The 55504-nt window shown below is 63.6% G+C and carries 59 protein-coding genes and 1 tRNA gene (2 of these 60 cut by a window edge); 35 read left to right on the top strand and 25 right to left on the bottom strand.

Annotation, left to right across the window (positions count from 1 at the left end; genetic code table 11):
- The 4 genes from AC1C2O_RS05100 to AC1C2O_RS05085 all read right to left on the bottom strand — a co-directional run.
- Positions 1–362 carry the 5' portion of a Fe-S oxidoreductase gene (locus AC1C2O_RS05100; RefSeq protein WP_495429362.1) on the bottom strand. 70 nt of this gene lie to the left of the window's left edge, so only the first 362 of its 432 coding nucleotides appear in the window; its start codon is at positions 360–362; the stop codon falls past the left edge of the window.
- Positions 359–1156 carry an arginase family protein gene (locus tag AC1C2O_RS05095; RefSeq protein ID WP_495429361.1) on the bottom strand — a complete coding sequence of 266 codons (798 nt, stop codon included), beginning with the start codon at positions 1154–1156 and terminating at the stop codon, positions 359–361. Before AC1C2O_RS05095 ends, AC1C2O_RS05100 begins: the two co-directional genes overlap by 4 nt.
- A 60-nt stretch (positions 1157–1216) precedes the next feature.
- Positions 1217–1951 (bottom strand): PspA/IM30 family protein, encoded by a 735-nt coding sequence (locus AC1C2O_RS05090; protein WP_495429360.1) that lies wholly within the window; start codon positions 1949–1951, stop codon positions 1217–1219.
- A gap of 67 nt (positions 1952–2018) precedes the next feature.
- A complete protein-coding gene (locus AC1C2O_RS05085; RefSeq protein ID WP_495429359.1) occupies positions 2019–4061 on the bottom strand; it encodes a TPM domain-containing protein in 2043 nt (680 codons plus the stop codon).
- 123 nt (positions 4062–4184) lie between these two features.
- Between AC1C2O_RS05085 and AC1C2O_RS05080 the strand changes: the two genes are divergently transcribed.
- Genes AC1C2O_RS05080 through AC1C2O_RS05065 form a run of 4 tightly spaced genes read left to right on the top strand, consistent with a single transcriptional unit; the run spans position 4185 to position 7076 of the window.
- The gene (locus AC1C2O_RS05080) at positions 4185–5018 is read left to right on the top strand and encodes a DUF3097 domain-containing protein (protein ID WP_495429358.1); all 834 of its coding nucleotides are present in this window, start codon (positions 4185–4187) and stop codon (positions 5016–5018) included.
- Between the two features lie 16 nt (positions 5019–5034).
- Positions 5035–5760 (top strand): tRNA (guanosine(46)-N7)-methyltransferase TrmB, encoded by a 726-nt coding sequence (gene trmB / locus AC1C2O_RS05075; protein WP_495429357.1) that lies wholly within the window; start codon positions 5035–5037, stop codon positions 5758–5760.
- 14 nt (positions 5761–5774) lie between these two features.
- Positions 5775–6653, top strand: coding sequence for a CPBP family intramembrane glutamic endopeptidase (locus AC1C2O_RS05070; protein ID WP_495431673.1), 879 nt, complete (start codon positions 5775–5777; stop codon positions 6651–6653).
- Between the two features lie 30 nt (positions 6654–6683).
- Positions 6684–7076, top strand: a complete 393-nt coding sequence (locus AC1C2O_RS05065) for a DUF1304 domain-containing protein (protein ID WP_495429356.1) — start codon at positions 6684–6686, stop codon at positions 7074–7076.
- On the opposite strand, the gene AC1C2O_RS05060 is transcribed toward AC1C2O_RS05065, so the two are convergent.
- The 3 genes from AC1C2O_RS05060 to AC1C2O_RS05050 form a co-directional block, all read right to left on the bottom strand.
- A complete protein-coding gene (locus AC1C2O_RS05060; protein ID WP_495429355.1) occupies positions 7069–7701 on the bottom strand; it encodes a GyrI-like domain-containing protein in 633 nt (210 codons plus the stop codon). The two genes, AC1C2O_RS05065 and AC1C2O_RS05060, sit on opposite strands and share 8 nt — an antisense overlap.
- A gap of 10 nt (positions 7702–7711) precedes the next feature.
- A complete protein-coding gene (gene thrC, locus AC1C2O_RS05055; RefSeq protein WP_495429354.1) occupies positions 7712–9136 on the bottom strand; it encodes a threonine synthase in 1425 nt (474 codons plus the stop codon).
- A gap of 73 nt (positions 9137–9209) precedes the next feature.
- Positions 9210–10154, bottom strand: coding sequence for a DMT family transporter (locus AC1C2O_RS05050; protein WP_495429353.1), 945 nt, complete (start codon positions 10152–10154; stop codon positions 9210–9212).
- Positions 10155–10226: 72 nt separating this feature from the next.
- On the opposite strand from AC1C2O_RS05050, the gene AC1C2O_RS05045 reads away from it, so the two are divergent.
- A complete protein-coding gene (locus AC1C2O_RS05045) occupies positions 10227–11174 on the top strand; it encodes a LysR family transcriptional regulator (RefSeq protein WP_495429352.1) in 948 nt (315 codons plus the stop codon).
- On the opposite strand, the gene AC1C2O_RS05040 is transcribed toward AC1C2O_RS05045, so the two are convergent.
- The gene (locus tag AC1C2O_RS05040) at positions 11168–11779 is read right to left on the bottom strand and encodes a Pr6Pr family membrane protein (RefSeq protein ID WP_495429351.1); all 612 of its coding nucleotides are present in this window, start codon (positions 11777–11779) and stop codon (positions 11168–11170) included. The two genes, AC1C2O_RS05045 and AC1C2O_RS05040, sit on opposite strands and share 7 nt — an antisense overlap.
- A gap of 115 nt (positions 11780–11894) precedes the next feature.
- Here AC1C2O_RS05040 and AC1C2O_RS05035 point away from each other — a divergent pair, with 115 nt between their 5' ends.
- From AC1C2O_RS05035 to AC1C2O_RS04985, 11 genes are all read left to right on the top strand, one after another.
- Positions 11895–12572, top strand: a complete 678-nt coding sequence (locus tag AC1C2O_RS05035; protein WP_495429350.1) for a DsbA family protein — start codon at positions 11895–11897, stop codon at positions 12570–12572.
- A 70-nt stretch (positions 12573–12642) separates the two neighbouring features.
- The gene (locus tag AC1C2O_RS05030) at positions 12643–13461 is read left to right on the top strand and encodes a MurR/RpiR family transcriptional regulator (protein ID WP_495431672.1); all 819 of its coding nucleotides are present in this window, start codon (positions 12643–12645) and stop codon (positions 13459–13461) included.
- Between the two features lie 180 nt (positions 13462–13641).
- Positions 13642–14313: a tyrosine-protein phosphatase gene (locus AC1C2O_RS05025; protein WP_495429349.1), complete on the top strand. Its 672-nt coding sequence runs from the start codon at positions 13642–13644 to the stop codon at positions 14311–14313.
- Positions 14310–15107: a metallophosphoesterase family protein gene (locus AC1C2O_RS05020; RefSeq protein WP_495429348.1), complete on the top strand. Its 798-nt coding sequence runs from the start codon at positions 14310–14312 to the stop codon at positions 15105–15107. The genes AC1C2O_RS05025 and AC1C2O_RS05020 overlap by 4 nt, the downstream gene beginning before the upstream one ends.
- A gap of 7 nt (positions 15108–15114) precedes the next feature.
- Positions 15115–16158: an ABC transporter substrate-binding protein gene (locus AC1C2O_RS05015; RefSeq protein ID WP_495429347.1), complete on the top strand. Its 1044-nt coding sequence runs from the start codon at positions 15115–15117 to the stop codon at positions 16156–16158.
- Positions 16158–17834 carry an ABC transporter permease gene (locus AC1C2O_RS05010; protein ID WP_495429346.1) on the top strand — a complete coding sequence of 559 codons (1677 nt, stop codon included), beginning with the start codon at positions 16158–16160 and terminating at the stop codon, positions 17832–17834. The genes AC1C2O_RS05015 and AC1C2O_RS05010 overlap by 1 nt, the downstream gene beginning before the upstream one ends.
- A gap of 2 nt (positions 17835–17836) precedes the next feature.
- On the top strand, positions 17837–18916 hold the full coding sequence (locus AC1C2O_RS05005; RefSeq protein ID WP_495429345.1) for an ABC transporter ATP-binding protein: 1080 nt from the start codon (positions 17837–17839) through the stop codon (positions 18914–18916).
- Positions 18913–19452 (top strand): histidine phosphatase family protein, encoded by a 540-nt coding sequence (locus AC1C2O_RS05000; protein ID WP_495429344.1) that lies wholly within the window; start codon positions 18913–18915, stop codon positions 19450–19452. Before AC1C2O_RS05005 ends, AC1C2O_RS05000 begins: the two co-directional genes overlap by 4 nt.
- Before the next feature lie 124 nt (positions 19453–19576).
- Positions 19577–20413 carry an SDR family NAD(P)-dependent oxidoreductase gene (locus AC1C2O_RS04995; RefSeq protein WP_495429343.1) on the top strand — a complete coding sequence of 279 codons (837 nt, stop codon included), beginning with the start codon at positions 19577–19579 and terminating at the stop codon, positions 20411–20413.
- A gap of 99 nt (positions 20414–20512) precedes the next feature.
- Positions 20513–22780 (top strand): LLM class flavin-dependent oxidoreductase, encoded by a 2268-nt coding sequence (locus AC1C2O_RS04990; RefSeq protein ID WP_495429342.1) that lies wholly within the window; start codon positions 20513–20515, stop codon positions 22778–22780.
- On the top strand, positions 22777–23670 hold the full coding sequence (locus AC1C2O_RS04985) for an LLM class flavin-dependent oxidoreductase (protein ID WP_495429341.1): 894 nt from the start codon (positions 22777–22779) through the stop codon (positions 23668–23670). The genes AC1C2O_RS04990 and AC1C2O_RS04985 overlap by 4 nt, the downstream gene beginning before the upstream one ends.
- A gap of 36 nt (positions 23671–23706) precedes the next feature.
- Here AC1C2O_RS04985 and AC1C2O_RS04980 read toward each other — a convergent pair whose 3' ends face one another.
- The 4 genes from AC1C2O_RS04980 to AC1C2O_RS04965 all read right to left on the bottom strand — a co-directional run bounded on the left by AC1C2O_RS04980 (position 23707) and on the right by AC1C2O_RS04965 (position 28771).
- Positions 23707–24906 carry an MFS transporter gene (locus tag AC1C2O_RS04980; RefSeq protein WP_495429340.1) on the bottom strand — a complete coding sequence of 400 codons (1200 nt, stop codon included), beginning with the start codon at positions 24904–24906 and terminating at the stop codon, positions 23707–23709.
- 14 nt (positions 24907–24920) lie between these two features.
- Positions 24921–26042 carry a MerR family transcriptional regulator gene (locus tag AC1C2O_RS04975; RefSeq protein ID WP_495429339.1) on the bottom strand — a complete coding sequence of 374 codons (1122 nt, stop codon included), beginning with the start codon at positions 26040–26042 and terminating at the stop codon, positions 24921–24923.
- 78 nt (positions 26043–26120) lie between these two features.
- Positions 26121–26594, bottom strand: coding sequence for a DUF1990 domain-containing protein (locus AC1C2O_RS04970; RefSeq protein WP_495429338.1), 474 nt, complete (start codon positions 26592–26594; stop codon positions 26121–26123).
- A complete protein-coding gene (locus tag AC1C2O_RS04965; protein WP_495429337.1) occupies positions 26591–28771 on the bottom strand; it encodes a preprotein translocase subunit SecA in 2181 nt (726 codons plus the stop codon). Before AC1C2O_RS04965 ends, AC1C2O_RS04970 begins: the two co-directional genes overlap by 4 nt.
- Before the next feature lie 126 nt (positions 28772–28897).
- On the opposite strand from AC1C2O_RS04965, the gene AC1C2O_RS04960 reads away from it, so the two are divergent.
- Together AC1C2O_RS04960 and AC1C2O_RS04955 are read left to right on the top strand one after the other, a co-directional pair.
- Positions 28898–29539 carry a hypothetical protein gene (locus tag AC1C2O_RS04960; protein WP_495429336.1) on the top strand — a complete coding sequence of 214 codons (642 nt, stop codon included), beginning with the start codon at positions 28898–28900 and terminating at the stop codon, positions 29537–29539.
- 52 nt (positions 29540–29591) lie between these two features.
- Complete coding sequence (locus AC1C2O_RS04955; protein ID WP_495429335.1) at positions 29592–30020, top strand: peroxiredoxin; 429 nt, start codon at positions 29592–29594, stop codon at positions 30018–30020.
- A gap of 58 nt (positions 30021–30078) precedes the next feature.
- Here AC1C2O_RS04955 and AC1C2O_RS04950 read toward each other — a convergent pair whose 3' ends face one another.
- Genes AC1C2O_RS04950 through AC1C2O_RS04930 form a run of 5 tightly spaced genes read right to left on the bottom strand, consistent with a single transcriptional unit; the run spans position 30079 to position 33476 of the window.
- A complete protein-coding gene (locus AC1C2O_RS04950; RefSeq protein WP_495429334.1) occupies positions 30079–30852 on the bottom strand; it encodes an ABC transporter permease in 774 nt (257 codons plus the stop codon).
- Positions 30849–31781 (bottom strand): ABC transporter ATP-binding protein, encoded by a 933-nt coding sequence (locus tag AC1C2O_RS04945; RefSeq protein ID WP_495429333.1) that lies wholly within the window; start codon positions 31779–31781, stop codon positions 30849–30851. The genes AC1C2O_RS04950 and AC1C2O_RS04945 overlap by 4 nt, the downstream gene beginning before the upstream one ends.
- The gene (locus AC1C2O_RS04940) at positions 31778–32002 is read right to left on the bottom strand and encodes a helix-turn-helix transcriptional regulator (protein ID WP_495429332.1); all 225 of its coding nucleotides are present in this window, start codon (positions 32000–32002) and stop codon (positions 31778–31780) included. The genes AC1C2O_RS04945 and AC1C2O_RS04940 overlap by 4 nt, the downstream gene beginning before the upstream one ends.
- Positions 31999–32424, bottom strand: coding sequence for a hypothetical protein (locus AC1C2O_RS04935; RefSeq protein WP_495429331.1), 426 nt, complete (start codon positions 32422–32424; stop codon positions 31999–32001). The genes AC1C2O_RS04940 and AC1C2O_RS04935 overlap by 4 nt, the downstream gene beginning before the upstream one ends.
- Positions 32421–33476, bottom strand: coding sequence for an ABC transporter permease (locus tag AC1C2O_RS04930; RefSeq protein WP_495429330.1), 1056 nt, complete (start codon positions 33474–33476; stop codon positions 32421–32423). Before AC1C2O_RS04930 ends, AC1C2O_RS04935 begins: the two co-directional genes overlap by 4 nt.
- 370 nt (positions 33477–33846) lie before the next feature.
- Here AC1C2O_RS04930 and AC1C2O_RS04925 point away from each other — a divergent pair, with 370 nt between their 5' ends.
- Together AC1C2O_RS04925 and AC1C2O_RS04920 are read left to right on the top strand one after the other, a co-directional pair.
- Complete coding sequence (locus AC1C2O_RS04925) at positions 33847–34179, top strand: DUF3887 domain-containing protein (protein ID WP_495429329.1); 333 nt, start codon at positions 33847–33849, stop codon at positions 34177–34179.
- 215 nt (positions 34180–34394) lie between these two features.
- On the top strand, positions 34395–34601 hold the full coding sequence (locus AC1C2O_RS04920; protein ID WP_495429328.1) for a hypothetical protein: 207 nt from the start codon (positions 34395–34397) through the stop codon (positions 34599–34601).
- A gap of 175 nt (positions 34602–34776) precedes the next feature.
- Here AC1C2O_RS04920 and AC1C2O_RS04915 read toward each other — a convergent pair whose 3' ends face one another.
- The 5 genes from AC1C2O_RS04915 to AC1C2O_RS04895 all read right to left on the bottom strand — a co-directional run bounded on the left by AC1C2O_RS04915 (position 34777) and on the right by AC1C2O_RS04895 (position 37826).
- Positions 34777–35022, bottom strand: coding sequence for a hypothetical protein (locus AC1C2O_RS04915; RefSeq protein ID WP_495429327.1), 246 nt, complete (start codon positions 35020–35022; stop codon positions 34777–34779).
- A gap of 140 nt (positions 35023–35162) precedes the next feature.
- Positions 35163–35939 carry an ANTAR domain-containing protein gene (locus AC1C2O_RS04910; RefSeq protein WP_495429326.1) on the bottom strand — a complete coding sequence of 259 codons (777 nt, stop codon included), beginning with the start codon at positions 35937–35939 and terminating at the stop codon, positions 35163–35165.
- 54 nt (positions 35940–35993) lie between these two features.
- The gene (locus AC1C2O_RS04905; protein WP_495429325.1) at positions 35994–36671 is read right to left on the bottom strand and encodes a GAF and ANTAR domain-containing protein; all 678 of its coding nucleotides are present in this window, start codon (positions 36669–36671) and stop codon (positions 35994–35996) included.
- Between the two features lie 262 nt (positions 36672–36933).
- A tRNA-Arg gene (locus AC1C2O_RS04900) sits at positions 36934–37009 on the bottom strand.
- Positions 37010–37025: 16 nt separating this feature from the next.
- Positions 37026–37826, bottom strand: a complete 801-nt coding sequence (locus tag AC1C2O_RS04895) for an SGNH/GDSL hydrolase family protein (RefSeq protein WP_495429324.1) — start codon at positions 37824–37826, stop codon at positions 37026–37028.
- 84 nt (positions 37827–37910) lie between these two features.
- Here AC1C2O_RS04895 and argS point away from each other — a divergent pair, with 84 nt between their 5' ends.
- Both argS and AC1C2O_RS04885 read left to right on the top strand, forming a co-directional pair.
- The gene (argS, locus tag AC1C2O_RS04890; protein ID WP_495429323.1) at positions 37911–39575 is read left to right on the top strand and encodes an arginine--tRNA ligase; all 1665 of its coding nucleotides are present in this window, start codon (positions 37911–37913) and stop codon (positions 39573–39575) included.
- 49 nt (positions 39576–39624) lie between these two features.
- On the top strand, positions 39625–40461 hold the full coding sequence (locus AC1C2O_RS04885; RefSeq protein WP_495429322.1) for an LmeA family phospholipid-binding protein: 837 nt from the start codon (positions 39625–39627) through the stop codon (positions 40459–40461).
- Here AC1C2O_RS04885 and AC1C2O_RS04880 read toward each other — a convergent pair.
- Entirely contained in the window at positions 40458–41513 is a 1056-nt protein-coding gene (locus AC1C2O_RS04880) for a YihY/virulence factor BrkB family protein (protein ID WP_495429321.1), read from the bottom strand. The genes AC1C2O_RS04885 and AC1C2O_RS04880 overlap by 4 nt on opposite strands.
- Positions 41514–41650: 137 nt before the next feature.
- On the opposite strand from AC1C2O_RS04880, the gene lysA reads away from it, so the two are divergent.
- From lysA to AC1C2O_RS04850, 6 genes are all read left to right on the top strand, one after another.
- Positions 41651–43060 carry a diaminopimelate decarboxylase gene (gene lysA / locus AC1C2O_RS04875; protein WP_495429320.1) on the top strand — a complete coding sequence of 470 codons (1410 nt, stop codon included), beginning with the start codon at positions 41651–41653 and terminating at the stop codon, positions 43058–43060.
- Between the two features lie 44 nt (positions 43061–43104).
- A complete protein-coding gene (locus tag AC1C2O_RS04870; RefSeq protein ID WP_495431671.1) occupies positions 43105–44409 on the top strand; it encodes a homoserine dehydrogenase in 1305 nt (434 codons plus the stop codon).
- Entirely contained in the window at positions 44409–45344 is a 936-nt protein-coding gene (gene thrB, locus AC1C2O_RS04865; protein ID WP_495429319.1) for a homoserine kinase, read from the top strand. The genes AC1C2O_RS04870 and thrB overlap by 1 nt, the downstream gene beginning before the upstream one ends.
- A 167-nt stretch (positions 45345–45511) precedes the next feature.
- Positions 45512–47632 carry a transcription termination factor Rho gene (gene rho, locus AC1C2O_RS04860; protein WP_495429318.1) on the top strand — a complete coding sequence of 707 codons (2121 nt, stop codon included), beginning with the start codon at positions 45512–45514 and terminating at the stop codon, positions 47630–47632.
- Between the two features lie 24 nt (positions 47633–47656).
- Complete coding sequence (prfA, locus tag AC1C2O_RS04855; protein WP_495429317.1) at positions 47657–48736, top strand: peptide chain release factor 1; 1080 nt, start codon at positions 47657–47659, stop codon at positions 48734–48736.
- Between the two features lie 31 nt (positions 48737–48767).
- Positions 48768–49172: a hypothetical protein gene (locus AC1C2O_RS04850; protein ID WP_495429316.1), complete on the top strand. Its 405-nt coding sequence runs from the start codon at positions 48768–48770 to the stop codon at positions 49170–49172.
- Positions 49173–49201: 29 nt separating this feature from the next.
- On the opposite strand, the gene epsC is transcribed toward AC1C2O_RS04850, so the two are convergent.
- The gene (gene epsC, locus AC1C2O_RS04845) at positions 49202–49768 is read right to left on the bottom strand and encodes a serine O-acetyltransferase EpsC (RefSeq protein WP_495429315.1); all 567 of its coding nucleotides are present in this window, start codon (positions 49766–49768) and stop codon (positions 49202–49204) included.
- 4 nt (positions 49769–49772) lie between these two features.
- Positions 49773–50711: a cysteine synthase A gene (gene cysK / locus AC1C2O_RS04840; RefSeq protein ID WP_495429314.1), complete on the bottom strand. Its 939-nt coding sequence runs from the start codon at positions 50709–50711 to the stop codon at positions 49773–49775.
- A 109-nt stretch (positions 50712–50820) separates the two neighbouring features.
- Here cysK and prmC point away from each other — a divergent pair, with 109 nt between their 5' ends.
- The 7 genes from prmC to AC1C2O_RS04805 form a co-directional block, all read left to right on the top strand.
- Positions 50821–51681 carry a peptide chain release factor N(5)-glutamine methyltransferase gene (gene prmC / locus AC1C2O_RS04835; protein ID WP_495429313.1) on the top strand — a complete coding sequence of 287 codons (861 nt, stop codon included), beginning with the start codon at positions 50821–50823 and terminating at the stop codon, positions 51679–51681.
- 47 nt (positions 51682–51728) lie between these two features.
- Complete coding sequence (locus AC1C2O_RS04830; RefSeq protein WP_495429312.1) at positions 51729–52466, top strand: L-threonylcarbamoyladenylate synthase; 738 nt, start codon at positions 51729–51731, stop codon at positions 52464–52466.
- Positions 52463–53629 carry an MraY family glycosyltransferase gene (locus AC1C2O_RS04825; RefSeq protein ID WP_495429311.1) on the top strand — a complete coding sequence of 389 codons (1167 nt, stop codon included), beginning with the start codon at positions 52463–52465 and terminating at the stop codon, positions 53627–53629. The genes AC1C2O_RS04830 and AC1C2O_RS04825 overlap by 4 nt, the downstream gene beginning before the upstream one ends.
- The gene (locus AC1C2O_RS04820; protein ID WP_495429310.1) at positions 53626–54153 is read left to right on the top strand and encodes a Cg1360 family ATP-synthase-associated protein; all 528 of its coding nucleotides are present in this window, start codon (positions 53626–53628) and stop codon (positions 54151–54153) included. Before AC1C2O_RS04825 ends, AC1C2O_RS04820 begins: the two co-directional genes overlap by 4 nt.
- A gap of 138 nt (positions 54154–54291) precedes the next feature.
- Positions 54292–55092 (top strand): F0F1 ATP synthase subunit A, encoded by an 801-nt coding sequence (gene atpB, locus AC1C2O_RS04815; RefSeq protein WP_495429309.1) that lies wholly within the window; start codon positions 54292–54294, stop codon positions 55090–55092.
- 40 nt (positions 55093–55132) lie between these two features.
- The gene (atpE, locus tag AC1C2O_RS04810) at positions 55133–55381 is read left to right on the top strand and encodes a F0F1 ATP synthase subunit C (RefSeq protein ID WP_495429308.1); all 249 of its coding nucleotides are present in this window, start codon (positions 55133–55135) and stop codon (positions 55379–55381) included.
- 29 nt (positions 55382–55410) lie between these two features.
- Positions 55411–55504 carry the 5' portion of a F0F1 ATP synthase subunit B gene (locus AC1C2O_RS04805; RefSeq protein ID WP_495429307.1) on the top strand. 458 nt of this gene lie beyond the right edge of the window, so 94 of the gene's 552 nt are visible here — the first part of the coding sequence; its start codon is at positions 55411–55413; its stop codon lies beyond the right edge, outside the window.

Raw genomic sequence — 55504 nt, 5'->3', positions numbered from 1 at the left:
CCCGCGAACAGGTAGAGCACCGGCATCAGGAATCCGTAGCGCAGCCACTGCGCCTTGTGCACCGCCTCGTGTCGCAGCACGGCCTCGCTCGGGTTCGTGTCTCCGGTCAGAAAGCATCCGCCGACGCACACACCACCGCGATTGAACGTCCACTTCGGCATGCCGCGAAACACCCATAGACCCTGTCTGCGTTCGATGGGGCCTGTGCTCCACAGCCCTCCCCATAGCCAGCCGACGCCGGTGCCCCAGGCGTAGCCAAGTCGACTGATCGGCGAACGCAGCAGGAACGAGGGGATGCGTCGGTCGAAGCGTCGCCCCTGCGCGAGCGACGCCTCGGCGGCTGGTTGCCAGTCTGAACTCATGCGATGGCGCCGACGAGTCGCAGGATCGTGCCGAGGTCATCGACAGCATCCACCGGTGACCGTGGCGCGAAACCGGCGATTGTCGCACCAGCTAGAGGCACGCGCGCGCGGAGCGCGCGAACAGCGGCAGCCAGCGCGGCAGGACTGATGCCGAACGGTGCCGCGTCAGAGACGCCCGCGATTTCGGCGGGATCGAGCACGTCGACGTCGATATGCACCCAGACCCGCTTCGCGCCGGTCGCCACGACGGCGTCAGCCAGAGCGTCGGGGTCGCTCAGATCGTCGACGCTCAGCCGGGTGAGTGTCGCGAGCGACGCCTCCTCGGCGTCGTCGATGACACGCGCGCCGACGGCGATCACACGATCGCGCGAGATTGCGGGGGAGAGTGCGAGCTGCGGTTCGCCTTCGCCGAGGATGCTGCGCAGTGCCATACCTGAGTACGCACCAGAGGGCGAGGACTCTGGGAGGTGCAGGTCTGGGTGTGCATCGCACCACACGATAGCGACGTCGTCGTGATCGATCGCACTCAATGCGGCAACCGTCACGCTGCAATCGCCACCGACGATGACTGTGTCTGGCGACATCGTATCGGCGACCAAAGAACGAACTCGCTGGATCGAGCTCAGCCGGTGCACACCGGTGCCAAGTGAATCGCCCGCCTCAATCGGCACGTCGAGAACGGTCGTCGCATTGCGGGGTAGATCACCCGCGATTGCAGATGCGCCGTCGACGAGCAGCATCGCGCGTGCGGCAGGAGAGCCCTGCCATTGTGGAATCACGAGAAAGCGGGCCACAGGGACCTCCAAAAGTGAATGGGGATGTCCCGGGCGCGTCGGCCCGGGACATCCGGAGTCTCAGGACTCGAGCTGCGACTGCGTCCTGCCGGCCTTCAGCTCGGCAAGTCGGGCCTCTACCTCGGTGAGCTCACCGAGATCTTCCAGGCTCTCGAACTGTGCGTCGAGGCTGGATGCTGCAAGCTCCACCTTGCCGGCCGCAAGTGCCTCCTGGCGGCGAACCTTGTCTTCGAAGCGGCCGAGTTCGCTGGTCGGGTCGAGCACGTTGATCGACGAGACGGCATCTTGCACCTTGGTCTGCGCCTCGGCGACCTTGGCGCGAGCGAGCAGCTCGCTGCGCTTCGCCTTGAGCTCGCCGAGCTTGTCCTTCATGCCGTTCAGCCCGCTCTTGAGCTTGTCGACGACCTCTGTCTGCGAGCTGATGGTCGGCTCTGCCCCGGCCGCCTCACGCTCGGCGCCGATCTGGCGTTGCAGCGCGATCTTCGCGAGACTGTCGAACTTGTCGGCGTCGCTGGCGTCGCCCGCTCCGCGCAGCTCGTCGGCCTTCCGGCTCGCGGCAAGAGCCTTGTTGCCCCAGTTTTTTGCAGACTGGACGTCTTCTTCATGGTCACGCTCGAGGAGGCGCAGGTTCCCGATGGTCTCGGCGATCGCTGCCTCGGCGTCGGCGACATTGTTCGTGTAGTCGCGCACGAGCTGATCGATCATCTTCTGCGGGTCTTCCGCAGAGTCGATCATCGAGTTGATGTTGGCCTTCATCAGCGTGGAGATGCGACCGAAGATGGACTGTTTGGTCATTGTGTTTCCTTTCGGTTGAGACGGAGTCTTTTGAAGTTGTGCACGTCGTGAGAACAGGGGAGAGATGTTAGAAGCGCCCCCCTCCGGAGCGTCCGCTGCGGCCGCTGGAGCGACTGCCACCACCGAAGCCGGAGCTGCGGAATCCGCCGCCGCTGCTGCCGCTGGAACGCCAGCTGCTGCGGTGCGATGATCCGCCACTGCCACCGCCGGCGAGCAGACCGCCGATGATGCCACCGAGAATGTCGCCGCCTAGGCCAGAGTTGTTGGAACCCCGTGACGAGCCCCCGAAGATGCCACCGCCCCAGTTGTCGTCCTGGTATTGGCCGCGGTCGTAACCGTTCACATCCGACTGCGCTGAGGAGCGTGCCTGTCGGGCGAGATCGAGGGCACGCTGCGCCTCTGCGAGGGCGGCCTGGGGATCGCTCGCACGAAGGTTCTCCGCCTGCGTGAGCGCGGCCTGCGCCTGCGACAATCGCGTGCGGGCGGTGGATCCGACCGAGCCACGCCGGGTCTCGACGTAGTCGCGAGCGCCGCGGACCTCTGAGGTCGCCTGCGTCAGAGTCTGCTCGAGCATCAGCTGCGCGCGGTGCGCGCGCTCGGCCGTCTCCCTGCCCTGGGCGATTGCGGCGTCGATCTGGGCGTTCGCGGCGGTGAGCGCTTCGAGCACTCGCTGGGGGCTGCGTGCGGAACCGGTGAGATTCGCCTCTGCCTGCTGCAGCTGGACGGCAGTCGCCGCGGTAGCGGAGGCGATTGCTCCTGCAGTATCAGGCAGCTGCTGAGCGGCGGCGAGGTCGCTCTGCAACTCGGTGATCAGCGCCCTGGACTGCCTCTCGCTTTCGGCGAGCTCTGTGCCGAGCTTGTCGATCGCCTGTGCCAGCTGCGCGGCTTGGGCGACGGACTGCTCGGCCGTGCGGATCGCGAATGCTGCCTCGCCTGAGCTGCCTGCAGCAATCGCCTGCGCTGCGGCGTCGATGGAGCGGTCAGCGAGGGCCGCACGCTCCTGCGCCTGTGTGGGGTTGTCGGCGACTGTGTTCAGCGCTTCTGCGTCATAAGCGGCAGACAGTGCGGCCAGCGCGGGTGCGGCACCGTCCAGAACCGGCTGCAGCTGTGCGCGTTCGCCACGGACACGTTCGAGTTCCTGCGGCGCGTTCTGCTCGAGTTTTCGGAGCGCGTCGAACGCCTCGGTGTTGTCATCGAGGAGATCATCGATCTCATCGCACAGCTGAATGATGCGGATGTGCCAGGCCCGACGATCGTGAACAGTATCTTCGATCTCGTCATCGAGCTTCTGCTTGAGGTCGAAGGCCTCCGACATCTTGGCGCTTGCCGCCTCGATTGCGCCGCTGAACGCAGCGGTCGCGCCCTCTCCGAACTGCGCCACAGCGAAGCCGAGCTCCTCACGGCTTGAGGTGATCGCATCGTCAGCCTGCACGAGCGCGGAACCCGCCTGAGTCTCGACCTGCTCGTCGGTCAACGTCGAGAACGGGTCATTGGGGTCGGGGGTTTCCGGCATGGCACCGCGTCTGCGAATCTCGGCATTCTTGCGAGCGCGTCTGATCAGCGCGACGACCAGCCAGATTACGAGCGCAAGGACCACGATGCCCGCGATGATCAAGAAGACCCGCAACGCGCCGGCTCCGCCGTCGCCCTGAACCTCATCGGCAGCGAGGATGATCGCGCCATGCCAGTCGCTCTGTGCGAGCAGGGGCTGGATTTTGTTTTCGATGTCGTCGAGCTTGCTGAAACTCAGCGGTCCGTCTTCAGCCGCAGAAATATAGAAGTTGCGTCCCTCGGTTGAGATCGCCAGCAGGTACTGCTCCGGGCCGAGATTGTTGATCTCGGCGACCCGGTCGGCCCATGCGGTGTACTCCGACGGAGAGGTGAAGTCATCCACGAGGACGACGAAGAGATCTGCCGTCGAATTCTCGGTGAGTTCCTGGAGGCGGTCTTCAGCAGACTGCTTCTCGCTAGCGCTCAACACGCCGGCAGCATCCGTGACGTAGCCAGGATCGAGGGGGAGTGGGTCAGTAGCGAATGCCGCAGACGCGGAAACTGCTCCGAGCAGAGCGGCGAGCGTCACCGCGGCCGCAGTCAGCCACCTCGTCTTCATACGCATTCCCTCCGACCGGCCGCCGTGCCCCATGCAACGAGTCTATGCACAGCGACCGACACGCGACAGCATCCAACGCGTGAACTCCGTTCGCCATCAGCGCAGACACATACGCTGGAAGGCATGGACGACATGTATGGCTCGGATGTGCTCGCTGCGGGATGGCTGGAGCGTGGGGCAGCCCAAGTGGCGACCGTCGCCGCAGAGCGCGACCTGGTGGTTGAGGTGGCTCAGGACGGTTTTTGCGGCGCAGTGACGCGAGTCCAGGGCGGCAATGTGGAACTTGAGGATTTCCATGGCCGAAAGCGACTTTTCCCGCTCGGCGGCGGGTTCATGATCGATGGCAAACCGGTGCGTCTGATCCCCCCAACTCTGGCCAAGCAAACGACCAAGCGCACGGCATCCGGCTCGGTAGCAGTCGCCGACCAGCGTGCGCGTATTGCACTGCCCAGCCGCATCCTGGTGGAGGGAAAGCACGACGCGGAACTTGTCGAGAAGGTGTGGGGCGCTGACCTGCGAATCGAAGGCGTCGTTGTCGAGTTCCTGCAGGGGGTCGACAAGCTCGACGAGCTGCTGGCGAGCGCGCCACCGAACCCGACGCGGCGCTACGGGGTGCTGGTGGATCATCTGGTGCCGGGTTCCAAGGAATCGCGGATCACCGATGCCATCATGCGCGGGCCGCATGGCCGGCACTTGAAGATCGTCGGGCACCCGTTCATCGATGTCTGGCAGTGCGTCACTCCGAAAACACTCGGAATCGCTCGCTGGCCCGAGATTCCGCGGGGCACAGACTGGAAGACCGGAATCTGCAAGGCATTCGGCTGGCCGTACGAGACTCAGGGCGATACGGGTCGCGCATGGCAATTCATCCTCAGCAAGGTGAACTCCTATCGTGATCTGGAGCCGGCGCTGCTCGGCCGCGTCGAGGAACTCATCGACTTCGTGACCGCTCCCTGACAGATACCCTTGAGGTATGCATGATCCCCGCACTTTCCGTGATGAGCCGGTCTCCTTCGTACGCCGGAGCGGGCGGATGTCTGAGGCTCAGGAGCGAGCGTTCACCGAACTTGCACCGCAGTACTTCCTGGACGTCCCTCGTGGAGACGCCGAGACAAGCGTCCACACGGATGCGCGTCTGGATGTTGCCGCGACGTACGGCCGCGATGCCCGGCTGATCGTCGAGATCGGATCCGGCCAGGGGCACGCGATCATCTCAGCGGCATCCTCTCGTCCTGACGATGATTTCCTGGCTGTAGAGGTGTTCCGTGCGGGAATTGCGCGCACCATGCTCGATGCAGATAAGGCGGGGGTGCGAAACCTTCGACTCGTCGAGGCGAATGCGCCAGAAGTCCTGGCAACCTACCTTCCGGAGGGCAGCGCTGCGGAGGTCTGGATCTTCTTCTCCGACCCATGGCACAAGTCACGCCACAACAAGCGTCGGCTGATCCGCGAAGGTTTCGGCGCCACCGCTGCCCGCGCGCTCGAAGACGGTGGCCTGCTCCGACTCGCCACGGACTGGGAGGACTACGCGCGCCAGATGCGTCAGGTACTGGATGCCGAGCCGCAGTTGGAGCGCGCGTTCGAAGGCGACTGGGCAGGGCGTTTCGACGGACGTGTGATGACCTCTTTCGAACGCAAGGGAATCGACAAGGGACGCGACATCCGCGACCTCGTCTATCGGCGGAAGCCTCGGGCGTGACGCGTGTCTCGGGCGTGACGCGCGCCTCGACCGGGTGGGGGCCAGGACTCGTCCCCGCCGTACTGGTGTGCCTCGCAGCGCCTGCGTTCTTCGTCGCACAGTGGACCTGGCTGGGCTGGGTACTGCTTGCGGTCGGAATCGTCGCCGCCTGGGTGGTCGAACGGCGCTGGCCCGTGCAGCGGCCGACGGTGCGTGTCGGGTCACGTCTGGAATCCGCGCGCGACATCTCGGCATCCCCTTCGCTTACACGCGACCTCTCGCTCATCGCGATCGGCATGCTCATCGTCAGCGTCATCCCCTTGGCGGCCGAACTCGACAACATGGCGATGCTGCGATTCACGCTCGCGCTCGGTGGCGCCGTGGCCGTGCCTTATCTGATCTCACGATTCGTATTCCGTGACCGCGCGATCAGCTTCCCGTGGCGAACGCGCAAGCGCTGGGGGAAGTTGCAATGGGGGTGGCTGATCGCGGTGCTGGTCCTTGGCTGGCTGATCCTGCCGTTCTACTTCATCACCAGCGGGGTGTACGAGAACTGGCCGGTAGTCGACTCGCCCGAGCTGATCGCGCGACTGTTCGTCGGGGTCGGCGCGGTGGGAATCTGGGATGAGCTGTTCTTCATCTGCACTGTCTTCGCATTGCTGCGCAGACACTTTCCGGACGCTCTCGCAAACGTGCTGCAGATGATCGTGTTCGTGTCGTTCCTGTGGGAGCTCGGCTACCGCGAGTGGGGGCCGCTGCTGACGATCCCGTTCGCGCTGCTGCAGGGCTACATCTTCCTGCGCACGCACTCGCTTGCCTACGTCGTCACGGTGCACCTGCTGTTCGACGCGGTGGTGTTCGCGGTGCTGGTGCACGCGCACAATCCAGGAATGTTGTCTATTTTCCTGCTCTGAAAGACACCCGTCATGGTGGACAATCAGACAATGCTCATAATCGGTCTGGTCCTCGCTGCGGCGGCTGCCGCATTCCACGTCTTCATCTTCGCCCTCGAGTCACTGAGGTGGACGGAGCCGGAAACTCGCAAGATCTTCGGCGTCGCCAGTGAAGAGGATGCCGAGACCATGAAGCCACTGGCATTCAACCAGGGCTTTTACAATCTCTTCCTGGCGCTCACGGTGCTGCTCGGCATCGCGCTTCTGCTCTCGGGGCAGGCGACAGTCGGCCTGACTTTGGTGTTCGCTGGCACCGGAATGATGGTGGCGGCGGCTCTCGTGCTGGTGCTGTCGAACCCGAAGTTGGCGAAGTCAGCGGCGATGCAGGGTGGGATGCCTTTGCTCGCGATCATCGTCACTGCTGTGGCGGTTGCGATCAGCTGAGCGGAGCAACAGGTGCGACCGGCTGGCGCAGGAGTGTGCGGCGCTTGGTCGGATCGCCCTTGCGCGGGTCGCTGAAATAGATCTCATGGTGTTTGCCGGTCATCTGCAGCCCGTGATGAGGGATGACGACGTCGTGCATTTCGGCGAGGACTGTGGCCTCGTCGTCGAAAGCGCCGACGTGCAAAGTCTGTACACAGGTTCCTTCGGTGAATGACCCGAAGCGCACTTCATGAAAGCGTGCTTCCGCCTTCTTCGCCGCGGCCCTCGCGACGGCATCAGCGAACATCTCGTGATCAATCCAGTCGGGCTGCATGAGCATCAGCGTCCAGTCCCACTTCGACTTGTCACGCGATGCCGTGAATGATGCATGGTCGTCCGCCCACCACAGTGCTTCCAAGGGCATGACGGTGTAGTCACGGTCGAGCGTGTACTTGCTGGCGAACTTCAGCGCGTATGCGAGGGGGTAGAGCGCCTCGATGGCCGAGGTGAACTCGGCAGAGGTGTTCGGATCGCCGTGCCCGTCGATCATGAGGTAGTTCAGCGCGGGAACATCGACGACGTCGAATCGACCCTTGTGGGCTCGGTATGCATCGATCGTCTTCTTGAAGTCGACCTTGTCGCCCATGAGCCGAGCCTCAGCCGAGCGCGTGCTCGGAGATATAGGCGCGAAGCTGCTGCTCGTCGTCGGCCATTTTCACCACACGCTGCGGGGCATCGAGGAGTGCGCGAGTCTCCGCATCTGGCTCGATCGTAGTGCCGAGCGCCTCTGCGATGAGTTCCGCGAACTTCGCAGGCTTCGCCGTCTCGAGAACAAGCATGGGTACACCGGGTTCGACGTGGTCGCGGGCGACCTTGGCGCCGTCGGCGGTGTGCGGGTCGAGGATGACCCCGCTTTTCTCGGAGAATTCACGGATCGTCGCGAGGCGGTCGTCGTGCGTGCTGGTGCCGCTGACGATGCCGAACTCGGGGAGGAAGCGATCAAGCTCGGCGGAGAGGTTGATCTCGTCGCGCTCTTCGAGCTCGTGCCAGGCGGCGGCGGTGCGCTCCGGGTCGCGTCCGAGAAGGTCGAAGACGAAGCGTTCCAGGTTGGAGGCGCGGGAGACATCCATCGAAGGGCTCGAGGTCGCAAGGGTGTTCTCGGCGTTACGCGGGCGGTAGTGGCCGGTGCGGAAGAACTCGTCGAGCACGTTGTTCTCGTTCGAGGCGAGCACGAGCTTGCGGATGGGGACGCCCATGCTCTTGGCATAGTGGCCGGAGAGGATGTTCCCGAAGTTGCCAGATGGCACCGCGAAAGACACCTCGAAGCCGGCGCGCTCGGCCTCCGGCAGCGTATCCGTGACGCGCAGCCATGCCCACGCGTAGTACGCGATCTGGGCCGAGATGCGGCCGAAGTTGATCGAGTTCACCGCGCCAAGGCTGTGTGCGCGCTTGAACTCGAGGTCGGTTGAGAGGCGCTTGACAAGGTTCTGGCAGTCGTCGAAGACTCCTTCGACGGCGATGTTGTGCACGTTCTCGTCTTGCAATGAATACATCTGTGCGCGCTGGAATGCGCTCATGCGTCCCTGTGGGGAGAGCATGAAGACGGAGACACGCTCGCGTCCGCGCAGGGCATGCTCTGCGGCAGAGCCGGTGTCACCCGAGGTGGCTCCGAGCACGTTTAGTACCCGGTCGCTCTTTTCGAGCACGTACTCCAGGGCCTCGCCGAGGAACTGCATCGCCATGTCTTTGAACGCCAGGGTGGGCCCCTCAGACAGCCCGACGAGAGTCATGCCCTCGCCGATGTCGCTCAGGGGGACGATCTCGTCCGCCATGAATTTGCCGCCACCGTATGCCGCCTCGCAGAGCCGAGCGAGATCCTCACGGGGGATGTCGGTGGCGAACAGGCCGATGATCGAGGTCGCAAGCTGGGGGTAGGTCAGTAGCCGCAGCCGCTCAAGGTCGTCGGTGCTCAGCTGCGGAAGGTGCTCGGGAACGGCCAGTCCGCCGTTCGGGGCTAGCCCCTCAAGAAGGACATCGCAGAACTGCCCGAGAGTGCCGCCGCGTGTGGAGATGTACTGCAAGTCTCGAACCTCGATTGTGCTGGGGGATGGATGCCAGGACGTCGCTTCTATCGTAGAGCGTGGGATGGTGATATTACGTCGCGTTCTCTCTCGCCGTCGAGTCCTCCCTTAGAGGGCCGGTGACCTGTTCCCGCCAGCGACGTTCGGCTCGAGCACCCCACCACGTCGCGAAGAGAAGTATCGCCGCGCCCACAAACCCGAGCGGCCCGATCCGGTCTCCGGCGATGAGCACTCCCACCACAAGCGCCCATCCGGGTTCCGTGCCGAGAAGCATGCCGGCGCGCGAGGCCGAGGTGTGTTTGGTGGCCCACAGCTGTCCGAGGAACGCGACGATCGTGCAGCCCAGTACGAGGTAGACGACCACGAGCCAGTTCGTCGCGGTGAAGTCAGGCATGTGCTCCAGCAGAGAACTCCCACCCCAGATCGCGAAGATGATCGCGCCGAAGGTGATCTCGACGGTCGTCAACCCCCAGACATCGGCATCCCTGCCCACGGTGAACCGCGCTTCTGCCACACCGAGAAGCGCCCGCGTCACCGCAGCGACCAGGATGAGCCCGTCGCCGAGGTTGACAGTGACGAATCCATTTCCACTGACCAGAAGCGCGATCCCCGCGAGCGCGAGCACGATGCTTCCGATCAGCGGTGCGGAAAGACGCCTCCGGGTGAAAGTGGATTCGAGAATCGGGATCAGGAGGATAGACAGTGCAATGATCAAGCCTGCGTTTGTAGCGCTCGTGAGGGTGACCCCGATCGTCTCCAGCGCGATCGTCGCGGCACGCAGAGATCCGAGCAGAATGCCGGGGAGAGCGGATTGTCGAAGCGTGGTGCGCGGGCGAGCGAAGCTCAGGGCCACCAGAATCACAGCGGCCGGCACGAAGCGCGCGCACATCACGGCGGCCGCTGATGAGGCCATCGCCAGGTCTTGCGTGGCGAGATAGCTGCCTCCCCAGAGAATCGCCACGAGTAGGAGCACTGCGTCGGGAAGCAGTCGGCGAAGGGGCGAGGCTGAGAGGGTCACCGTGTCACGGTACTGATGGTGATCCATGCAGAACAACGGGCACTGTCTTCACCATCCCATAAGGTGGGCTTCATGGAAGTGCATCACCTCCGGACACTGCGCGAACTCAGAGACAGGGGATCGGTCACCGCGGTGGCCGCGGCCCTGCACTTGTCTGCTTCGGCGGTGTCACAGCAGCTCGCGGCGTTGCAGAGGGGAGTGCCGATTGCGCTCACGGAGCAGCGAGGCCGAGTGCTGGTACTCACTCCTGCGGGTGAACGACTTGCAGATGCCGGTGGTGAGGTGCTGGAATCATTGGCGCGCGCGGAGAACTCGGTGACCGATTACCTTGAGGCGCGCCAGGAGCTCGTTTCCGTCACCGCCTTCCACAGCGCGGGCTTGGCATGGTTTCCATCGTTGATCGCGGGCAGCCTTGCTGATCCAGAGGGACCGATGGTGCGTTGCCGGGACGAAGACGTGTCGGTCGAGAAATTCGTCGACCTGGTCAGCGAGCACGACATCGTGATCGCTCACCGCCCCTTGACGGCAGAGCTGTGGCCCGCAAGCCGCGTGCACGTCACCCCTGTGTTGCAGGAGCCGATCGACGTGGCGCTTCATCGCGAGCATCCGCTCGCTAAACGGAGGACGGTGCGTCTGTCTGACCTGGCAGACGAGACGTGGGTAGCGGCGCACGAGGGATACGCGCTCGAACCTCTCATCGTGCAGGCACTGGCGGCGAGTGCGGGCGCCCCGATCCGGATTGCTCACCGGGTGAACGAGTTCAATCTGGTCGCGGCGATCATCGCCGAGACGCGCGCCGTCGGGTTGTTGCCTCGTTACACCGGCCTCGTCTCACATTTTCGAGCTCATGTGGTGCTTCGCCCGATTGAAGGGTTGGCGATGGGGCGGCACATCGACATCCTCACCCGACCGGAAGCGCAGGCGAGAGCGAGCACACGCACCGTGATCGATCGATTCGTGAGGATTGCGGAAGAAACGCGGCTCCGTGCCGAACAGCAGTTCGACTCGCCAAATCACTGAACGTCGACGACTCGCATCCTGCTCGCAGCCCACACGACGCCGCCCGCAGCGAGAAGCGCGAGCAGCAGGCCCGCGATGTGAAGCCAAAGCGAGAGCGCCCCACGCTCTGGCAGCAGAAAGCCGTACGGAACCCACCCGTCTGTGACGCCGCGCACGAGAACGACAATCAACCAGATCACCGGGTAGGGGAGCACGATCCACAGCCGACGCCAGGTCAGTGACGGCCGGTCGCGAACGAGCATCCAATCGAGGAGCGCGGCGATTGGGAAGACCGCGTGCAGGATGAAGCTCACCCACGGCGGCGCCGAGCCGGTGCCCGGTACCAGCAGGTTGTAGATCGCCGCGACGATGATGAGACAGGTCACCGCGATCGCTCTGGCGTGGACGAGCCAGGAGGGCACCGGGCGCCGGACGAGAGCCAACGACCCGGTTGCGATCAGAATGACGCAGGTGAGCAGCGTCGTCTGATTCGTGAAGTACCCGAAGTAGTCGAACGGGTTGCTGTCGCCGGCGGCGATGCGCAGCAGATATGCGTAGACGAGGATGCCGAGGATCATCGTCGCACCTGCGATGCGCGCGATTCCCACGATCTGCGCTGAAGTCACTTGTTGAAAGTATCGGATGCGCTATCGTGTCGCGGAACGCATCACCGCATCGGGTGCGTTCCGACAGTGCGTAGACAACATGTAGACGTGTACAAATGCGTAGAAGAGGACGAGCATGGCCAGCGCGAAAAGCGGCGTGAACGCGTTCGCGCTATGGATTTCCATCGGTGTCTTGGTCGTGTTGGTCGGCCTCGGCGGTCTCGTGGTCTGGCTCAACAATTCTTCCGACGATTCGGTGACGCCGCAGGGATCGATCATCGATTCGGATTCGGGCGCGATCACGATCGGTGATGGTCCGGATGAGGTCGCCATTTGGTTCGACTTCTATTGCCCGCACTGCCAGGACTTCGAAGACATTTATGGACCCGAGATTCAGGCACTGGTTGACGAGGGTGAGATCAGCCTTCAGCTGCATCCCGTCGCGCTGGCGAGGCTGAATACGGCGTCGGGGACGCAGTTCTCCGAACGGTCGGGAAGTGCGCTCTACTGCGTGGCCAGCGAGGCGCCAGATGCCACGTTGTCGTTCTTCCAGCAGTTGTTCGCATCGAAACCGACAGGGGCCGGTCTCACCGATGAGGAGTTGGCTGATCTCGCGGCGGATGTCGGCGCCGCGGATGCTGCAGAGTGCATCGCTGACGGAACCTATCGGGAGTTCGTCGTCGCCCAGGCCAGTGAACTGCCCACCAACCCCGAAACCGGGGGACTGGGAACGCCGGCTTTGGTCGTCAACGGCGAATTCATTGCGATTACCGGCGACGTCGATGCCGATATCGTCGATCGCCTGCAGGGCTGACGTACGCTCCGCCCGTGGCCGACCGGTATCGTCGACGTGTGGGACAACGTCGGGAGAACACGTGAGTGTGATGCGGCAACCGCTGGGCGCGCTCGCGCGGGTCAGGGCGGCAGCATCAGCGCTGGGGCCGAGTGAAGGCCGCGTCGCCGCAGTGATCCTTGCGAGACCAGACGACGTCGTCGGATGGTCGACTGCGGAACTTGCGCAGGCGGCTGGTACGTCGACGGCGACGGTCATCAGAGCATGTCAGAGCCTGGGCTTTCGCGGCTTTCAGCACCTGCGTCTGGAGGTCGCACGCGCAGCACCGCTTGCTCCGCAGCAGCGGACGGATTCGGCCGACGCATCCTTCGACGCCGCGGTTGACGCGATCCGCCTTGCGCAGGAGAGCGTTGACCCGCGTCAAATCGAGAATGCGACAGAGGCGCTGCGGCGGGCTGCACGTATCGTGTTGGTAGGAAGCGGATTCTCCGGCCCACCGTTGCACGATTTCGCCATGCGGCTGAGTACGCTCGGCCGGTCAGTCGAGGCGCCGATCGACGCACTCGGACAGCAATTCGCGGTGCGATCCCTCGCGCCCGGCGACGTGTGTCTGGCACTGAGTTACTCTGGCGCGAACTCGCAGACGCTGCGCGCCTGCGCTGCGGCGGCCGAACGAGGCGTCACCATCGTGCTCATCACGAGTTACGCGCGTTCGCCGATCGGGCGCCTGGCCGACATCATTGTGACCACCGGGCCGATCGCTACATCGCACGAGGTCGATCCCTTCCTCGCTCGGCTCAGCCACCTCGTCGTGTTGCAGTCACTCCACGCGGGTCTGGCACAGGCCACCTCGCAGCGTGATGTCGAAGGCATGCGCGCGGTCGTCGCCGAAGCACTGATCGACGACTGACCATCGTCGCCCGTAACCTCGACACCTTGCGGTGGGCGATGGTTCGCGTTGACGTTGCGTGCACGTCACCTGCCGTTCACTGTGGGCGACGACACTCCTCGGTGTAACAACGTTTCGTGCGCGATGAAACGGCTGAAACCAGCACGTCGGAATCAGCGCACCAATACCCGGGAGGTCGTCGTGGAAGCATTACGGATCGACGGTCTGTTCAACGTTCGAGCCACGCGTGGCAACGCGCCATGGGTCATTCGTTCAGGCGCCACGGACGCGCTGAGCCCGACTGGCACCGCCAGGCTGCGAGAGCTCGGCGTGACGATGATCCTCGACCTGCGCGAGCAAGTCGAGGCCGGATCGCAAGAGCACGGCATCCCGGTGCGCTCTGTGCCGCTCTACGGTACGCAGCCGCCGTCGATCGGTCGCCTTGAGGATATCTACGAGACCCTGATCCGCGATCGCGGCGAGGCGTTGGCGGAGGCAGTGGGCGTCATCGCCGATGCCTCGGGTGCGGTTCTGGTGCACTGCACAGCGGGGAAGGACCGCACCGGCCTCGTGGTCGCTCTTGCGCGCCTCGCTGCCGGCGTATCTTCAGCAGCCGTGGTCGAGGACTACTCGCTGTCGGGCCCTCACGTCTATGACGCCCGTGTCGATCACGCGCACCGCGTGGCCGAGGGCGCGAATGACGCGGAATACGCCGAGATCTTGCGTCTTCATCTCGACAGCCCGCCGGAGGCCATCGCACACGCCCTCGCGGTTGTCGATGAGTTCGGCGGTGCAGCCGACTATCTCCTTTCGCATGGCCTCGAAGCTCGCCAACTCGCCGCGCTCCGGCGGAAGGACGGGGCGACGCGATGAGCCACGAGACTGGTCGCCTGACAATCCTCCACGTGAGCGACGTGCACGCGACCGAAGGCGAACTGCTGTACGGCGCGGTCGACGGCTTTGAGCGACTGCGCCGTGTCGGCGAGTACGCGTGCGAGACCGGTATGACACCGGAGGCCATCGTGATCTCCGGTGATCTCATCCAGCGTGGACACGCGGGTGCGTATCCGGCACTCAAGCGTGAACTCGCACGACTCGAAGACCGGACCGGCGTTCCTGTGTTCACCGTGCTGGGAAATCACGATGAGCGGGGCGCATCCCGCATCCTGTCCGGGCACGAGGAAGGTCACTACCGCACTGTCTTCGTTGAGGATCTGCGAGTGATCCTTCTGGACTCTTCGGCGGGCGAGCTCGGCGAGGAGCAGCGCGACTGGCTGACCGGCGAGCTGCGCGTCGTGCACGGCGCCGGAACGGTGGTGGCGATGCACCACCCGCCGCTGGGATCGCCAATGCCGACACTGGCGAAGGCAGGTCTTCGTGATGCGGAAGAGTTCCTCGACATCGTCGAGGGCACAGACGTCCGCGTCGTGCTCGCCGGCCACTTCCACCACACGCTGGCCGCCACCATGCGCGGAATCAGCGTGTCGGTCGGGCCGTCCCTGGCCTATCACCAAGTCATGGATGCCGGCCCGCACCGGGTCAGTGGTCATGACCAGGCGATGTTCTCGCTCGTGCACCTCGTTCCTGGGGCTGTGACGGCCACAGCCGTCAGCCTCACCTCTCCCTCTCCGCTCTTCTCCTCTCCTGTATCCGTACCCACCAGATAGGAATCACATGTTCCAGTACCGGAAGACCGCTGCCCTGACCGCGATGGGCCTGACCGCAATCGTTCTGGCGGGATGCAGCAGCACGCCAGCTGCCGACCCCACCACGGATCCCGCTCCGACAACATCGGCAGCGCCTGACCCGACCACCATCACGCTGTACACGTCGGAACCGCAGGAGAAGGCGGACGAGCTCGTCGCCGCCTTCAACGAGATTCACCCCGAGATCACTGTCGAGGTGTTCCGCGCTGGCACCGGCGACCTCACCACCCGCGTCGCCGCCGAGCAGACCGCAGGCGGCATCCAGGCCGACGTCTTCCTTGCCGCTGACGCCGCGACCTTCGAGAACTACGCGGCCGAAGACCTTCTGCTGGAGTACACCCCGGCAGACATCGACGCCATCAACCCTGACGTCGTCGACCCGGAGGGCTTCTACGTCGGCACCCGGATCATCCCCACCGTCATTGCGTACAACACCGGCATGATCGAGGCGCCGCCGACCTCGTGGGCAGAGCTCACAGACGCTGAGTACGCAGACAAGATCGTCATGCCGAACCCGGATGTCTCGGGTGCCGCGGCGTACAACGCAGCTGTGTGGCTTGACGAGCCCGCATTGGGTGAGGAATGGCTGACCGCCCTTTCCGAGAACCGTCCGGTCATTGCCGACAGCAATGGCCCTGTATCGCAGGCCGTCGCCACCGGTGCACAGCCGGTGGGTGTCGTGGTCGACTACCTGGTGCGCGAGCTCGCGGCCCAGGGCTCACCCATCGCCGTGTCCTACCCGGAGGAGGGCGTGCCGTACGTCTCGCAGCCGGTCGGCATCTTCGCTGACACCGATGATGAGGCAGCCTCGCAGGCGTTTGTCGACTTCCTCGTGAGCAAGGCTGGACAGGAGCTCGCGGTCGCGCAGTCCTACCTGCCGGTGCGCGCTGACGCGGGAACGCCTGAGGGCGCGCCGTCGATGGATGAGATCGCCATCCTCAGCCCTGAGCTGGAGACCATCCAGTCCACCCAGGACAGCGCGGTCGAGCTCTTCCGGTCGCTCTTCCTCTAGTGAGCACGAGCATCACCACGACCGCGGGCACGGCGCAACGCCGTGCCCGCGGTTCCGCGCGTCCGGACGGCATCAGCGCGCTGGCGATTGTGCTCTGGGTGGCAGTTGCGGCCGTCGTGCTCGTCCCTCTCGGCGCGATCCTCGTGCTCGCCTTCGCGGGCAGTCAGTTCGGGATCCTGCTCGATGATGAGGTGCTAGAGGCGAGCGTCAACAGTCTGGTGTCCGCGCTCGCGTCCGCCGCGGCGGCAATGGTGGTGGGCGCGGCATTCGCGATCCTGTTGGAGCGTACCGACCTCGTCGGGCGACGTGCGTTGCGTCTGCTGGCGATGACGCCGTTGCTCATGCCACCTTTTGTCGGGGCGATCGCTTGGCTCGGCATTGCCGGCCCAACAGCACCCATCAACATTTGGTGGCGTGACATGTTCGGTGGCCCGCTCTGGTCGATCTACGGCGCAGACGGCGTCATCCTCCTCTTGACTGTGCACAGCTATCCGATCGTGATGCTGATCGTCACGGCGGCATTGCGCCGCGTGCCTGCCGACCTGGAGCAGGCCGCCCGCATTGCGGGCTCGGGGCCACTGCGCAGCCTGTTCGCCATCACGGTGCCCCTGCTGCGCCCCGCGTTGCTGTCTTCGTTTGTGCTCGTCGCCGTCGGTAACCTCGCTGATTTCGGGATCCCGTCGATCATCGGCCTGCCGGAACGGTTCACCACGCTTGCGACACTCGTCTACCGGTTCCTGCAATCGGGCACGGTCGACGATCCGCTGGCTGTCGTTTCCGCGATCGGCGTCGTCCTTCTTGTGATTGCGCTCCTTGGGCTGCTGCTGGATCTACTCATCGGCAGGGGAGGGTGGGAGTTGGATGCTTCGGCATCCCCACCTCAGGAGCTCGAACTCGGCCGGGCCCGCAGACCTGTCAGCCTGACGATGTGGGTCGTTGTACTCACGGTCACGGTGCTGCCGCTGCTCGCCCTGCTCACCCAGACCCTCTTGAAAGCGCCGGGCGTTCCCCTGACCTTCGAGAACCTCACACTCGATCACCTCGTCACGGCGGTCACCTCCGCGAACGCGCTCGCCGGAGCATCCAACTCGATCATGCTGGCGACACTCGCCGCGATCATCTGCGGTGCGCTCGGCCTCGGAATCGGTGTCATTGCGACTCGCACCCGCGTGCGTGGTTCACGTGCGCTGCATGCGCTCACGATGCTGCCCCAGGCCATCCCCGGAATCGTCCTCGCGGTCGCGTGGCTCGTGCTCGCCCCGCGCATCGGGTTGTTCAACACGCCGTGGCTGATCCTGTGCGCATACATAACCTCGTTCACCGCGATCGTGCTGCAGGCGGTGACCGCGCCGCTGGCCGGCACGCCGACAAGCGCGGAAGAGGCAGCCCGTATCTCCGGTGCTGGTCGTCTGCGATCCCTGATCGACATCTCGTCTCGACTGGCGCTGCCTGCGGCAATCTCAGGTGCCGTGATCGTCGCGGTGACCGCGGTGCGCGAGCTCACCCTTTCGGTGCTGCTGCTTTCCCCTGGTTCGCAGACGCTCGGCGTGGCGATCTTCAACCTGCAGCAATCGGGTGCGTTCAACACGGCATCTGCCCTGTCCCTCGTCGTCGCCGTCCTCGGCGTCGCCTTCATCGGAGTGGTCACCGGCCGCTCCGCCATCGCGAAAGGCTGATCGTGGCATCCGTCACTCTCGATTCCGTCTCCATGCGCTACCCGTCCGGGGCGCAGGGTCTGGCCGACATCGATCTGGAGATCGCCGATGGTGAGTTTCTCGCCCTCGTGGGTCCGTCCGGGTCTGGCAAGACCACACTGCTTCGCACCGTTGCAGGGTTTCTGTCGCCGACGAGCGGTCGCATCCGCATCGGCGAGAAGCAGGTCGCCGGCGGTGACGCATTCGTGCCGCCAGAGTCGCGCTCACTCGGCATGGTGTTTCAGCAGCACGCCGTATGGCCGCACTGGAGCGTCGGCCGTAACGTCGACTACCCGCTGCGGCGAGCCGGTGTCCGAAAGCCCGAGCGCACTCGCCGTGTCGCGGAGACGTTAGAACTCGTGGGTCTGGCCGGATATGAGCGACGCGACCCCGCGACACTCTCCGGCGGGCAACGGCAGCGGGTCGCACTGGCGCGTGCATTGGTGGCGCAGCCGCGTGTACTCCTGCTTGACGAGGCTCTCTCGGCCTTGGACGAGCCGCTGCGCGATCGGCTTCGTCTAGAGTTGCGCACTCTCACGCGCGAGCTGGGACTCACGGTCGTGCATGTGACCCACGATCGATCTGAGGCTCTCGCGCTGGCGGATCGTGTCGTGGTGCTGGACTCGGGGCGGATCCAGCAGGTGGACACTCCCGAGGCTCTGCTGACTCGACCCGCGTCGGCGTTCGTCGCGAAGTTCCTCTCCGACGCAACCATTGTGGAGGGAACAGCGGATGCGACGGGCTTCGCCGCTACAGAGCATCCGCTTCACTTTCCGCTCGACTCGACCACACAGACGATGCGCGGTGAGGTGAGTGCCGCCATCATGCCAGTCGATATCGACGTGCGTCTTGACGGTGCAGGCGACGCCACGGTGCGCTCTGCTCTGTTCTTGCGCGATGGGAGCGACATCGTCGTTGAGTGGCGCGGACTGAAGCTCCGGGCACAGACGACGGGCGTCCGCCTCGCTGTGGGCGATCGTGTGTCGGTGAGTATTCGATCGGCCCATCTTTATCCTCGCGATACTGGCGCGCATGCGGCCGCTCTGAATTCGGTGGCGTCGTGACGGTCGCGCTCGTGCGGCACGGCCGTACCGCGTGGAATCAGGAGCGGCGGCTGCAGGGTCGCACAGACATCCCTCTAGACGATCATGGACGGGATCAGGCAGACGTGGCCGGTCGTCTGCTGGCGCGGGGGAGCTGGGACCGAATCGTGAGTTCTCCACTACAGCGGGCAGTGGAGACGGCTCAGATCATCCAGTCCCGCATCAGTGTGCCCGGCCTCGAGATCGATGACGCCTTCGTGGAACGCGACTTCGGCGACGCCGAGGGGATGCTGGTGAGTCAGGCGAGCGAGCGCTGGGTGTCGGGCGACTACCCAGGTGCAGAGTCCTGGGATGACCTCCAACAGCGTGCACGAGCGGCACTGGAATCAGTCCTCGGCAGGGAAGGGCTGACCGTGGTCGTTGCTCACGGCACCTTCATCCGTGCTGGCGTGGAAGCGGCCACGGGTGCCAATTGCCCGCGCATCCTCAATGGGCAGGTTGTGATGCTCACCGCCGGGATTGACGGCGCGTGTTCGGCGCAGATTCTGGAGAACTAAATGGGCGCAGCCCTGGTGATAGAACGGTATCCATTCACGAACATGGAATACGGCAGGTGGGGAATGGTTGCACTCAGTAGCTGGTCATCGCATCAGTCAAAGGTCAGAAGGTTGGAGCAATCAAATGTCAGGACTACTCGACAATAGGGTCGCAATCGTCACCGGCGGCACCAGTGGCATCGGCCTCGCCACTGTGGAGCGCTTCGTCAATGAGGGCGCGAAAGTCGCCATTGCAGACATCCAGGATGACCTCGGTGCCTCGATCGCTGAGCGGCTCGGTGCATCCGTCATCTACATCCACACTGACGTGACAAACGAGAAGGCGATCGAGGCACTCGTCGCCGGTACTGTCGAGCATTTCGGCAAGCTCGACGTGATGTACAACAATGCCGGCGCCCAGGGGGATCCATCCGCCATTACGGATCTCACCTCGGAAGGGTTTGACAAGACCCTCGCACTGCTCACCCGCTCAGTTCTGCTCGGACACAAGTATGCAGCTCGGCAGTTCCAAGCCCAGGGCACCGGAGGATCGATCGTCAGCACCGCGAGTGCCGCCGCACTCCAGGGTGGATGGTCTGCGGCCGGATACACCGTCGCCAAGCACGCCGTCGTCGGAATCGTGCGGCAGGCGGTCGCTGAACTCGCGCCTCTCGGCATCCGTTCGAATGCGATCGCACCCGGAATCATCATGACGCCGATCATGGCGCGCAGCTTCGGTGTGCCGATGGAGCAGGCCGAGGAGTTCGCGGCATTCCTCGCCGACCGGCTCGGATCCACTCAGCCGCTCGGACGCGTTGGCTTCGCCGACGACATCGCCAAGGTGGCGACGTTCCTGGCCAGCGATCTTTCTGGATACGTGACCGGAACCGTCATCCCCGTCGACGGCGGCGCGACTGCCATCACACAGGGGACCTTCGCCACCGAGGTCGTCACGGCGGCCCAGGAGTTCAGCGCTCGCTGATGAAAGTCTCACTGAGCGGGAACGGCACAGCGTCCGTCCCGCTCAGTGGACGCTCTTTCTCACGCACGACACTTCTTCAACTCGTCAAATTGGACTCTGATGAACTACGGTCACCCGCTGGAATTCGGCACGCTGATCACCCCGGCATCTGCATCCTCAGGCGCGGTGGTGGAGCGCGCAGTTTTGAGCGAGCGGTACGGCTACGACATCGTCACGGTGCGTGAGGAACCCGATCAACCTGAGCTCCTCGACGCGTGGACGCTCATGTCGTGGATAGCGGGCCGCACCGACAGCATCCGCATTTCCGCGAACGTCATGAGCACGCCCATTCGCACTCCGGCGGTGACTGCGCGCGCCTCGGCAAGCCTGGATCTCCTGTCCGGAGGTCGCTTCTCGCTGGCGCTCGGCGCGGGGACGGCGTGGGATGCGCGGGGATCTGATCACATACCTACGGCGACTCAGGCCGCAGACGCGGTCGAAGAGGTCGTCGAGATCATCCGCAACATGTGGTCTTCGGAGCAGGGAAACCTGCGATATTCCGGTGACTACTACCGAGTCGAGGGCACGCCTCGCGGTCCGGAGCCGGCACATGAGGTGCCGATCTGGCTTGCCGGCCTGGATCAGCAGCTGCTGCGGCTGGTCGGCCGCGAGTCTGATGGATGGCTGTCATCAGCCGCGGAAATGATCCCCGGCCAGTTCGCGGCCGCGAACCAGGCGATCGACGAAGCGGCGAAGCAGGCGGGCCGGGATCCCCGCGAGATCCGTCGGCTGATGAACATCTCCGGCGACTTCCGCTCCTCGGGAACGGGGTTCCTCGTCGGCCCCAGCACACAGTGGGTCGAAGAGCTGCTGCCGTTCGTCGTAGACGACGGGGCGGGCACATTCATCCTCGAAACGGATGATCCGGCGACGATGCAGCAGTTCGCCGAGGAAGTGATCCCGGGCCTTCGTGCTGCGGCCGATCTTGCGTTGCCGGGCAGCCTCGCCGGTGGCAAGATACGGCGCGCATCCGTGCGCGCACGTCGTGCACCTGGCATTGCGTACGAAGAAGTGCCAGTGAGCATTGCCGATCACGTGATCGAGCCCGGCGACGTGGGCTATGGGGCGGTGCGTTCCACCTACTTGCGAGGAGGTGCACCCGGACTCGTGATCCAGCCGCGCGACACCGCGGGGGTTGTCGACGCCATCCGCTTCGCGCGGAAGCATCCTGATCTCCCGCTCGGAATCCGCAGTGGGGGACACGGGATCAGCGGACGCTCGACGAACCGTGATGGCATCGTCATCGACGTGTCCCGGCTGAACGCAATCGAGGTGCTCGACGTCGAGGCGCGCCTCGTTCGGATCGAACCCGGAGCGCGATGGATGGATGTCGCTGCCGTGCTGTCCGAGCATGGCTGGGCGTTGAGCTCGGGAGATTACGGGGGAGTGGGCGTCGGCGGGCTCGCCACGACCGGCGGTATCGGGTTCCTCGGGCGCGAGCATGGACTCACCATCGACCATCTGCGTGAGGTCGAGATCGTGCTGGCGGACGGCGCGGTGGTGAGAGCAAATGCCACCGAGAACGAGGACCTGTTCTGGGCCGTCCGCGGCGCCGGTGCGAACTTCGGCATCGTCACGGCATTCGAGTTCGAGGTCGACGAGGTCGCCGATGTCGGGTGGGCCCAGTTCGTAATGGATGCGGGTGACACCGCGGACTTCCTGCAGAAATGGGGAGCCACGGTAGAGGCTGCACCGCGTGACACTACGAGCTTCCTCATTCTCGGCGCCCCGCGCCCTGGCGAGCCGGCGATCGCATCGGTGATGACGATGGTCGACTCCGGTGATCCGGAAGTGATCGTGCAGCGACTGCAGCCATTCGCCAATATCTCGCTCCTGCATCAGCAGTCGGTGCAGCTGACGACCTACCGCGCAGTCATGTCCAACGCGGCTGGGCAGAGCAACCAGGGCCAAGGCGAGCCCATTTCCCGCTCGGGATTCATCGAGCACATCACGCCCGAATTCGCCCGATCGGCGTCGCGGCTCATCCACAGTGGAGCAACCCACTTCTTCCAGGTGCGCTCCGTCGGCGGCGCGATTTCTGACGTCGATCCGGATGCCACGGCGTATGCCCACCGGTCGGCGAACTTCTCCGTCGTGGCCCTCGCCTCGCGGCGGGAACGGCTGGATGCGCAATGGGCGGAGCTGTACCCGCACTTCGAGGGGCTCTACCTGAGTTTCGAAACCGACCAGGACCCTGCGCGCATCGAAGACGCTTTCCCGCCGAGAACCCTCGCCAGGCTTCGTCGTCTTAAAGCTGAGTACGATCCCGACAACCTGTTCAATGACAACTTCAACGTCGTCGATAACGAAGTACGGAGCGCATCATGACGGATTACGGCCACGACCCGTTGTTCGGGGTCTTCATCACACCGACCAACCAGCCGGTCATGCAGGCCGTGGATCTGGCGGTTGTCGCGGATCGGGCGGGGCTCGACCTCGTCACGTTCCAAGATCACCCGTACCAGCCGAGATTTCATGACACCTGGACGCTGTTGTCGTACGTCGCGGCCCGCACCGAGCACATCCGTGTGAGCGGAAACGTGCTCAACCTGCCGCTGCGGCAGCCGGCTGTGCTTGCGCGCAGCGCCGCGAGCCTCGATCTGCTCAGCGGCGGTCGATTCGAACTGGGTATCGGCTCCGGCGGATTCTGGGACGCTATCGAGGCGATGGGTGGACGCCGGCTCACTCCTGGGCAGGGCGCACAAGCGCTGGACGAGGCGATCCAGATCATCCGCGGCATCTGGGATGCGGAGGAGCGCGGCGGTGTCCGCGTCGACGGCGAGTTCTATCAGGCCAACGGCGCCAAACGTGGACCGGCTCCCGCTCACGACATTGGCGTGTGGATCGGCGCATACAAACCACGGATGCTGCGGCTCACAGGGCGAGCCGGGGACGGGTGGCTTCCCTCGCTGGCATACATGCAGGGTGGGCCCTCAGACCTGATCGAGATGAACAAGTATATTGACGAGGGTGCGGAACGTGCCGGTCGTAATCCGCGCGCGGTGCGGCGGCTGTTGAATATCTCGGGCCAGTTCACGGCATCCAGCCGCGGCTTGTTCTCCGGGCCGCCGAAAGACTGGGCGGAGCAGGCCGCGACCCTCACTCACGACTACGGCATCACCGGTTTCATCCTCGTGGCCGATGATCCGAACACCATCGAGTACTACGCCGCCGAGGTCGCGCCAGCGGCAAGGGAACTCATCGCCGCGCAGCGCTGAGCGCTCTCCATCGTCCGGTGGGGATGCCTCGCATCCTCATCCACCCGTGGAGAACGCTCGCAGCGTCCTGTCCGTGATGACCACGAGCGAGGCGACCATCGCGATCAATCCTGACGCCGCGATCATCGGTGCGGTTCCAGCGGCCGCGACGAAGACGCCGATCAAGGGGGTCACGACGAGTTGCGGGGCCAGTTGTACGAATATCAGTAGGCTTTGGAACCGTGAAACCATCGACGGCGGCGCGAGCAGGATGTATGTCGGAAAGACATGCGCGGTGAACACCACGACCCCTACCCCGACCAGTGTTGTGCCTGCCGCAGCAGAGATCCAACTCGATGCGATCGCGAGGATTCCAAGTCCAGCTGCGACGATCAGTGGGCCTGACGCCATTGGACGCCACGCCTTGGACGCGGTGCCTCGCCATGCGAACCATGCGCCACAAATGAGACCGCCGGCGATCCAGCCTGCTTCGATCAGTCCCGCCTCGGACGCTGACCATCCTCGCTCTCGGGCGGCAAGGGGAATCCCGAGCAGAACCGACGGGATCACTGCGCCTGCGACGATCGCCACGCATACCAACAGCGCTGGCGCACCATTGGTGGCCCTGGCCGTTGTGATGCCCGCGATGATCCCGCTGAGCGTGACTGCCTCGGACTCCGGCTTCCGTTCCCGAGGCGGGCGGATCAGCAGGAGCGTCGACAGCATCACAACACCCGCCAGTACGTCGAGCAACGCGACACCGCTCAACGCGATGACGCCGATGAGCAGCCCGCCAAGGGGTGGCGCGATCGTGCGCGCGAGTTGGCTCGCCATGCCCACGCGCGCCATGGCTGCTCCGAGAGCCTCGTCTGTGACGAAGAGCCGTGGGAAGACACCCGCAGCCGGGCGATGGAATGCCGCGATGGTGCCGATCAGCGCCGCGGTGATCATCAACAGCGCAGGAGGAACACCCCAGAACATGACGGCGATGGCGAGGCATGCACTGATGACCAGCATCGCAATCGTGCCGAAGATCATGACGAGGCGCGGTCCGAACCTGTCAGCGACAGCGCCGCCAAGAAGTCCCAGGAGCACCGCGGGTGCCACAGTCAGCGTGAGAACTGCGGATGCGACGTGTGGGCCGTATCCGGATGCTGTCCATGTCAAGGCGAATGCGAGGACACTGGCAGCGAGTTCAGAGCCGACTGTTGCCGTAACCCAGGCGTTGAACCCTCTCGGCATCCGCTGCGGTCTCATGGCGCCCTGCGGTCTCATACGTGGCGCGGCATGACCAGCGCAGCGAAGTCAGGCTGGGCCGGGGAGCGCCAGACCAGAGCTTGGTCTGGTCCGCGTGCTTCACACACGAGTTCGTGGCCGAGGGTCGCACTAACGATGCGTCTCAAAGCGTGCGTAGAGATTTCAAGGGAGGGAAGCGGGCCAACCGCATATCCCGACACCGTCAGCGCCCCGGAAGAGAGTCTTGCGCATCCGCTCTCGGCAGTTAGGAGAACGCTTCGATCCTCAGACTGCTCGGCAAGGCACAGAACGTCGTCCCGTTGGAACAGCGCCCGGGTAGGCGCCACGGCTTCTGTGGCGAGAACTCGGTGCACGCTGGGGAATCGGTCGGGCTTCGCGCTCAGGACTATCTCTTCGCCCTGTAAGTCGCGGAATCGACTGAGCTCGCCGATCGTGTGAGGGTCTCGTCCCGTCGGGGCGTCGATGATGAGGTCGACCTCTTGCCGATGTCGAAGCCATTCCACTACCGCCGACGGTGAGACGCGCACTCGGGCGGACGGGCCATCGACGACAGCGGGGAGATTGGTTCGCGTCAGCAGGATGTATCGGTCAGTTGCCACGATCGCCACAGAGTCCGGTTCGATCTCAAGAAGAACATCGTCGAGCCCGCTTTCATCTCTGGCATCCATGCTGGCAGGCATCACCTGCCGGATCGCGGATGCAAGCACTATCCCGTCGAATCGGATCGTCGTTCGACGCGTGGGGTTCGTGTCGACTTGCGCTCGTAGGCTGAGCTTCAGATCATCGACCAGGGCTTCGGCTGATTCGGCTCGACCATGTGCTTCGGCAAGCCACTCATCCAGTATCGATTCGGCGCTCGCCGCATCGCTCTCGAACACCGCTCTGATCCGTTCCAAGCGAAGCCCGGCGTCCCGCAGGCGGCGAATCCAGATCGCACGCTGCTGCTGATCGAGCGAGTAGTACCGATAGCCGGTGCGTTCTTCGACATCGGCGGGTGAGAGCAGCCCGCTGTCTCCGTATTGGCGCAGCGCGCTCGCGCTCAGCCCGACCGCTCGTGCGAATGTGGTGATCGTCTGAAGCGGTGGTTGTGCGCTCACTTGCCGTTGGAGGCCGTCAGATTCGCGAGACTGCGTCATAGACCCATGATCAACGTTCACCCGGGCTGAAGGTCAAGGGGCTGTGCGAACTGCGCAACGTGCGCCTGGCCCGCTAGTTCATTGAAGTGCCCGCAGGTAGCGCCTGCGGGCGATCAGCTGGGCGATCCGCAACAGCGGGTAGAGGCCGCGCCAGGGCTGTTGTGGCGCGGCGCGGGTGAGCGAGCGGACCGTGAGGTAAACCTTGTCTCCATGTCGGTGCACGATGAACGCTTCTTCGCCGCTGACAGGGTGTCCGGGCAAGGTCAGATATGCGAAACCGGCTCGATCAGGTTCCTGGACGACAGTCACGACTTCCACCGGTTCGGCGATCGTCACGCCAAGCAGCCGTGTGGTCACCAGGACACGGTCGCCTTCCGATACGGGACCGCTGGAATCCACTTCGAACCCGCTCGCCGTCTTCACCCGCCAGCGCATGACATCGCGAGTGGCTCGCTCCCATACTGCGTTGCCGTGTCCGATGACAGCGGTGATTTCCGAGCGACGGTATCGATCCCTTTTTGAAGGCCATACGGCTAGTGAGGGATTCGTCATGTGGCTCTTCCTCGGTCGGTGGTGTTACGTGACTCAGCCCCACGAACCCGACGACGAATTGCACTGGCGGCACGGCCCATCGCGTCATCGATCGGGTCGTCTCGCAGCATGTACGTCCATGTCGCCGAGGGGCGGCGGAGCCCGAGTTCGGCGAGAGCATCTGTCCCGTCGCCGAGTTGCAGCATCCGATCGTGCACAGCGCCGTCCACTGCCGCGAAGAAGCCGTCGAATTCGCGTAGCGCGATGCGGTGGAACTCATCGACCGGATTCTGTCCCGCGAGCTTGCGAAGGTGAATGCCGTCGCGAATCTCGCTGAGCAGCGCCAGATGCTGTTGCCATTGCTCATCAAGGGAAAACAGCGTCACAAGTCGGCGCGTGTGATCAGATTCGACCAAAGCCTCCTCACGCACGCGCAGTACCTTCTCGCGCTGCTGGCTGATCGCTCGCGTGTACTGCCACGTGCTGCGATGCCGATCCAATCGCACCGACTCAGCGATCGTCTGTGCCTGCTTTACGATTCGTTCTCGTGCGGGAGCGTCGGTCGAGCCTCGTTCGATGCGGCGCAGCGCCCCCTCGGTGGCGTTCGTCTGTACGAGCTGGTCTTCCAGGGCCGAGAAGATCACAGTCGTCCCAGGATCCCCTTGCCTGCCGGCGCGCCCACGCAGCTGTAGATCTAGCCGAGCCGACGGGTACAGCGCGGTCGAGATCACTGCCAGGCCACCGGTTTTCACGACTCGCTCACGATCACGTTCGTCTGCTCCACCGAGTCGGATGTCTGTTCCGCGACCGGACATCTGTGTCGAGATCGTCACCGCTCCATATTCGCCCGCGCGTGCGATTATCGACGCTTCCTGAGCATCGTTGCGCGCATTCAGCACACGTACCCCGAGCGATTGCGGCAACAGTGCGGCGAGTGCCTCGGACTCTGAAACGCTCTGAGTTCCGACGAGGACGGGTTGGCCCTCGCCGTGCCGGCGCAGAATCTCAACCACGACGGCCGCAGTCTTGTCGTCTTCGGTCACGAGCACGCGCGCGGGCAGATCCTGCCGGATGTTCGGCCGGTGCCGCTCGATGCGACCTGAATCGAGCTGATAGAACTCCTTCAGCTCTTCGGCGACGGGCAGGATGGTGCCGCTCATCCCAGCGAGTGAGCGGAAGCGCAACAGCAGATCCTGCACTGTGATCTGATCGAGAATGATCCCCGGCGGTGTGATCGGCAGGTTCTCTTTCGCTTCAACAGCAGCGTGCAGACCGTCCGGCCAGCGCTGCAACTGTGCGACGCGACCCCGCGCCGTGTTGATCAGACGGATGCCGTCGTCTGAGACGAGGTAGTCGACGTCGCGCTGGACGAGTTCCTGCGCATGCAGGGCGAGATTCACCCGTGTGAGCAGGTCGCTGTGCTCTTCATCGAAGAGGTTCACGCCTCCGGCATGTTGCTCGACGAGATCGATGCCCGCATCAGTGAGCGAGACTGTCGCATGATCCGCATCGACCTCGAAATGGATGCCTCGCTGCAGGTGCGACACGAGTGCGGTGGCCTCGATCAGCGTCCCAGACGCCGCTTCATCGGAACCGGCCAGCACCAGCGGTGTCATACCCTCGTCGATCATCACCGCATCAGCTTCGTCAACGATGCCGACGTCGAACTGCGGATCGACGCGATCGCCTAGAACTTCCACCTGACGATCACGCAGTACGTCGTATCCGAGCTCGGAGAATGATGCGTACACGACGTCCGCACGATACGCCGCGCGTCGCTCCTCAGCGCTTGCGGACTGCTCGACTGAGGAGACCTCCAGGCCGAGCAGATGGAACACCGGCCGCATCCATTCGGCATCTCGTCGCGCCAAGTAGTCATTGACCGACAGCACATGAACGCGCCTGCCCTCCAGCGCGAACATCGCGGCGGCCATTGCACCGGCGAGGGTCTTGCCTTCGCCGGTGTCCATCTCGACGGCGTGGCCGCTATGCAATGCGGATGCCGCAGTGCCCTGCTCCTCGAACGGTGTATAGCCGAGACCCCGGGAGACCGCGCCGTTGATCTTCGTGAGCTGATCTTCGTCGGCCGGTGACCGATGCAATAAGGATGAGCCGGGGATGCCCAGCATCCGCGACGCCCACCGCGGGAGGCGACGACGCAGATCGAACTCCGTCGAATCTGTCCGGCGATAGGCCATGTGTTCAGCCTACGCTGAGCCTTGGGCGAGGCCCTGAGACCTCTGGTCAGACGGGGCGCACAAGAGTGTCACTTGCTTCGCGACTGCGGGTCGGCGAACATGGATGAGGTTAAAGCAGGGGAGAGCATGCGTTCAACTGAACCGATTCCGGACAATCCGTGGCCGCACGACATGACTTTCACGGTCGACGACAGACCGACTGATCTCCTGGATCTGCTCTGGCTGCGAGAAGCGTATGAGTTGCAACCTCGCGGTGATGACCTGCCGCCACGGTTGGTGGACACTCCGGCGGTGGCGGATGCATCGGTCAGCGCCGAGGCACGTGCCGAATGGGAACAGGCATGGCCGCGCGTGTGGCACGCAGTCGCCGCACACACCGGCGCCGAGGTCGATCACGGACTCTTCGAGGATCTGCAGAGGACTGCGGATGGATCTGCGCAGCGCGCCGAGTTGCTTCGACGGATCATCGGTCCGACCTGGCAAGAAGAGTTCGGTAGTGAGGCTTTCGACAACCCTTCCTACGACACGTGGGTGCAACGGGGAATCAACGCCCATATGGCCAACGTGCGGGAGAAACTCGAGAACAGCCCTGAACGGCGCGATCTGCCCGCTCTCATCGCGGCGTGGCGTACAGGGGTGACGAAGATCGTCACGATTCCGTGCGAGGGCGAATTCACTCGCAGGATCACCGAGAATGCACTCCTCGTGACAGCCTCGACGCGTGATGACAGCGCGAAGTACCGCATAGCGTTGGGCACTGTCACCTGATCGTTGCATCCATCTGATCGCTGCGGCATCGCTAGCAAGATCCCCAAGGAGAATGCCATGGCGCACTGTGGTTTATGTGTATCCGCTCACGGGGCGGCCCGGTACCGAGATGCCTGAGGGATGGGACTCGATCCCGGGCGCTCGCGGGTGCACCACGGAGGCATGTGACTTCCGGGACCATCACGCCGATTTGCTCGAGGCAGGCGCGAGTGCGGTATACGGACTTTCCAGTCAAGACACCGCATATCAGGCAGAGGTAGTCGAACGACTGCGTCTGCCTTTCGTGATGCTCTCCGACACGCAATTCCTGGTCGCGAAGGCGATGGGGCTCCCCACATTCACGGCGCCAGGACACGAGCGGCTTTACTCGCGACTGACCCTCATCATCCGGGACGGACGGATCGAGCACACGTTCTATCCGATCTTTCCGCCGAACACACACGCCCAGGAAGTTCTTGCCTGGTTACAGGAGAACCCCTAGTGAGATCGGCACGCTCACCACTGGACGTCCCTCAATCTGCCGTCTAAAACGACGGATCTCACGTTGCTCTTTCCCAACGGAACGTGCGCCACGCCAGATAGCCAGCGCCAATGCTGGTGAGCGCCATCATCGCCCACATCACACCGACCGGAAGCATCGGTTGGCCGCCGTTGACCTGCGCATTGAGAAGGTTCACGAACCAGGTGGTCGGCAGCGTCTGAAACAGTTTCTCAACGGCATCCGGATACGTGGCCAGTGGGAAAAGCGCGCCAGAGGTGACGAGGACGATCAGAGGGATGACGTAGGCGAGCTGGAGCCCGAGGTCGATGTTCGTCATCCTTGACGCGAGGAGATACCCGAAGGACAGCAGCATCGCGCCCCCGATCAGCAGGGTGAGCGCCAACGGCATTGAATCTCCGACGGGTGCGCCGTTCCCGACGGCGACGGCGACGATAATCACGCTTTGAAGACCGATGATCACGCCTCGAATCGGAACGTGACCGAGGAGAAATGTCGCTCTGCGGGCAGGAGTGGTCGATAGCTGACGTAGCGCACCGATACTTCGATATTTGACCATCGGAACGGTGGTCGCGACGAACGCGACAGCCATGAATCCGGACGCACTCACCAGGCCAAGGCTGGTTCGTACGAGTTGCACTGACGAGTTCGTCGCCGTTGAGAGGAGCAGATCGAACCCGCTCAGGAGTGCGAGGATGACCACGAAGCTGACCAGGATCGCAACAACGGCACCCCTACTTCTGATGAGCTCGCGTGCGTGAGCCCTGGTGAACTCGCGGAGCTCTCTTGTGAGCGTCCACGTCGGGGAGCTCATGGCGTTTCGGTGGAGCTCGACACTTCGATGAAGACATCCTCGAGCGAGCCGTGGGTGATGGAGTAGCCGGACGCTTGCACGCCAGGAGCGAAGGACAGCCGGCGCAGAAGCGCATCCGGATCATCGGTCACCACTGCCACGCGGAGACCATCAGGTGTCTTGACGCTCGTCATCTCGCCCGCGATGCCGATGTCGCTGAGATCTGACGGTGTGTGAGGTGAAATGATCGTGAACGAGACGGTCGCTTTCGACGTGTGCTCACGGATAAGCGCGCCGGGTTCGCCCTCTGCGGCGATCTCGCCGCGAACAAGTATTGCGAGTCGATCGCACACCTGGGTGGCCTCATCCATGTGGTGAGTGGAAAGTAGAACTGTGGTGCCACGTTCGCGCTGTCGCTCGATCACATCCCAGAGACCGCGTCGCGCGATCGGATCTAGGCCCGCCGATGGCTCGTCGAGCACGAGCATCTCGGGGTTTCCTACGAGCGCGATGCCGAGGAGTAGCCGACGCTCCTGCCCGCCGGAGAGATGCTTCACTCGCACCTTGCGCGCATCATTTAACCCCACGTCTTCGAGAAGATCTGAGGGGTCACGTGATGCTTTGTAGAACGACGCGAACAGCTGCACCGTCTCCCACACGGTCAGCGTTGGGAATAACGTCGCTGACTGCGGCTGCAGCGCGACGCGCTCGGTGATCCGGTCACGATCTTTCGCGGGGTCCATTCCGAGAACGGTGACGCTGCCAGATGTCAGGCGGCGAAGCCCGGCGATCGTCTCCAGGGTCGTGGTCTTGCCCGAGCCGTTCGGCCCGAGGAGCCCGAATACCTCTCCCTTGTGCACAGCGAACGTGATGCCAGCGACAGCGACCGTTCCGTCGTAGACCTTTCGCAGGTCATCGACGACGATCACGTCTGCTGTGTCGCGGCTCATCGCTTACCTCCGGTTGGGGGAGTGTCGTGCTCTTCAGGGAAGAAGATTGCTTCGAGCGGGATGGAGAACAGGTGGGAAACGCGAAATGCGAGGGGCAGCGAAGGGTCGTATTTCCCGGTCTCCAACGCGTTGACCGTCTGACGGGATACCCCTAGCGCTTCGGCAAACTGCACCTGGGTCCACCCGTGCTCGGTCCGGAGCCGGCGCACATCGTTGTTCATCGGGATGCCCGGATGGAGAGCACCGCAAGGGAGATTCCCCATGAGGTCATCCCACCCATGAAGATGACCCATTCGGCGTATTGCATGTCAACGCCGGCTCCGCTCAGCAGCGCGACTGTCAACGCGATCAGCATCGAGACGCTGAAGCCGATAGCGAAGCTGCGCAGGAACAGCAGACGCTGAAGCTCGTCGACACGACGAAGATGCCGTCCGATGGCAATGATCATCCACAGGACGGGAAGTAGCGGCGCGAGCGCGACGACAACACTCAATGCTGTGCCGGGCTCCGAGTGGACGATCCTTGGCAGCACGAGAAAGAGCACCAGATAGGCGACAACACCGGTGGAGAACTCCCACATATAGTGCTTTCCGACCCGCCGTTCGGAGGGGGTGCGTCCGCTCGACTCATCTACTTCGCTCATGACGAAACCTTCCTTCGTAAGCTGACGCTCCACCGCTGTGGGGGCTCTGATTGATCCCACTCGAACAATCGCGCGGCAACCACGAGTGCTACGAATGCACACACACTCATGAGAGCCCATAACAACGGCACGGGCACGAACGGGGCCACGCCGGTCAGGTCGGCGTTCACCGCTACCGCGAACCATGTTGGCGGCAGGGCGTTCATGATGACCTGGAGGAAGCTCGGGATTATCTCCGACGGCAAGATCCCGCCCGATGTGAACACAAGAAGGATCACGAGCGTGGCCATACTCTGCTGAGCGGCCTCGGAGCTTCGGGATCGTGCAGCAAGCAAGAGCGAGAAGGCGAAGAGCATCGCGCTTCCCAGTGCAAGGGTGACGCCCAAACTCAGTAGGTCGATTCCGTCGACGTATCTGCGCCACGCAGCAATGGCGACGACGATCGCTGCTTCGATCAATACGATCGCGATTCGGGCGGGCGCTTGCGCGAGAAGAAAGGTCGAACGGCGAAGCGGCGTTGTGCCGAACATCCGGAGCAGCCCGCGTTCGCGCATGCCGACGAGCGGCACAGTAGTCCCGATGAAGGCGACACTCGCGAAGCCGGTGAGTGCCACGACGCCGAGGAAGGCACGGAGCGGATCGAGCATGACATCGCCGTCGCCATCCATGATTGTGATCGAGTCGGCGGGGAGTCCCGCATCACGAAGTCCGACCCAGATCGGGTTCCATGCAGGTTTTTCGAATGCATCGAGTACGACGAGCGCGCCATTCTCGCTCAGTGTGATTGTGGTGTTCGCCCCAGGAGCATCCGCATTGACCACCGTGACGCCGGCCTGCTGCAACGCTGTGGACACCCTCTGATCAGCCGGGGTAGCGATCGCTGTCGGAGCTGTCCCGAGCACGGTGAAGGTCAGCCACATCGATACATACACAGCCAGGATGATCATGAACATAACCAGCATCGAGAGCCCGCTCAGCGGGTTTCGCAGCATGTCCTTTCCGCTCATCACAGCCAGGCGGAGAAATGCCGAGGTGACAAGGAGTCTTGACATGGACTAAACGTCTCACGTCGACCATTCTTGCGTCAAGGAGTCTTGTCATTCTGCACGGCTTGACTTGACCTCACTGTAAACCTACTCTTTACATGTGCAGGAATCATTTACAGATGCAATTCGTCAGCATCGTGATCAGCTCGACTCGTTGCTTGCGGCACCTGTGCTGTCAGACCCAAACACTCCGGGACGATTCATCATGGATGCGGCAAGGCTCCGCGACGGCGCTGAGCGAGTCATCGCGGCGGCCATTCAGACAGCACGTGAGGCTGGTGCATCCTGGCAGACGATTGGCGACGCGTTAGGAGTGTCGCGACAAGCGGCGTTCCAGCGTTACGGACGACCCTTAGACCCGAGAACAGGAGAACCCATGAAAACCACACCTCTCTCCGACGCCAACACGCTCGCCATCGCTGTGATCGATGATCTCGCTGCGGCGAACTGGTCGGGCGTCACGTCACGCTTCGACACCGCCATGAAGGCGGGTCTTTCGGAAGACTCGCTTGCTGCGGCCTGGGCACAGATCGCTGGGCAGGTCGGTGCCTTCGAGAGTTCCGGCGAGCCAGTCGTGATCCGAGCTGCCGATGTGACGATCACCAACACGCCGTTGAGCTTTGAGGCTGGTGAATTCACTGCCCGGATCTCCTTCAGGGACGATCGCACGATTGCCGGGCTCTACATCCTTGACCCGGACAACTCGTGAGCGCTCACGGCTCGGGGCTGGTCTCAGTCACCATCACCGAAAATGACCTGATCATCAGTCCTCGCGGCATGTGGAAAGTCTGGAGTCTGTGCAGGGAGCGGCGCATCCCTCGGCGGGCGATTCTTTCATCTCATGTGTCACAGCGTCCAGAAGGAGAAGTACCGGTGCGGCTCCGTGTCGGGGGACTTGGGACGCTCAGGTCCCTTGCGGGTTATATGCGTGGCACGAAGGGACGCTCATGGTGGTGCTACCGCTACGGAGAGTCCGCGGTCGTCCTGGATGTCGACATCCCGAACCTCAGCAATCTCGTCTTCATCGCTGACGACAACGCAGCGATCGTGGCTGAGCTCCAGATGAAGAATGCGCTACAACGACAGATGAACGGTGAGGCGGTCCGCGAAGGCGGGCCGCCCCACCGCTGATTCTTGATGCATTCGAAGACCTGGTCGTTGGTGGAGCAATCCGCTGAGGTCTATGCGAAGGAGCAGCATCCGGCGTCTACTGCCCATGGCCACCACTAGCCAAACAGTCCTCGTGCTTGCTACGACCAGCTCGTTGTTGGGGGTAGGAGGATGGCCCGTGCCGATGCAGGGCCAGTCATGCTCCTTCATCCCCCTTGATCAAACTGCTGATGTCGATTGGTTGCGTGGTGGGAAGATTGATGTCCGCCTGGTCATCGAATTCTTGCGAGCCAGCCGGGGAACGCGTCGACACAACCGCGTTTGCCCTTTCTGAGCCGAACGCTGCGCGCGGCTGGTAGAGCTGATGGTTGCTGAGTTCCTCTGCCGAATCGACCGAATCGACCGAATCGACCGGTCGCGATACATCTGGTTCAATCTCCATTTTGAGCCTCCGCGCTTGGTGGAACTCAAGTGAGTTCCTAACCATGCGTACTCCGAGGTCTGGAGAGAACGATCAGGTGTTCCCCGAGTCTCGGCGATAAGGTTCAGCGTGTCAAGCAAAGCCCCGAGACTCACGCCGCATCAACGGGGTGAGCGCTCGCTGATAGAACCAGCGGGTCCAGACGCCGCGAGGCATGCTATCGGCAAGACGTCGATGGTTCGTTTCGTGATTCCCTCAGCAACTAGTCGAAGGCTGAGGTTGTTGCTCCGAGCAAACTTCCGAATGGCGGTGAATGCCTCATCCATGCCCATCGATCCCGTGTGCGAGACGACTCCCTTCGCCTGCTCGATGAGGACCCGGCTGTCAAGCGCGCGTTGCAACTGTTCAGTCAGAACGCTCGTATCGCGGATGTTCCGCTCCTGCAGAATGCCGATCGTCGCGACATCGGTGAGCGCCTGTGCGAGGGCGATGTCTTCCGCCTTCAGTGCGCCGACGGACGTGCTGAAGAGATTCATCGTGCCTATCACTTGACGACGTAGCCGCATTGGCGTGGCGTGCACGGAGCGATAGCCCTTCTCCGCCGCCGCGGCCTGGAAGTCCGGCCACTGCGCTCCGTCTCGAGCGATGTCTCCCACCGTGACGGGGGTACCCGTCTTGAAGCAATCTACGCACGGGCCGACTCCGGCGTTGATCTGCATGATCTCGACGAACTCGCTCTCTTCGCTGGTCGACGTCATGAGGTGCAGGACCCCTGTCGAATCGGCGAGGAGGAGGCCACCTGCCTGGGCATCGAGCAGATGAGTGCATTCCTGCACGAGGGTATGTAGCAGATCGACCATGTCGAAGTCGTCGATCAGAGTGTCCGCGAGCTTGACGAACGCGGCGCTGAGTCGCGACTCTCGCAAAGACTCAATCATGAGTGACCTCCCGTGGTCGCACCGCATAGGGCATCGGTCATTATCGTACTCCGATCACTCGTTCAACTGACTGAAATCGACCTTGCGGTTGACAACATCGTGGGCGACTTCCTGCACGGATAGGCCACTGCTGAAGGCATGCGCTTTGAGCCGCGAAAACGCATCTGTTGCGCTCGTGCCGAGCTGCGCGATGATCATTCCTGTCGCCTGATGCACCTCGCGTCTCATCGCAGGGGCGGCGGGTGATTCTGCATGGTTGTCATCATCTGCCGACCGGACCGCAAGCGTCACCGCCGAGGTGGTGACGCTAATGGCCAGCGAGGTCGCTCGCGCCACATCGAACTCACTGAGCGTGCCGGGATTGGTGCGGTACATGCCGACAGCTCCCACTGTCACCGCGCCCATCACGAGTGGCAGAACGAACAGGGCGCCCACATCAAGTTCGCGGACCGCCGCCCCGAAGATCGGCCAGTCGGCGTGGCCCGCCGCTCGCACATCAGAGATCAGTACCGGTCTCGCCGTTCGGACCACGTCCCAGCGCGGACCCTCGCCCAACTCGAACTGGAGTTCGTCGAGCCGGGCAGAAATCTGGTCGGTAGCACCGATCGTCGATTGACGTCCCGAGTCGTCGAATACCGCTATAGACACCCCGGTTACAGGGAGCGCGTCGAGGAATTGTCGACACAAGGACACGGCGGTCCGGCGGCCAGTGCTCGTCTCGGCGTCCGTCACGTCGTGCTCCGCGTGTCTGTCATTCGCCGAGCCCCCCCTGGATCGCAATTCGTGCCACGCATCGCATGGCTCCGTCAGTCTATTGCTCCACCGCAAGTCACTCGTGGAAGTCTGCCGTGGGCACAAGCGAGATCGCACGAGTTCGCGGTAAGCCGCACTTTGCTGACGGCCTCCCAGAAGTGAGGCCCGAAGTGATCGCCTGGACGGAAAAACTGAAACTGCGACACAGTAAAATGTGTCGCAGTTTCGAGAATCGTACTTTTGGTGCCCCCGACTGGAATCGAACCAGCGACCTACGGTACCGGAAACCGGCGCTCTATCCACTGAGCTACGGAGGCGTACCGATCGAGAATATCACTGGTCGGCGTCGCGCTCCGCACCACCGGCCTCGGTCACGGGAGCTGCGACCATCTCCGCAAGCGCCGCAGCGACCTTTTTGGCGAGATAACGGTGGCCGTCGGTCGATGGATGCATATTGCCGAGCCTGACGTCGATGACGTCGAGGTAGTTCTTCTCAGTGATCCATTCCTCCTGCACAGGGGAGATGTACCACCATCCGCGTGCAGCGGCGAGGGCGGAGAGATCCCGATCGATCCGCGCAGTGCCGACGCCAACGGGCAGCTCGTGTGGTGCAGGTCCAAGCACCACGATAGGGGCGTCTGGATATGTGGCCGCCAGAGCATCCCAGGCCGCGGTGACCGCCTCGCGATATCCCTCCGCGCCCTGTTCGCGGTCATTGATCGAACCCTGGATAATCACGAGGTCCGGATCGAGAGTCGGGTCGAGTGCCGCGATGCGTTGACCGAAGTCCGGCCCGTCCCACCCTGGCTTGAGATATCCGCTGCCACGCACGCCATCGACAGTCGTGGTGCCCTCCAGCAAGTCTGCGAGCTGGTAGGCATAGCCGAGGGTTCGCGCGCTCGCGGCGGAGCCGTATGTCCACGAATCACCGAAGACGAGCACGTCCGGATGTTCGGGAACCGTCAGCGGCACAGGAGCGATGGCCACAACTTCTTCGGCGGCGAGTATGGGGGCGTCAATCGGTGCCGGAATCCACGGCCGCCAGACACCCAGCGCGACCGCGAAGACGGCCGTCGCAAGCACCACGACCAGCACTGCTGCGCGCGCCCTGCGTCGCGTCTTCCCCAGAGCCATGGCATGAGGGTAAGCGATTGATCGTGTATCACCAACTCAGCGAGGAAAGAACGTGCCCCGGCCGCGCCGTAGACTTGATGGGCTATGAACCCCGATACTCTCGCCGCAGCCATCTTTGCCGTCGTCACGCCGATCGCGGCTTCGCTGCGACCCGACGAAGCTCTCGACCTCGATGTGACTGATGTCGTGCTGGAGCGACCCCGCAACCGTGACCACGGCGACTGGGCATCGAACATCGCGATGCGTCTCGCCAAGAAGCTTGGTACGAACCCGCGTGAGCTCGCCCAGCGGATCGCTGACGAGGTCGCTTCCGTCGAGGGCGTGGCAAGCGCCGAAGTGGCTGGCCCCGGATTCATCAACTTCCGACTCGACGCTGCGGCCGCGGGCGTCCTCGCCAAGACGATCGTCGAGGCCGGCACCGCTTACGGCACCAACAGCTCGCAGCAGGGCGTCAGCGTGAACGTCGAGTTCGTCTCCGCGAACCCCACCGGCCCGTTGCACCTCGGCCACACCCGCTGGGCGGCGCTCGGCGATTCGATCGTGCGCCTGCTGCTTGCCAGCGGCGCCAACGCGGTGCGTGAGTACTACATCAATGACGCTGGTGCCCAAATGCAGCGCTTCGCGTCATCAATCGTCGCCGCGGCTAAGGGGGAGCCGACGCCAGAGGACGGATACCCGGGGGAGTACATCGCCACCCTCGCCGGCCGCGTGCTTGAGGCGCGCCCCGATCTGCTCGACCTGCCGGATGCCGAGCAGCTGACCGTCGCGGAGGACATCGCGTACGAGTTCCAGCTCGCTGAGATCAAGAACTCGCTCGACCGGTTCAACGTGCCATTTGACGTGTGGTTCTCCGAGCGCTCGCTGCACGCGAAGGATGCCTCTGGCACGAGCCTGATCGACCAGGCCGTCGATCGCCTGCGCGAGCAAGGACACGTTTTCGACGACGAGGGCGCCGTCTGGGTACGCACCACCGACTTCGGAGACGACAAGGATCGCGTCATCCGCCGCTCGAACGGCGAATACACGTATTTCGCTGCGGATGCCGCCTACTACCTGAACAAGGGTGACCGCGGCTTCGAGAACAAGATCTACCTTCTGGGTGCCGACCACCACGGCTACGTGCACCGTCTCAAAGCCGTCGCCGGCGCTGCAGGCCAAGACCCGGAGAAGAACGTTGAGGTGCTGATCGGCCAGATGGTGTCGATCAACGGTGCCCGTCTCTCCAAGCGCGCCGGCAACATCATCGAGATGGACGACCTGCTCGACTGGCTTGGCACCGACGCGCTGCGTTACTCGCTGGAGCGTTCTCCTGCCGACTCGCCCCTCGACCTCGATCCTGAATTGCTGCAGAAGCGCACGAGCGACAACCCGGTCTTCTACGTGCAGTACGCCCACGCGCGCACCCACAACGTGGGCCGCAATGCCGCAGACTCCGGAGTCGACCGGTCAGAGTTCGCCCCCGAGACGCTCACGCACGAGAGCGAGTCTGCGTTGCTCGGCGTACTGCAGGAGTTCCCGCGCATCGTCGCCTTCGCGGCCGAGGTACGTGAGCCGCACCGCGTCGCGCGCTACCTGGAAGAGCTCGCAGGCCTTTACCACCGCTGGTATGACAGCTGCCGGGTCACGCCGCTCAGCGAGGATCCGATCGAGAGCGTGCACCGCACCCGCCTGTGGCTGAACGACGCCGCGGGTCAAGTGCTGCGCAACGGCCTCGACCTGCTTGGTGTCTCCGCCCCGGAGCGGATGTAACACTAAGCGGGTGTAGCACGAGTAGCTCGCGAGCGGCCAGGATGGACTCATGAGCGATGAGAACCCCACCCTGCCGTATCCGAACACCTCGGTGGAACACCCAACGCTCGTGATCCCCGACAGCGACCTGCCTGCGCCGCCGAAGAAGCACCGTCGTCGCTGGCCGTGGGTGCTCTTGATCGTCGTCGTCGTGATCGCCGTACTCGTCGTTGCTGCCGAGCTCATCGCCCGCGCCGTCCTGCCCGGAATCGTGCGGGGCATCGTCATCGAGCAGCTCGACCTTCCCGCCGATCAGCAGCTCGAGGTCGATGCATCCGGCGTTCTGCTGCCGCAGCTCATCAGGGGGCGCCTTGATGAGCTGCACCTCTCGACGGATTCCGCGACGATCGGAGGCATCACAGGCGCTGTGGATGTCACGGCGACCGGCGTCCCGCTGCACGGGGGTGACCTCGCCGCTGCGAGCGGCACGGTACGCATCGACGAAGTTGAATTCACCACACTTGTCGTGGCATCCGACCTGCCGATCGATGAGATCGCGTTCGCCGAGCCCGATGTCACGGCATCCGGAAGTTTCAGCGTTCTCGGTCTTCCGATCCCAGTGGCGCTTACTGTGACGCCAGGGGCGGATGCCGGTGAGCTGCTGTTGACCCCGGTCGAGCTTCAGGTCGCCGGCCTCACGCTGAATGCGACGCAAATCGCGGAGCGGTTCGGCGATGTCGCCACGCAGCTCACCCAGCCGCAACGGATCTGCATCGCAAATCAGCTGCCGGCGGGCCTCACGGTCACAGGGCTCAGCATTGACGGTTCCGAAGCCGTTATTGACGTGGATGTCGACGGTGCAATCGTGACTGATGAGTCCCTACAGCAGAACGGTGTCTGCGACTAGCCGTTCCGCTCCTCGGCTTCGGCTGCTTCGGCAGCGCGCAGTGCCTTTGTCGCGATCATCACGTCTTGTCTGGCTCGCTGCACGCGCCGCTGAGTGAAGCTGCGTGCTCCCTCGCGGGCGGATACCCGGTCTTGCTCCTCTTCCGCACAGGTGGTGATGTAGGCACACGCGATGAGGATGACCTGTGCGCTGAGGTTGAGCCAGATCAGCAATGCCAACAGCGAGGCGAACGACGCGAGCAGCGGATTGGAAGTCGCGCCTCCGACAAACAGGCTCGAGAGCTCCTGCAACACGAGCAGACCGACGGCGCCCAGCAGCGAGCCCGACCACACCGCTCGCGCCGAGGCCCGCTGGCCGGAGAGCAAGCGGAACACGCCGAAGATCAGCCCAGTGTCCAACGCGAAGACGATGAGCAGTGACACGAGCTTGATACCCCACACGGCCCCGGCGGCATCCGCGGAGAGGCCGAACAAGTCTGTAACGAATTCGATCGCCAACCCGACCGCGAACGTGACGGCTGCGGCCACGATGAAGGACAGCCCGATTCCGATCGCGAGTGCAAGGTTTCGCAGAATCACCCAAAGCCAGAACGTGTCGTCGAGCACGACTCCGCCGATCGTGCGGACTGCCGTGCGCAGCGAACCGATCGCACCGAGCGCGGCGCCGATCAGCGCGACCAACGAGACGATCCCCGCGATGGAGAATCCGGTGGTCAGAGCGTCGATGGATGTCGGATCTTCGACGACACCACCCGGTCCCAGTAATCCAGGAACTGCGGTATCGACGGCTTTGATGATCGCTTCCCACGCGGGAGCGTTTCCGGATAGCCAGATCCCCGCAATGGAAAACCCGAGCAATACGCCCGCGAACACGCTGAACAGCGCGCGATAGGTGACGCTGTCGGCGAGCATCGCGCCATGTCGCTCGGTGTGCAGCAGAAACGCGCGCACGATTCTGCGGGTGAGCGCCCAGGCGATCACAGACTTGATCAATCTCGCGATTCCGCCAGGCTGGTTCGGCTGCTCAGAATCGCTGTTCGGCGTGGAGTCCATGACCTCAACGTAATGATTGGACCCACGGATCGTCGAGCGGCTTGCGGATGCGGGCGGCTTCTGCGTGGTGCCATAGAATCGGGGCAACCTCGTATGGCGTGATCTGGCCCGAGGCTCCCTCCCACGATTGGTGCTCTGTGCTTTCTGATGCAGACTCGCTCGCCCCGGAATGGCTGATCGAACCTGACGATGCAAATGACCTCGTAGCCGGCGTGTGGCCGGCATCCGCGAGGCGCGATGCTGACGGGATTCTCACCGTCGCCGGGGTGACTGCCGTGGAGCTGGTTCGCGACCACGGCACTCCGCTGCTCGTGCTGGACGAAGACGAGATCCGTGCCAGGGCTCGCGCATTCCGTGACTCCTTCACGGCCGCCGCCGCCGCGCACGGGACAACAGCCCGCGTGTATTACGCCGGCAAAGCATTCCTTTCGACCGCCATCGCGCGTTGGGTGACCGAAGAAGGTCTCAACGTCGATGTGTGCACACGCGGCGAGCTCGAAGTGGCTCTCGCAGCTGAAGTCGACCCTGCGCGCATCGGCTTCCACGGCAACAACAAGTCCGTCAGCGAGATAGAGCGTGCGGTGTCGGTCGGCATCGGCACCATCATCATCGACAGTGCGATTGAGATCGAACGGATCGCTGCCGCAGCAAGCCGACTGGGTGTCGTGCAGCGCGTACTTCTTCGAGTGAATAGCGGCGTGCACGCCGAGACGCACGACTTCCTTGCGACGGCCCACGAAGATCAGAAGTTCGGCATGAATTTCTCGGATGCCGAGGTCGCCGTCGCACGCGTGCGAGAACTGCCCAGCCTGGCGTTCCTCGGGCTGCACTGTCACATCGGTTCGCAGATCTTCGGCGTCGCAGGATTCCGCGAATCCGCGTCGAGGGTGCTCGAGCTGCACGAGAAGTTGCTTGCCGGCGGCGAGATTCCGATGCTGAATCTCGGCGGTGGTTTCGGAATCGCGTACACGAGAGTCGATCACCCGACGCCGATCGAGCAGCTCGCCGAAGAGATCGTCGCGTCCGTCGCGGAAGGGTGCGCAGCACGCGGCATCCCGCTGCCGATCCTCTCGTTCGAACCTGGCCGGGCGATCGTCGGCACCGCTGGCGTCACGCTGTACGACGTGGGCACCACCAAGGAAGTGCGTCTCGACTCCGGTGCAAACCGGCTGTATGTGAGCGTCGATGGCGGAATGAGCGACAACGCCCGGACCGCGCTTTATGGTGCCCAGTATTCTGCCCGTATCGCCTCACGGCTTGGCGTCGGCGCTCCGGTTCTGAGTCGCGTCGTCGGCAAGCACTGCGAGTCCGGCGACATCGTCGTCGATCATGAATACCTTCCTGGCGATGTTGCCCCAGGCGATTTGCTGGCGGTTCCGGCGACCGGCGCTTACTGCGCCTCACTGGCCAGCAACTACAACCATGTCCCTCGTCCCGCGATCGTCGCGGTCTCAGGCGGTACTTCTCGCGTCATCGTGCGCGGCGAGAGCCTTGAAGACCTGCTGGCACGGGATACCGGGATCCGTACGAACGAAGGAACACGATGACCTACACCCAAGGGAGCAATGTGACCCACCTCCAAGGGAGCAATGTGCCACAGTACCGACGACTTCGGGTGGCGCTTCTCGGCGCTGGAGCTGTTGGGTCGCAGGTCGCCGATCTGCTGCTTCGCCACGGCGATGAGCTGGCAGATCGAGCCGGTGCGATCCTCGAACTCGCAGGTATCGCCGTACGCGACGTCAACGCCACGCGTGATGTGGACCTCCCGAAGGAGCTATTCACGACAGATGCCGAGAGCCTGATCGTCGGCAGTGACATCGTGATCGAGCTGATGGGTGGCATCGAGCCTGCTCGGGAGAATCTGTTGCTGGCACTGAGCTCCGGCGCCGACGTCGTGACAGCCAACAAGGCACTGCTCGCTACGCACGGCACCGAGCTGTTCGAAGCGGCCGATCAAGTGGGCGCCTCGGTCCACTACGAAGCCGCCGCGGCGGGAGCCATCCCGATCATTCGGCCGCTGCGCGATTCGCTCGCAGGCGACCGAGTGGTGCGCTTGATGGGCATCGTGAACGGCACCACGAACTACATCCTCGACCGCATGGACACTGAGGGTGCCGACTTCGCGGAGGTGCTCGCTGACGCGCAGCGTCTGGGGTACGCAGAATCTGACCCGACCGCCGATGTCGAGGGCTTCGACGCCGCGCAGAAGGCTGCGATCCTGGCATCCCTCGCGTTCCACACTGCCGTTCCGCTCGACGCCGTCCATCGTGAAGGCATCACCGAGATCACGCCCTCGATGATCGAAGAGGCTCGGGCTGCTGGTTTCGTCATCAAATTGCTCGCCGTGTGTGAGCGCGTCGACGTGAGCGGTGCCGAATCGATCTCGGTGCGCGTGTACCCGGCACTGGTCTCCCGCACGCACCCGCTGGCCTCAGTGCACGGTGCGAACAACGCCGTGTTCGTCGAAGCTGAAGCGGCTGGATCGCTGATGTTCTATGGCGCCGGAGCCGGTGGAGTGCAGACCGCATCCGCAGTCCTTGGCGATGTCGTCTCGGCAGCGCGCCGGCACATCGCAGGCGGCGTCGGAGTGGGGGAGTCCACCAGGGCAAACCTCCCGACCGTGCCGATCGGACACGTGATCACCCGCTACCAGATCACACTCGAGGTATCCGACCAGCCTGGCGTGCTCGCTGCGATCGCTGGCATTCTCAGCGACGGCGGCGTCTCGGTCGCAACCCTTGTGCAGACGATCGAATCGGAAGACGACCCGACGGCGCGCCTCATCATCGGCACACACCGGGCGACCGAGCAGTCGTTGAGTGACGCGGTCGAGCGACTGTCATCGAGCGCTGTCGTTGACCGAGTCGTATCTGTGCTGCGCGTGGAAGGTGAGTGATGGCAAGTGATGTCCTTCGCACCGTGCAGGTGCAGGTGCCGGCCACGAGCGCGAACCTCGGCCCTGGCTTCGACACACTCGGTCTGGCGCTCAGCGTCTATGACGAGCTGACGGTATCTGCACTGTCGAATGATCGACTCGAGATCGAGGTCACCGGCACCGGTGCATCCGAGATCGCACGTGATGAGTCGAATCTCATCGTTCGTTCGATCGATCACGTCTACACAGACGTGGGGCGTGTGATGCCTGGTTTGCGGATCGTTGCGCACAACGGCGTGCCGCATGGGCGGGGTCTCGGATCCTCCGGCGCTGCCGTGACTGCGGGCGTGCTTGCGGCGAAGGGACTTCTTGAGGGCGAAGTCGAGTTCTCGGATGCTGATCTGCTGCGTCTGGCGACAGAACTGGAAGGCCACCCTGACAACGTCGCTCCAGCGCTGTTCGGGGGTCTCACGATCGCATGGACCGGAGAACGCGGCCCGCAGCACAAGAAGTTGCTCGTGCACCGTGGTGTCGCACCGCTCGTCTTCGTGCCAGAGCGGACGATGTCGACGACATTGGCACGTTCACTCCAGCCTCCGCACGTTTCCAGAGAGGATGCCGTATTCAACGTGTCGCGCTCCGCGCTGTTGATCGCCGCCCTCACACAGAGTCCAGAGTTGCTGCTTGATGCGACCGCAGACCGGTTGCATCAGGACTACCGCGCAGAAGCCATGCCAGAGACACACCGACTGGTCACGGCGTTGCGCGCTGCCGGGTTCGCTGCGGTCGTCTCGGGGGCGGGCCCCAGCGTTCTCGTCCTCGCGGATGGGCCAGGCAATCGTCAGCACGCAGTGGAACTTGCCGATTCCGTAACGGACACCCCGTGGGAGGCGCTCATGCTGGCCGTTGACGTGCGTGGTGGTACAGTAAGGGATCGAGCGGAGGGCTCCACGTAATTTCGTGAATCTGGCCCCCATCGCAATTCTGCGAGATCCGCACGGAATCCCCAGAACCGTTTTTCTTGTTCTGGCTGTCAGGCACTGAGTGTCTGCCCGTGCGATCGCGCGCAGCACCCGTTGTGCGCGGTACATGCTCATTTCCCACGACATATAAGGGAGTACTCGTGGAGAATTTCTCCGAGACCCAGAACGACCAGGCAGCAACCGCAGCCGAGGCCCCCACTACTGCTCCGGCCGCTGCATCCGCAGCCGCTGAGACCACTGCTGCACCGGCACGTAAGCGCGCTCCGCGCCGTGCTACGACCGCCAGCGCCGCGGCCAAGGCCGAGCAGGCGACGACCGAGGCACCGGCTGCCGCAGCCGCGCCCGCCGATGCTCCGGCTCCGGCCGCTGAAGCGGCGCCGAAGGCGAAGGCACCACGACGCAGTCGGGCGAAGAAGGTTGACGCCGCACCCGCGGCTGACGCTGACGCTTCGCCCTCGGCACCCAACGCTCCGGTATCCGAAAAGCCGATAGCCGACAGCGCGGCATCTGAAAAGCCGACAGTCGACAACGCGGCATCCGACAGCGCGGCCGAAGCACCCGCCGCGGTAGCGACGAAGGCGCCTGCTCGCGGTCGTCGCAAGAAGGCAGAACCCGCCGCTGAGACTGCGCCGGCCGCAGACAAGGCCGACGAGAAGTCCGCCGACAGCGCGTCAACCGACAGCGCGCCGAATGAAGGCGCCTCGGGCGACAAGCCCGTCGCTGAAAAGCCCGTCGGCAACGCGCCCGCCGAGAGGTCTGGACGTGGCCGGAGGGGCGCGCAGACGCCCAGGGCTGAGCAGTCGGACTCGTCCGACGCGAAGCAGGCCGACACCACGACGCCTGAGAAGTCTGATGCTGGCGATAACGGTGCCGACTCGAACGACGGCGAAGAGGGCTCCAGCCGCAGCCGTAACCGTAACCGAAACCGCAACCGGGGACGTAGCCAGAACGGTGGCCAGGACACCCCGCAGAACACTGCCGATGATGAGAACGGCAATGGCCGGGGCCGCCAGCGCACCAACAACAACAACAAGCGCCGCACGGGCGGAGCATCTGACGAGTTTGACACCGAGTTCGGCGAGGACGACGTCCTCATCCCGATCGCCGGCATCCTCGATGTGCTCGACAACTACGCGTTCGTGCGCACCACCGGCTACCTCGCCGGTGCGAGCGACGTTTACGTCTCACTCGGCCAGGTGAAGAAGTACAACCTGCGCAAGGGCGACGCGATCGTGGGCGCCATCAAGCAGCCGCGCGAGAACGAGCAGCAGGGTCGTCAGAAGTACAACGCCCTGGTCAAGGTCGACTCGATCAACGGTCTGTCTGTTGACGACGCCGCCACTCGTGTCGAGTTCGGCGAGCTCACACCGCTGTACCCGCAGGAGCGCCTGCGCCTGGAGACCGCACCCGAGAAGCTGACGCAACGGATCATCGACCTGGTCGCCCCGATCGGCAAGGGCCAGCGTGGCCTCATCGTCGCGCCGCCCAAGGCAGGCAAGACGATCGTCCTGCAGCAGATCGCCAACGCCATCGCGCAGAACAACCCTGAGGTTCACCTCATGGTCGTTCTTGTCGATGAGCGCCCGGAAGAGGTCACCGACATGGAGCGTACGGTGAAGGGCGAGGTCATCGCCTCGACCTTCGATCGCCCGGCCGAAGACCACGTCACGGTTGCAGAGCTCGCCATCGAGCGTGCCAAGCGTCTCGTCGAGCTGGGCCGCGACGTTGTCGTGCTGCTCGACTCGATCACCCGCCTCGGCCGTGCCTACAACATCGCCACGCCCACTTCTGGGCGTGTTCTCAGCGGTGGAGTGGACGCAGCGGCGCTGTACCCGCCGAAGCGCTTCTTCGGTGCCGCTCGCAACATCGAGAACGGTGGATCGCTCACGATCCTGGCCACGGCTCTTGTGGAGACCGGTTCGAAGATGGACGACGTCATCTTCGAGGAGTTCAAGGGCACCGGAAACAGCGAGCTGCGTCTGTCGCGTCAGCTCGCGGACAAGCGCATCTTCCCGGCCGTCGACATCAACGCGTCGTCGACTCGCCGTGAAGAGATGCTGCTCTCGGCCGATGAAGTCAAGATCACCTGGAAGCTTCGCCGCGCACTCGCGGGCCTTGACCAGCAGCAGGCCCTTGAGGTCGTGCTGGGCAAGCTCAAGGAGACGCAGTCGAACGTTGAGTTCCTCGTGCAGATGCAGAAGTCGATGCCTGCTCCCGCGGCCGGTGGCTCCAGCCACAGCCATGAGAACAACATCCGCTGATCTGACACTGATCGGAGCATAGGCGTGTTCGAGTCTGTTCAAGCGCTGATCGACGAACACCGCCAGGTTCAGGAGGAACTCTCTGACCCGGCGGTGCACGCCGATGCAGCACGCGCCAAGCGTGTCAACCGTCGTTACGCCGAGCTGAGTCGGATTGTGGCGGCGTACGACGCGTGGACGGCAGCATCCGCCGATCTGGCTGCCGCGCGCGAATTCGCCAAAGAAGACGACGCCTTCGCTGCGGAGGTACCCGTCCTGGAAGAAGGCCTCGCACGATCTCAGGAGAAGTTGCGTCGGCTGCTGATTCCGCGCGACCCTGACGACGCTCGAGACGTGATTTTGGAGATCAAGGGCGGCGAGGGCGGCGCTGAGAGCGCACTCTTCGCCGCTGACCTGCTCCGCATGTACATCCAGTACGCGGCTCACAAGGGCTGGAAGACGGAGCTCCTGGAGCACAACGAGTCCGACCTCGGCGGCTACAAGGATGTTCAGATCGCTATCAAGGGGTCATCTACGGATCCCTCGCAGGGCGTCTGGGCGCATTTGAAGTATGAGGGTGGCGTGCACCGAGTGCAGCGGGTGCCGGCGACCGAGTCGCAGGGCCGCATTCACACCTCAACGACCGGTGTGCTGGTGTTTCCTGAGGTCGATGAGCCTGAAGAGGTCTCGATCAGTCCGAATGATCTGAAGATTGACGTGTTCCGCTCCTCCGGCCCCGGTGGTCAGTCGGTGAACACCACGGACTCAGCAGTGCGCATCACACACCTTCCGACCGGCATTGTCGTGTCGATGCAGAACGAGAAGTCGCAGCTGCAGAACCGTGAAGCAGGCATGCGTGTGCTTCGCGCCCGCATCCTCGCCAAGCGGCAGGAGGAGTTGGATGCTGCGGCATCCGATGCGCGCAAGTCGCAGATCCGCGGCATGGATCGCTCTGAGCGCATCCGCACTTACAACTTTCCGGAGAACCGGATCGCGGATCATCGCACCGGTTTCAAGTCGTACAACCTCGACCAGGTGATGGACGGCGCCCTCGACCCGATCATCGAAAGCGCGATTCAGGCTGACGAAGAGGCGCGGCTCGCCGCAATCGGTTCTGTTTCCTGAACGGATGCGCCCGCAGCGCTAGGCTCAGGACGTGATCACACTTCTGTTCCGCGCGCTCACCTACCTCGTCTCGGCGGGGATTGGGCTCATCGTCGCTGACCTCGTGCTCGAAGGCTTCCAGATCGAGTGGGACAAGTGGTGGGGATTCGTGATCTGCATCGTGATCTTCGCGGCGCTACAGAGCGTTCTCAGCCCTTGGATCGCCAAGCTTGCTGACCGTTACGCGCCAGTGCTGATGGGTGGAATCGGCATCTTCTCGACGCTCGTCGCCCTGATCGTGGTCGTACTGCTCCCCATCGGCGGTCTGCGCATCAGCGGCATCGCAGCATGGATTCTCGGTGCGGTCATCGTCTGGATCATCACAGCGCTCGGGTCGATCCTGCTGCCGCTGATTTTCCTCAAGCGCAAGGTCTCCGAGCGCCGCGCCAAGCGCTGACCACCTAAGGTTGCAGCGCGCCGAGCGTCTCAGATGGAGTAGTCGGCGGCGAGACGCAGAGCGCTGAAATCGTCGTGACCATCGCGTCGACGCGCACGCGCAGGCACGCCGACAAGGATGCTGTCCTCTGGTGCATCCTTCGTGACCACAGCGTTTGCCCCGATCACCGTGTTTTGCCCGACCAGGATGGGCCCCAGCACCTTCGCGCCCGAGCCCACCACTACGCCATTGGCGAGCGTCGGATGCCGCTTTCCGGTGGCGTCCTGCGTGCGACCACCCAGCGTGACACCGTGATAAAGCATGACGTCATCACCGATCTCTGCCGTCTCGCCGATCACGATGCCCATCCCGTGGTCGATGAAGAAGCGCCTGCCGATCTTGGCACCAGGATGAATCTCGATTCCGGTCAACCAGCGCGCGAACTGTGAATTGGCGCGTGCGAGGAAGCGCAGGTTTCGCCGCCACATCCCATGCGAGACGCGATGCGCCCAAATGGCGTGCATCCCGGGATACAGCAGCCCGATTTCCAGTCCGGTGCGCGCTGCCGGGTCGCGAAGGCGCGCGGCGGCAATGTCCTCACGCATTCGACCGATCATGCGCTCAAACCTCGCGCAGGTCCTCGAACAGGGCAGTGGAGATGTAACGCTCACCCGTGTCGGGCATGATCACGACGATCGTCTTCCCTGCATTCTCGGGGCGTGCGGCGACCTGCAGTGCAGCGGAAAGTGCAGCTCCAGACGACATGCCGACCAGCAGGCCTTCCTTCGCCGCAAGTTCACGAGCGAGACGCAGCGACTCGTCGAATTCGACAGCGATAACCTCGTCAAGAACCTCACGGTCAAGCACTGCGGGCACGAAGTTCGGGCCGATGCCCTGAATCTTGTGCGGGCCGGGGTGGCCCTCGGTGAGGACGGGGGAGTCCTTGGGCTCGACGGCGATGACCTGCACATCGGGCTTCGCTGCCTTGAGCGCCTGGCCGGTGCCGGTCACAGTGCCGCCAGTGCCGACGCCGGCGATGAAGATGTCGACATTGCCATCGGTGTCACGCAGAATCTCCTGCGCGGTGGTCTCGCGGTGGATCTGCGGGTTCGCGGCGTTCTCGAACTGCTTGATCCAGACAGCGCCCGGGGTCGCAGCAACGATCTTCTTGGTCTCTTCGATGGCGCCACTCATGCCCGTGGTCGGGTCGGTGAGCACGATCTCCGCGCCGAAGGCCTTGAGTAGTACGCGGCGCTCTTTCGACATGGACGCAGGCATGGTCAGGATGACCTTGTAGCCGCGGGCGGCACCGACCATGGCGAGTGCGATTCCGGTATTTCCACTGGTGGATTCGACGATCGTTCCACCCGGCTTCAGCTCACCGGATGCCTCGGCGGCGTTGACCATGGCGATGCCAATGCGATCTTTCACACTGCCGGCCGGGTTGTAGGACTCCAGCTTGGCCAGAACCGTGGCGCCAAGGCCCTCGGTCACGTGGTTCAGGCGAACCAACGGCGTATTGCCGAAAGCTGTGGTGATGTCGGAATGGATGCCGGTCATTTTCCAGGTCCTTCGTTCGGGAGCGATGCGTGTCAAAGCCTATTGGAGTGCATACGTACGCGAGACATTATGACGCTCGGAGCCTTTGCAGACACCCTACGCTGGAGGGATGCCCGAACAGACCCTCGCCGCCGCCGTGCGCTCTGCCGCAGAGCGTCTTGCGGCATCCGGTGTGCCAGATCCGCTCGTCGACGCAGAACTGCTCGCAGGTCACGTGAGTGGACTGCGTCGTGGAGAAGTGCAGGCCGCTGTGGTGCGCGGCGACACGATGGGGGAGCAGGATGCTGCGGCACTTGAGGCGCTGATCGTTCGGCGCGCTGCGCGCGAGCCGCTGCAGCATCTCACCGGTGTGGCTCCGTTCCGCCACCTTGAACTGGCCGTCGGCCCCGGCGTCTTCGTGCCACGGCCAGAGACCGAGATCGTTGCGCAGTTCGCGATCGATGCGCTGCTGAACGCTCCTGATGCTGAGCCGATCGGTGTCGACTTGTGTACCGGAAGCGGAGCGATCGCCTTGGCGATGGCGAGCGAGGTGCCGCACTCGCGCATCTTCGCCGTCGAACTTTCCCCTGACGCTCATGCATGGGCGGCACGCAACACAGCGGATGCCGAGAATCTCACGCTCGTGCACGGTGATCTCGCGGACACACTCGAAGAGCTCGACGGTACGGCCGCAGTCGTGATTTCGAACCCTCCCTATGTTCCGGATGAGGCGATCCCACGCGACCCGGAGGTACGGCTGTTCGACCCAGCCATGGCGCTGTACGGCGGGCCGGACGGCCTGGACATCGTGCGTGTGCTCAGCACCAGGGCGCTGCGGCTGCTCCGCCCCGGCGGGCTTCTGGTCATCGAGCATGGCGAGTTGCAGGGCGAAGACATCCGCACCCTGCTCGCCGCTGACGGCTGGCGTGCTCCGACCACCCACCCCGACCTCACCCGCCGGGATCGAGCGACGACGGCGCTGCGTCCCTGATGGCTCAGCGGTGTCGCGCTCGCGCGTGCACGTAGACTGTTGAGGTCATGTCCTCTGTCTTTGATTGCCGCGATGAGGCACAGCTTCTCGCCGGAATGCGCCACGCTCGTCAGGCGATCGCCCGGGGAGAGCTCATCGTTATGCCCACCGACACGGTCTACGGTGTCGCCGCGGATGCGTTCGCGCCAGCGGCGGTGCGGCGGCTGCTCGAGGCAAAGGGGCGCGGGCGCGATCAACCGCCGCCAGTGCTGGTTGCTAACCAGGCCGCGTTGGCGGCCCTCGTGGAGTCGATTCCCGAGCCTGTTCAGCGTCTGGTGGACGAATTTTGGCCGGGCGGGCTCACTATTATTCTGCCCGCCCAGCCCTCACTGTCGTGGGACCTTGGCGATACGCTCGGCACCGTCGCGGTGCGCATGCCAGATCTGCGGCTGGCGCTGGAGCTGCTCGAGGAGACCGGCCCGCTGGCAGTCTCGAGCGCGAACCTTACGGGCAAAGCTGCAGCGATCTCGGCTGCAGACGCAGAAGCGATGCTGAAAGACAGTGTCTCGGTGTACCTCGACGGGGGCTTCAGCGAGACCGGCGTCGCCTCGACGATCATCGATGCGACATCTCTCGTTCGTCGTGGTGCTGATGACGCCGGCGAACCGCGCGTGCGTCTGCTGCGTGAGGGTGCGATCTCCCGGCCGCAGCTGGAAGCAGTCCTCGGCGATCTGCTGGAACTTGCACCGGACCCGGAGGGCGAGTCCGCTTCGAGGCCGGAATCGTCGTCGGATGGCGTGGCGTGAAACAGTACCTCTTCACGATCATCTTCACTGCGACCGTCACGCTTGTGATGTCGTGGGTGGTCTGGCAACTTAGTCTGCGTTTCAAGCTCTACCCAGGCATCCGGGAACGTGATGTGCACACGACGCCGACGCCGCGACTCGGCGGTGTGGCGATGCTGCTCGGCATCGCGGCCGCGATCGCTGTCTCCGCAGCAAACCCGTTCTTCAGCATCATGTGGGTGCCGCCGCAAACCATGTGGGCCGTGCTCGGCGCGGCGGTGCTCATCGCCATCGTCGGTGTGATCGACGATCTGTGGGATCTCGACTGGATGATCAAGCTGGGCGCCCAGTTCCTCGCTGCAGGCATCATCACGGTCGTCGGAGGTCTGCAGATCCTCGCGATTCCGCTGGGTGACATGATCATCTTCTCGAGCTGGCTGAGCATCGCAGTCACGATGTTCGCGATCGTGATCGTCATGAACGCGGTCAACTTCATCGACGGGCTTGACGGTCTCGTCGCGGGCGTGTGCCTGATAGCGAACGGGGTGTTCTTCGCCTATTCGTACATCCTCACCCGTGACACCGGCGCGAGCAGCTACTTCAACCTGGCGACATTCCTCGCCGCGGTGGTGATCGGTGCCTGCATCGGGTTCCTCCCCTTGAACTGGAGCCCAGCGAAGTTGTTCATGGGCGACTCAGGCGCACTTGTGCTGGGACTGCTCATGGCGACGTCGGCGATCGTGCTGACCGGTCAGATGTCATCCAGTGCGATGAATCCTGAGGAGTTCGGTCGTTCGCAGCTGCTCGGAGCCTTCATCCCGATCCTGCTCCCGCTCGTGGTGGTCATGCTGCCGCTGCTCGACTTCGGGCTTGCGGTGTTCCGGCGCATGCGGGCGGGGAAATCACCGTTCTCGCCCGACCGTAAGCATCTGCATCATCGGATGCTCGACCTCGGGCACCGCGACCGCGACGCCGTGCTTATCTTCTACGCGTGGACTGCAGTGATCTCGCTCGCCGTTCTCTTGATGTACGTGGGCACCAGCGAGGACTGGCCGGGGCAGTATCTACCCGGTGTGGCCTTCGGCGTGATCGGAATCGCCGCGTGCCTCGTTGTCACCCTTCTTCCCACCCACCGAGCGCAGAACGCGCCCACCGAGCCGACACCCTCCTTGGAGACCCGATGAGCAGCGACAATTCTGATCACAAGAGCCCCGCGATCAATCCGATTCTGCGGAAGGTCCTGATCTGGACAGGGATCGCCGCGATCGTGCTCGTCATCCTCGGAGCCGGTATCGGGTACCTCACAGCCGGCACAGACGGCCTGTGGAGCGGACTGACCGGCGTCGGCCTCGCCATCTTCTTCCTTGCGCTCACACCGCTGAGTGTCTTGATCGCCAACCGTTGGTATGGCAAAGAGATGTTCGCCACGGTGTTCTTCGGCATCGTGATGGGGGGCTGGCTGCTCAAACTCGTGCTGTTCGTCGTCGTGATTGTGATCCTGCGCGGGCAGAGCTGGGTCGTGCCGCTGATCATCTTCCTCTCGCTCATGGCGGGGGTAGTGGTCAGCCTCGCGATCGATATGTTCGCCTTCACGAAGCTGCGGGTGCCCTACGTTTCCGACATTTCTCTGCCGGAGACCAACCCTGAGGATGCCGAAACCGAACCTGAGGGACCCAAAACCACACCCGAGGGCCGCAACGATTCGTGAGCCTGGAAAAATATTGATAGTCTAAAAAACGAGTTCGCTGGGCAAGCTTTCGCGTTGTGCGGAATGCTCCGACTCAGCTAGACCTCCTCACCCAAACGTCGCCTCGATCTTGATCGGCGCCCCGAAGCTGGAGCAACGTTGACTCACGCCACGAGCCTCCTCGTCCGATTCGCATCGGATGAATTCCACCCACCGTCGATCGCAGAGTTCTTCCCGGAGATCCTGTTCAGTATCGGCCCGCTCTCGGTGCATCGCATCCACCTGGTGCAGTTCATTGCCACCATTGCCGTCGTCCTCATCCTCTGGCTCGGCACACGCAAGCTCAAGCTGATCCCGGGCCGCGGTCAGGGTGTCATCGAGATGCTCTTCGACATTGTTCGCGTGAACGTTGCGCACGACATGATGGGCAAGAAGGACGGCGACCGCTTCCTGCCGCTGTTGACCACGATCTTCTTCATGGTCCTGTTCTTCAACATCACGGGTGTCATCCCGTTCTTGAACATCGCAGGAACGAGCATCATCGCAGTGCCGCTGATGCTCGCGGTGATCACGTACGTCACATTCATCTACGCCGGATTGCGCAAGAGCCCGATGGGCTTCATCCGTAACTCGCTCTTCCCGCCCGGAGTTCCGCCGGCTCTGTACATCATCGTCGCGCCGCTGGAGTTCATCTCGACCTTCATCGTTCGGCCGGTCACGCTCACGCTGCGTCTGCTGATGAACATGATGGTCGGTCACCTCATGCTGGTGCTGTTCTTCGCAGCGACCCAGTTCTTCATCTTCTCGATGGGCGGCTTCTGGACGGTGCTGGGTGCGGGCACGCTCGCCTTCGGCTTCGCCTTCACTGCCTTCGAGATCCTGGTGGCTTTCCTCCAGGCATACGTCTTCACCATCCTCACCGCGGTCTACATTCAGCTCGCAGTCGCGGACGAACACTAATATCGGGGCGCTTCGGCCCCCTCAATGAAAGGAAGAATCCGTGGATTCTGTTTCTGTTCTCGCCCAGATCAACATCGACATCACCGGCTCGATCGCCAACATCGGTTATGGTCTTGCGGCCATCGGTCCGGCCATCGGTGTGGGTATCGTCGTCGGCAAGACGATCGAGGGCATCGCACGCCAGCCTGAGCTGTCCGGCAAGCTCCAGGGCACCATGTGGATCGGTATCGCCTTCACCGAGGCGCTCGCGTTCGTCGGTATCGGCGTAGCGTTCCTCTTCGGCTACTGATCCGTTCCCACCTCACGTAAGGAGACAGGATGCTGAACGCTCTTGTCACGCTCGCAGCCGAAGAAGCGGAGCACAACCCGCTTCTTCCGGCGATGTACGACATCGTCTGGTCCGCGGTCTGCT

The organism is Microbacterium sp. Y355, assembly GCF_059445345.1.
This window is presented reverse-complemented; position numbering and strand designations above follow the sequence as displayed.

Bases quoted from the DNA above. Each gene is read 5' to 3' on its own strand.
- AC1C2O_RS05090 (WP_495429360.1), bottom strand. From the start codon at position 1,951: ATGACCAAACAGTCCATCTTCGGTCGCATCTCCACGCTGATGAAGGCC.
- AC1C2O_RS05085 (WP_495429359.1), bottom strand. From the start codon at position 4,061: ATGAAGACGAGGTGGCTGACTGCGGCCGCGGTGACGCTCGCCGCTCTG.
- AC1C2O_RS05080 (WP_495429358.1), top strand. From the start codon at position 4,185: ATGGACGACATGTATGGCTCGGATGTGCTCGCTGCGGGATGGCTGGAG.
- trmB (WP_495429357.1), top strand. From the start codon at position 5,035: ATGCATGATCCCCGCACTTTCCGTGATGAGCCGGTCTCCTTCGTACGC.
- AC1C2O_RS05065 (WP_495429356.1), top strand. From the start codon at position 6,684: ATGCTCATAATCGGTCTGGTCCTCGCTGCGGCGGCTGCCGCATTCCAC.
- AC1C2O_RS05060 (WP_495429355.1), bottom strand. From the start codon at position 7,701: ATGGGCGACAAGGTCGACTTCAAGAAGACGATCGATGCATACCGAGCC.
- AC1C2O_RS05045 (WP_495429352.1), top strand. From the start codon at position 10,227: ATGGAAGTGCATCACCTCCGGACACTGCGCGAACTCAGAGACAGGGGA.
- AC1C2O_RS05035 (WP_495429350.1), top strand. From the start codon at position 11,895: ATGGCCAGCGCGAAAAGCGGCGTGAACGCGTTCGCGCTATGGATTTCC.
- AC1C2O_RS05030 (WP_495431672.1), top strand. From the start codon at position 12,643: ATGCGGCAACCGCTGGGCGCGCTCGCGCGGGTCAGGGCGGCAGCATCA.
- AC1C2O_RS05020 (WP_495429348.1), top strand. From the start codon at position 14,310: ATGAGCCACGAGACTGGTCGCCTGACAATCCTCCACGTGAGCGACGTG.
- AC1C2O_RS05015 (WP_495429347.1), top strand. From the start codon at position 15,115: ATGTTCCAGTACCGGAAGACCGCTGCCCTGACCGCGATGGGCCTGACC.
- AC1C2O_RS04995 (WP_495429343.1), top strand. From the start codon at position 19,577: ATGTCAGGACTACTCGACAATAGGGTCGCAATCGTCACCGGCGGCACC.
- AC1C2O_RS04990 (WP_495429342.1), top strand. From the start codon at position 20,513: ATGAACTACGGTCACCCGCTGGAATTCGGCACGCTGATCACCCCGGCA.
- AC1C2O_RS04985 (WP_495429341.1), top strand. From the start codon at position 22,777: ATGACGGATTACGGCCACGACCCGTTGTTCGGGGTCTTCATCACACCG.
- AC1C2O_RS04980 (WP_495429340.1), bottom strand. From the start codon at position 24,906: ATGAGACCGCAGCGGATGCCGAGAGGGTTCAACGCCTGGGTTACGGCA.
- AC1C2O_RS04975 (WP_495429339.1), bottom strand. From the start codon at position 26,042: ATGACGCAGTCTCGCGAATCTGACGGCCTCCAACGGCAAGTGAGCGCA.
- AC1C2O_RS04970 (WP_495429338.1), bottom strand. From the start codon at position 26,594: ATGACGAATCCCTCACTAGCCGTATGGCCTTCAAAAAGGGATCGATAC.
- AC1C2O_RS04965 (WP_495429337.1), bottom strand. From the start codon at position 28,771: ATGGCCTATCGCCGGACAGATTCGACGGAGTTCGATCTGCGTCGTCGC.
- AC1C2O_RS04960 (WP_495429336.1), top strand. From the start codon at position 28,898: ATGCGTTCAACTGAACCGATTCCGGACAATCCGTGGCCGCACGACATG.
- AC1C2O_RS04955 (WP_495429335.1), top strand. From the start codon at position 29,592: ATGCCATGGCGCACTGTGGTTTATGTGTATCCGCTCACGGGGCGGCCC.
- AC1C2O_RS04950 (WP_495429334.1), bottom strand. From the start codon at position 30,852: ATGAGCTCCCCGACGTGGACGCTCACAAGAGAGCTCCGCGAGTTCACC.
- AC1C2O_RS04945 (WP_495429333.1), bottom strand. From the start codon at position 31,781: ATGAGCCGCGACACAGCAGACGTGATCGTCGTCGATGACCTGCGAAAG.
- AC1C2O_RS04940 (WP_495429332.1), bottom strand. From the start codon at position 32,002: ATGAACAACGATGTGCGCCGGCTCCGGACCGAGCACGGGTGGACCCAG.
- AC1C2O_RS04935 (WP_495429331.1), bottom strand. From the start codon at position 32,424: ATGAGCGAAGTAGATGAGTCGAGCGGACGCACCCCCTCCGAACGGCGG.
- AC1C2O_RS04930 (WP_495429330.1), bottom strand. From the start codon at position 33,476: ATGTCAAGACTCCTTGTCACCTCGGCATTTCTCCGCCTGGCTGTGATG.
- AC1C2O_RS04925 (WP_495429329.1), top strand. From the start codon at position 33,847: ATGAAAACCACACCTCTCTCCGACGCCAACACGCTCGCCATCGCTGTG.
- AC1C2O_RS04920 (WP_495429328.1), top strand. From the start codon at position 34,395: ATGCGTGGCACGAAGGGACGCTCATGGTGGTGCTACCGCTACGGAGAG.
- AC1C2O_RS04915 (WP_495429327.1), bottom strand. From the start codon at position 35,022: ATGGAGATTGAACCAGATGTATCGCGACCGGTCGATTCGGTCGATTCG.
- AC1C2O_RS04910 (WP_495429326.1), bottom strand. From the start codon at position 35,939: ATGATTGAGTCTTTGCGAGAGTCGCGACTCAGCGCCGCGTTCGTCAAG.
- AC1C2O_RS04895 (WP_495429324.1), bottom strand. From the start codon at position 37,826: ATGGCTCTGGGGAAGACGCGACGCAGGGCGCGCGCAGCAGTGCTGGTC.
- argS (WP_495429323.1), top strand. From the start codon at position 37,911: ATGAACCCCGATACTCTCGCCGCAGCCATCTTTGCCGTCGTCACGCCG.
- AC1C2O_RS04885 (WP_495429322.1), top strand. From the start codon at position 39,625: ATGAGCGATGAGAACCCCACCCTGCCGTATCCGAACACCTCGGTGGAA.
- AC1C2O_RS04880 (WP_495429321.1), bottom strand. From the start codon at position 41,513: ATGGACTCCACGCCGAACAGCGATTCTGAGCAGCCGAACCAGCCTGGC.
- thrB (WP_495429319.1), top strand. From the start codon at position 44,409: ATGGCAAGTGATGTCCTTCGCACCGTGCAGGTGCAGGTGCCGGCCACG.
- epsC (WP_495429315.1), bottom strand. From the start codon at position 49,768: ATGATCGGTCGAATGCGTGAGGACATTGCCGCCGCGCGCCTTCGCGAC.
- cysK (WP_495429314.1), bottom strand. From the start codon at position 50,711: ATGACCGGCATCCATTCCGACATCACCACAGCTTTCGGCAATACGCCG.
- prmC (WP_495429313.1), top strand. From the start codon at position 50,821: ATGCCCGAACAGACCCTCGCCGCCGCCGTGCGCTCTGCCGCAGAGCGT.
- AC1C2O_RS04830 (WP_495429312.1), top strand. From the start codon at position 51,729: ATGTCCTCTGTCTTTGATTGCCGCGATGAGGCACAGCTTCTCGCCGGA.
- AC1C2O_RS04820 (WP_495429310.1), top strand. From the start codon at position 53,626: ATGAGCAGCGACAATTCTGATCACAAGAGCCCCGCGATCAATCCGATT.